The following is a 55,457-nucleotide window of genomic DNA, read 5'->3' as shown; positions in this document are numbered from 1 at the left end:
CGGGGCGGGCTCGCAGGCCCGCCGGCGCGAGTTGATCGGCGCGCTGTTCGGGGCCGCGACCGCCGACGAGCAGCGGCTGCTGATCGGCCTGTTCTCCGGCGAGCTGCGGCAAGGTGCCCAGGCCGGGCTGCTCGCCGACGCGATCGCCAAGGCGGCCGAGGTGCCGGTCACCGCGGTGCGCCGCGCGCTGCTGCTCTCCGGCGACCTCAAGCAGGTCGCGGTCGCCGCGCTGACCGGAGGCGCGCCCGCCCTCGACGAAATCCGCCTGCGGGTCGGCACCCCGCTCACCCCGATGCTCGCCCAGAGCGCGCCCGACGTGGCCGCGGCCCTGCTCGCCACCGGCACCCCGGCCACCGTCGACGTCAAACTCGACGGCATCCGCATCCAGGTGCACCGCTCGGGCGACGAGGTGGCCGTCTTCACCCGCAGCCTCGACGACATCACCGCCCGCATGCCCGAAGTGGTGTCCGAGGTGCGCAAACTGCCCGTCCGCGAGATCGTGCTCGACGGCGAGGCGATGACCCTCGACGCGTCCGGCCGGCCGCGGCCGTTCCAGGAGACGTCGAGCCGGGCCGCCACCCGGGGCACGTCGACGGCGGTCCTGGTGCCCTACTTCTTCGACCTGCTCCACCTCGACGGCGCCGACCTGCTCGACGAGCCCGGCCGGGTGCGCTGGGCGGCGCTGGCCGACACCCTGCCCTCATCGCTGACCGTCGGCCGCACCAGCGTCGAGACCGAGGAGCAGGCCGCGGCCGCATTCGCGGCGGCGCTCGCCGACGGGCAGGAAGGCGTGGTCATCAAAGCCCCCGAAGCGGCGTACGACGTGGGCCGGCGCGGCGCCGCCTGGGTCAAGGTCAAGCCGCGGCACACGCTCGACCTGGTCGTGCTGGCCGTCGAGTGGGGGCACGGCCGACGCCGGGGCTGGCTGTCCAACCTGCACCTGGGCGCCCGCGACCCGTCGACGGGCGGGTTCATCATGCTCGGCAAAACCTTCAAGGGGCTGACCGACGAGCTGCTGCGATGGCAGACCGAACGCTTCCAGGAACTGAAGGTCAACGACAACGGCTGGGTCGTCGAGGTGCGGCCGGAACAGGTCGTCGAGATCGCCTTCGATGGGGTGCAGACGTCGCCGCGCTACCCGGGCGGGGTCGCGCTGAGGTTCGCCCGGGTGCTGCGCTACCGCGACGACAAGCCGGCCTCCGAGGCCGACACGATCGAGATGGTCAAGGCGCTGGGCCGCGGGTCAGAGGGCGGCTAGCGTCCGCACATAGTTGACCTGCTGGTTGATCGCGGTGACGGCGTTCTGGTCGCTGACCGGGATGCGGGCGACGTACTGGCGGGTGCCGTTGGTCACCGTCACCTGCACCGTCCCCTGCGCCACCGATTCCTTGACCAGCAGGAACAGCAGGCTGAAGACGGTCAGCACGCAGAAGCCGGCGACCGCGGCCACGATCGCCCACTTCGGGATGCGCTGGGTGGTGAACCAGTAGTCGTTGACCTGCCACTGCGACCCGGCCAGCGGAAGGTCACCGGTCGGCGTGTGCACGACGGTCGACGTCACACCGATCTCGGCGATCTGCACGATCACCGGACCGGGATCGGCGGCCGGGGCCGGCGACACGGACGGCGTGACAGCGGGCGGGACGTCCCACGGATCGCTCGGCGTGGCGGTCATGGCCGCGAATCTAGTCCTGGCCGGACTGAGCCGCGAGCTTACGCTTCGCTTCGGCCTCGGCGCGTTTCCGATCTGCCTCTTCAACCCGGTCGACCGGAGCCTTCCGCATCGCCTCGGCACGAATCCGCTCGATCTTCTCGGCCCGCTTGCGCTCGGCTTCTTCCCTGCCGGCCCGCTTGCGCTCTTCCTTCTCGGCGCGCCTGCGTTCAGCCCGCTCCTTCGTGCCGACCCGGCCCCCCGGCACGGCGGCCGGTTGGCCGGCGGTCGTTTGCACACGGCCGTCGGCTTCCACGCCGCCGACCGAGCCGGCTACTCGCGCGCCGGCTGCTTCCGCGTCGTGTCGTCGCGCGGCGGCCGCTTCTGCATCGGGTCGTTGCGCGGCGGCCGTTTCCGCATCGTGTCCTTGGGCGGCGGCCGCTTCTACATCGTGTCGTCGCGCGGCGGCCGCTTCTGCATCGGGTCGTTGCGCGGCAGCCGCTTCCACACCGCGTCCTTGGGCGTCGGCCTCTTTCGCACCGGCTCGTTGCGCGGCGGCCCCTTTCGCACCGGGCTGCGCGCCGCCGGCCGCTTGCGCGCTGCCGGTCCGGGCGGCCTCTTGTGCGTGCTGGGCCTGCGCGCTGCCGGTCGGGGCGGCTTCCTGTGCGTGGTCGGCTAGGGGGCTGCCGGTCGGGGCGGCCTTTTGTGCGTGGTCGGCTTGGGCGGTGCTGCGGGCGGCGGCCAGATCGCGGTCGGCCTCGTCGACGCGGTCGCCGGTCGGTGGGGACGAGGCGGCCCCGTTCGCCCGGGCGTCGGCGCGGAGCTGCTTCTCCTTGCGGGCGTAATAGACGTAGGCGTACAGCGTCATGCACGCGAAGAGCCACCACTGGACGGTGTAGCCCGCGTTCTGCCAGTCGTCCTCGTGGTCGATCGGGATCTGGGAGAACGCCTTGTCGTTGGCCGGCGTCTGGTCGGTCAACAGGATGTAAGCCCCGTAGACCGGGAACGGCATCTGGCCCGCGAGGCGAGGCACCGAGATGCGCCGGGTGTCGAGACGGCCGTCCCGGTGCTCGATCGGGGTAGGTCGGCTTTCCGACAGGTGGATCTGGCCCACGACCGTCACCTGGCCGGTCGGTGCGGGCGGCACCGTAGGCGCGGCGAGCGCCCCCGCATCGGGTGCCGGCACCCAGCCGCGGTCGACCAGCACACCGCTGCCGTCGCTCAACCGGAGCGGGGTCACGATCTCGAAACCGACGTCGCCGTCAACCGTGCGGCCGCGTGCCTGGATCTCGTGCGCCGGGTCGTATTGCCCGGTGAACGTCACCTTTGTCCAGGCCACCGAGTTGCCCGGGGCGGGACCGGCCTTTCCAGCGGCGCTCGGCGGCGAGACGACCGAGGTCAGAGGCGCGGCCCGGGTCGAGTCGGCGGCATCGATGCGCGTATTGATCGCGTGCCGTTCCTCATAACGATGCAGCTGCCATTCGCCCAGCCGGACCATCACCAGGGCGGCGGCGATGGCCAGCACCGCGGCGCCCAGCCAGCGCGGTGTCAGGAGGAACCGGTACACGCCCCGAGGCTACCCGGCCGCCCGAGGCGTCCATTTCCGGCGGGTACTGTGCCGAGGCGGCGGTCGATATCACGCGGGCGCACAGGAACGGAATCGTCGGGAGAGCCACTGATGAACGCCCAGCCCCGTCTGGTCGTGAGCGCACCGTCCTCCGGGCACGGCAAGACGGCGATCGCGGTCGGCCTGCTCGCGGCGGCGGTCGCTCGGGGCGTGACGGCGTCCGGGTTCAAGGTCGGGCCCGATCACACCGACGCCGCGTACCTCGGTCTGGCCGCCGGCCGTCCCGGCCGCAACCTCGACCCCCGGCTGGTGGGCGCGCAGCGTGTCGCCCCTCTCTTCGCGCACGGCGCGTCGGGCTCGCAGCTCGCGGTGATCGAAGGCGCGATGGGCCTCTTCGACTCGCTGACCGGACAGCCCGAGATCGACGGCACGGCGGCCGTCGCCGCCGCCCTGCGCGCGCCGGTCGTGCTCGTCGTCGACGTGGCCGCGATGGGGCATTCGATTGCGGCGCTGGTGCACGGGTTCCGCATGTTCGACGAGATGGTGCACCTCGGCGGCGTGATCCTCAACCGGATCGCCTCGCCCCGCCACGAGCAGATGCTGCGGACGGCGCTCGACGACATCGGCATGCCGGTGCTCGGTGCGTTGCGGCGCGGTGACCTGCCCAACGTCCTGCCGGCCCGGGCCCACGGGCCCGTACCGGTCGCTCACCGTACGGTCGAGGCGAGCCGCGCCGTACGCAGGCTGGGTGAGGCCGTCGTCGGCGGCCTCGACCTCGATCGCCTGATCGGGTTGGCCAACTCGGCGCCCGCACTCCCCGGCCCGCTGTGGACACCGGCCGAGGCGATCGGCGCCGACCCCTTCGAGCAGCGACCGGTGGTCGCGCTGGCCGGTGGACCGGGCGCCCCCTACACGTACGTCGAGACGGCCGAACTGCTCTCCGCGGCCGGCGCCGACGTGGCAATCGTCGACCCGCTGCGCGACGAGACGCTCCCAGCCGGAACGCGGGCGCTGATCGTCGGGGCCGGGCTTCCCGAGGGGTACGCGGAGGAGCTGTCGGCCAACCGCAGACTCTGCAGCACCGTGGCGAAATTCGCGGCCGACGGCTGGCCGGTGGTCGCCGAGGGCGTGGCGCTGCCCTGGCTCGGCCAGGAGTTCGACGGCCGGCCGATGTGCGGGGTGCTCGACGCGACCGCCTACACCGGAGAACAGACCATCGCCGGCTACCGCGAGGCAACCGCGCCGACCACCTCGGTGCTGGCGCCGGCCGGGGCGCGGATCACCGGCTACAAGCAGCACCGGGCAGTCGTGACGCCACGGGCCGGCGCGGTGCCGGCCTGGACCTGGTCGGGCGGCAACCCGGAAGGGTTCGTCTGGCGGCAGGTGCACGCCTCCCAGTTGGGCCTGCACTGGGCAGCCGCACCCGAGATCGCCAAGCGGATCGTGGCCGCGGCGATTGCCGGTCCGATGTCGCTCCAGCAGCCGGTGCCGGTGCCGGTGCCCACGGTGGCGATGTCGTCGCCCCCACCGGCCATGCCGACGGTCGGCGGGGCGCCCGCGCCGGAGATGCCGAGCCAGGTCAGCGGTCCCGACTTCGGGCCGCCGGCCGAGCGGGGCGACCTGGTGCCGGGCCGGGCCGACCGCCGGGGACCGGAGTTCGGCACGGGCTTCGGGCCGGGCGAGCCGGAGTACGCACCGTCTACGCCCGACCACATCGAGTTCGTCGCGCCGGAACCGGCCCTGGCGCAGCGAGGCCCGGCCGAGGTGCCGACGCACTTGCAGAACCTTCCGCCGCGCGGCCCCGCCGACGCGCCGGGTTTCCTGTCCGCCGAGGCGCAGGGTTTTCCGTCGCGCGGGGCGGCGGAGGTGAGTGCGCGGGCCGGCTCGCCGCAGCGTGGCCCGGTGGAGCAGCGTGGCCCGGTGGAGCAGCGTGGCCCGGTGGAGCAGCGTGGCCCGGTCGAGCAGCGTGGCCCGGTGGAGCAGCGTGGCCCGGTCGAGCAGCGTGGTGCAGTGGAGCAGCGCGGCCCGGTGGAGATGTCGGGTCTGCCACAGCGGGGGCCGGCCGGGGGCCGACCGCAGGTGCCGGGTCTGCCGGGTCGTGAGTCGGGGCCGCAGGTGCCGGGTCTGCCGTTGCGTGAGCCGGGTCCGGGTTTGGGGCCGCGTGAGTCGGGGACGCAGGTGTCTGGCATGCCGTTGCGTGAGTCGGGTCCGGGTCTTGGGCAGCGTCAGGCCGGGCCGCAGATGCCGAGGATGCCGTCGCCGGGGTTGGCTGATGCGGGGCTGGGGGAGCGGGTCGCGGCCGAGTTCGGGGCGGTCTATGGGGCGCACAGCAACGGGGTGGCCGTCGAGCGGTCCGGGGCGGCGTCTGAGCAGGGGCGTCCGCGGCCGAGTGGGGCCAACCTCAGCGACACCGTGGACATAACCGCACCCTGATCTTGAACGGTTCCGGGATCCATGGGAAGCGATCCGGAAAGAAAGCCGTCCAGCCGCGAAAACCCCCGTTGCCCGGCGCGAAAGTGTCGTACCCCACCCGTAACGTGGGCTTAACACCGACGACCGAAGGAGGACGACCGTGGCCGACCGTGTGCCGCTGGACTTCGACCCGCCGGTTCGTCAGCTGAGAGCATTGCTGCTGGGAGTTGACGACAACGAGCTGACCGCGCCGACACCGTGTGACGATTGGACGGTCGCCGCCCTGCTCGACCATCTGATGGGCCTGGCCTACGCCTTCACGCAGGCCGCCCGCAAGCGCACCGACACCCCCGGCGCCGACGGGCCGCCGCCGCAGCCTTCCGCCCAGCGGCTCTCCCGGCACTGGCGCAGCCGCCTGCCGGTCCTCCTCGAAGACCTTGCCACGGCGTGGAAAGACCCGGCCGCCTGGACGGGCACGGCTACCGCGGGCGGCGCGACCATGCCGGCGACCGCCATGGGCACCGTCGCCATGAACGAGCTGATCATGCACAGCTGGGATCTCGCGCGGGCCACCGGCCAGGACTATGCGGCCGACCCGCGCACGCTCGAGGTGCTGCTCGAGTTTCTCTCCCAGGGGCCGTCCGAGGGCGTCCCGGGCATGTTCGGGCCGGCGATCCCGGCCGACCCCGAGGACGAGCTGCTCCAGCAGGTCCTGTGCCGGGCCGGCCGCAACGCCCGCTGGCGCCCGCCCCGCAACCCGGAACTGCCCGTGATCCCGGCCGCCTGACGGCCAACGCCCGTCTCAGCCGCCTGACGGTCAACGCCCGTCTCAGCGGCCTGACGGTCAACGCCCGTCTCAGCGGCCTGACGGTCAACGCCCGTCTCAGCGGCCTGACGGTCAACGCCCGTCTCAGCCGCCTGACGGTCAACGCCCGTCTCAGCCGCCTGACGGCCAACGCCCGTCTCAGTTGCTGTCGCCCGACGACCCGGAACCGGAGTGCGTGCCCGCGCGGGCGCCGGAGTGAGAGCCGGAGTGCGAGCCGGAGTCGGAGTGCGAGTCCGAGCTGGTGTGGGAGTCGGAGTGGGAGTCCGAGCCGGAGTGGGACCGCGAGCCGGAGTGCGAACCTGAGTGGGAGTCGGAGTGCGAGTCCGCGTGCGAGCCGGAGTGGGAACCCGAGTCCGAGTGGGAACCCGAGTCCGAGTGGGAACCGGAGCCGGAGTCCGCGGCTGATTCTGAGCCCGAGCCGGAATCGGAGCGGCTGTCGGAGGTGCTGTGCCGGTCCGAGTCGCGGCTGTCGGGGTCGTGGCCGCCGTAGGTCAGCGCGTGGGAGGGCGGCGTGAACTTCAGTTTCGGCTGGCCCTTCAGCGCGTCCCGCAGCGTCTCCGCGAGCGTGTATTTCGAGATCGTCGACCGGCCGGAACCGACGTTGTCGTTGGAGTTGTCCGGGTCGGCGACGAAGGCGGCCGCGGCCAGCTGCGGGGTGAAGCCGCAGAACCAGGCCGTGCGGTTGTTGTCGGTCGTGCCGCTCTTGCCGGCGACCGGGCGGTGCAGCGTCGCGTACACCATCGGCGACGTCTGCCACCCGCCGCAGCTGCCCTTCGACGCGCCGTACCCGGTCACGCAGCCGGCGGCGTCCGTCGCTGCCCGGGCCACGTCGGGGCTGAAGGCCCGATGGCATCGCGGCGCCGCGATCAGTTTGCCCTGGAAGGTGGCGTTGGAGCCGTCCCGGTTCTTGATCGAGCGGACCGGCAGCGGCTCGCAGTAGGCGCCGTCGGCGGCGACCGTGGCGAACACGTTGGCCATCTCGATCGGCTGGACGTCGCTGACGCCGAGCGTGAACGCGCCCCAGCCGGCGGAGTGTTCCGGTGACGCCAGTTCCTTGTCGATGCCGGTGCGCCACTGCAGGCCGAGTCGCTCCGCCATGGCCACCGCCTTGTCGGCGCCGACTTTTTCTTCCAGCTGTACGAAGTACGTGTTGACCGATTTGCCGAAGCCGCTCCACATTGTCTGCGTGCCGGTCATGCCCTGGCTGGAGTTCTTCGGGCACCAGCGGTGGCCGCACGCGGCCGGTCCGGGCGCCACGATGTATTTCGACACGTACTGCGGTGGGCTGTAGAAGGACGTGCTCAGTGGCATCCCGGATTCCAGCGCGGCCAGCATGGTGAAGATCTTGAAGGTGGAGCCGGCCTGGTAGCCGGACATGGTGCCGCCGCCGAGGAGCGGGTTGACCGTGTTCGGATAGTTGCCCTTGGCGTGTTTCCGCTTCGACGGGTCGCTGTGTTTGCCGTTGTGCGACTGGTCCAGCGAGTACGTCCGGTTGACCGCCATGCTGACGATCCGCCCGGTGCCCGGTTCGATCACCACCTGGCCGTGGGCGTACTTGCTGCGCTTCTTCTCCTTGGCGAGGATGTGCTTCATCGCCGAGGCCTGGATGGACGGGTCGATCGACGTGATCACGGTGTAGCCGCCGCGGCGCAGGTTCTCCTCGCGTTCGACCGGGTTGCGGCCGAAGGCCGGCTGCCGCATCCACCAGTCTTTGAAGTAGTCGCAGAAGAAGCCCCAGTCGTTGTGCTTCTCCGAGATCGACACGCAGTCGTTGGGCGGCGTGCTCAGATGCAGGGTGATCTTCGCCTTTTTCGCGGCGAGGGCCTGGGCCGGGGTGATCGAGCCCATCTTCTGCATCTGGTCGAGCACGTAGTTGCGGCGGGAGATGGCCGCGCTCTGGTTGTGGCTCGCCGGGTCGAAGGCGGAGGGTGCTTTGACCAGGCCGGCCAGCAGGGCCGCCTGCCCGAGGTCGAGGTCCTTGGGCAGTTTGGAGAAGAAGATCTGGGAGGCGGCGTAGACGCCGTACGCGCGGTGCCCGAAGTAGGCCGCGTTGAGGTACCGCTCGAGGATGTCCTGTTTCGACATGCGCTTTTCGACTTCGAGCGCGAGCCGCATCTCCCGGATCTTGCGCCCGGTGGTCTGTTCGGTCGCGTCCAGCGCCTCCTGCGGGGTCTTCGCCGCGTCGCGCAGGGCCATCCGCACGTACTGCATGGTCAGCGTGGACGCGCCCTGGGAGACGCCGCCGGCCTGCTGGTTGGCGACGAATGCGCGGGCCACGCCTTTCGCGTCGACGCCGTGGTGCTCGTAGAACCGGCTGTCCTCGGACGCCACGATCGCCTCGGTGATGTACGGCGACATGTTCTGGATCTTGGTTTGTTTGCGGTACTCCTCGTAGAACGTGGTCAGCAGGGTGCGACCGTCCCGGGCGTACACGTAGGTGGTCTGCGCGTTGGGCACGACGGTGAGTTCGTCCGGCATGTTCTGCAGGGCGTGGGCGCCGGCGTTGATGCCGATGCCGGCGAGGGCGGTGAGGGGGTAGGCGAGGCCGGCCACGACGAGGCTCGCGATCAGCCCGGCTCGGATGAGGGGTGCGACTTTTCCGGCTGACACCCCTCGAAGGTATGGCAAAAGGGCTCACATCCGGACGGAACGGCCGAACATGAGAGAACCCACAGCCAAGACCGGACGAAACGGCCCAAAGAGGCAGCCGGAACGGGGTCCGTCATGCTTGGTGGCATGACGATCGACCTCGGACACCACGGTGACGCGGAGGTGGGCGCCGGTCTGATCGATCTCGCCGTCAACGTGCGGCACGCGCCGATGCCCGAGTGGCTTTCCGCGCCGTTGGTGCGGTCGTTGGGCGGGCTCGCCGCGTACCCGGAAAATGCGCAAGCCGTCGCCGCCGTGAGCGAGAGGCATCGCCGCGACCGGGACGAGGTCCTTCTGACCGCCGGCGCCGCCCAGGCGTTCGTGCTGCTCGCGCAGGCGTTGCGCGGAGCGCGGCGCCCGGTCGTGATCCACCCGCAGTTCACCGAACCCGAGGCCGCCCTGCGCAACGCCGGGCATGAGGTCGAACGCGTGATCTTGTCGGAGGCCCGGGGGTTCCGGCTCGACGCCTCGCTGGTGCCCGAGGACTCCGACCTCGTTTTTGTGGGCAATCCGACCAATCCGACGTCGGTGCTGCACCCGGCCGAGGAGATCGCGAAGCTGGCCCGGCCCGGGCGGGTGCTCGTCGTCGACGAGGCATTTTCGGACACGACCTATCGGCCGGGGTTCGCCGGCGAGCCGGAGTCGCTGGCCGGCCGCCGCGATCTTCCCGGTCTGGTGGTGCTGCGCAGCCTGACCAAGACGTGGGGCCTGGCCGGTCTGCGCATCGGCTATCTGCTCGGCCCGGCCGATCTGCTGCCCCGGCTGGCCGCCGCGCAGCCGCTTTGGCCCGTCTCGACGCCGGCTCTCGCCGCCGCGATCGCCTGCTCCTCGCCGGCCGCGGTCGCCGCCGAGCGAACGATCGCCGCGAGCCTGGCCGGCGATCGCGCTCACCTGGTGGGACGGCTGGGCCGGGTGCCGAAACTCACGGTCGCGGGTGCTCCCGCAAGTGCCTTTCTTTCGGTACGCCTGGACGGGGCGGCCAAAATCCGCCACGAGCTACGTCGACGTGGCTATGCCGTGCGCCGCGGCGACACCTTCCCCGGGCTGGGCGTCGACTGGCTGCGGCTGGCCGTGCGCGACACTGCCACCACCGACGCATTCGTCGACGTCCTGACCGCAGTGCTGGAGGAACGACCGTGACCCTGGAGACGACCATCGAGGCCATTCGGCCCGCGGACGAGGCAGCCATGACGGCGGCCCGCGAGCTGCAGGCGCGGCTGACCAAGCCGGCCGGTTCGCTGGGCGCGCTCGAGGAGTTGTCGGTGCGCCTGGCCGGGCTGGCCGGCGTCTGCCCGCCGCCGATGCCCGAGCCGGCCACCGTCGCCGTCTTCGCGGGCGACCACGGCGTGCACGCCCAGGGCGTCAGCCCCTGGCCGCAGGAGGTCACCGCCCAGATGGTGGCCAACTTCGTGGCCGGCGGCGCGGTCGTCAACGCGTTCGCCCGGCAGGCCGGCGCCGAGGTCATGGTGATCGACATCGGCGTCTCGATCCCCCTTCACGGCGGCCCGAACCTCCTCGACGCCAACGTGCGCCGGGGCACCCGCGACATGACCGCCGAGGCCGCCCTGACCCGCGACGAGGCCCGGTCCGCGGTCGAGGTCGGCATCGCGGTCGCCGACCAGCTGGTCGCGGCCGGCGCGAAGTGCCTGCTCACCGGCGACATGGGCATCGCCAACACGACTCCCGCGGCGGCGCTGACCGCGGTCTTCACCGGTGCCGGCCCGGCCGCCGTGACCGGCCGCGGCACCGGCATCGACGACACGATGCTCGGGCACAAGACCGCGGTGATCGCGGCCGCACTCGACCGGCACGCCCCCGACAGGACCGACCCGCTGGGTGTCCTCGCCGCGGTCGGCGGGCTCGAGCACGCCGCGCTGACCGGCTTCATCCTCGGCGCGGCCGCCCACCGCGTGCCGGTGATCGTCGACGGCGTGATCGCCGCGTCGGCCGCGCTGGCCGCCGCCGCGTTCGCCCCCGACGCGGTCGCCGCGATGATCGCCGGGCACCGCTCGGCCGAGCCGGGCGCGTCGGTCGCCCTCGCCCACCTCGGCCTCGAGCCGCTGATCGACCTCGGCATGCGTCTGGGCGAGGGCAGTGGCGCGGTGCTCGCTTTGCCGGTCGTCGCGTCGGCCGTGCGCGTGCTGCACGAGGTCGCCACGTTCGACTCGGCCGGGGTGTCGGAGAAGTGAGTCTCTATCCGCTCGCTCTGCGGCTCGAGGGCCGCCGGGTGCTGGTGGTCGGCGGCGGGGCCGTCGCGACCCGCCGGGTTCCGGCGCTGCTCTCGTCGGGCGCGCAGGTCGAGATCGTCGCGCCTGCACTGACCCCGGCGCTGCAGGGTTACGTCGACGCCGGCCGCCTGTCCTGGAGCGCCCGGCGGTTCGAGCCGGCCGACGTCGACGGGGCGTGGCTGGTCCAGGTGGCGATCGACGACGCGACGGCGGCGGCCGAGGTGAGTGCGGCGGCGGAGGCCCGCCGCGTTTTCTGCGTACGCGCGGACGACCGTGACGCCGCGACCGCGTGGACGCCGGCCGTGACCCGGCACGGCCCGGTGACCGTGGCGGTGACCGACGGGGGTGACCGGCGGCGGGCGATGGCCGTGCGCGATCTGGTCGCCGCTTCCCTGTTGTCCTCGCCGCCGGCCTCTTCCGACTACAAGGGTGTCGCCCTGGTCGGGGCCGGTCCGGGCGATCCGGAGCTGATCACGGTCAAGGGGCGGCGGCTGCTCGCCGCGGCCGACGTGGTGGTGGCCGATCGCCTGGCGCCCGGCATGCTCCTGGGCGAACTGCGGCCGGAGGTCGAGTTCGTCGACGCGGCCAAGATTCCGTACGGGCCGCAGAAGGCCCAGGAGGAGATCAACCGGGTCCTGGTCGAACGGGCCCAGGAGGGCAAGTTCGTCGTCCGGCTCAAGGGCGGCGACCCGTTCGTCTTCGGCCGCGGCGGCGAGGAGATGATCGCCTGCGCCCAGGCCGGCGTGCCGGTTCTGGTCGTGCCCGGCGTGACCAGTTCGATCGCGGCGCCCGGCCTGGCCGGCATCCCGGTCACCCACCGCGGCGTCGCCCACGAGTTCACCGTGGTCTCCGGCCACGTCTCCCCGGACAACCCGGCCTCGTTGGTCGACTGGCCGGCTCTGGCCCGGCTGCGCGGCACCCTGGTCGTGCTGATGGGGATGAAAAATCTGCCGGCGATCGCCTCCCGGCTGATCGCTGAGGGCCGCTCGTCCTCGACGCCGGTCGCCGTCATCCAGGAGGGTTCCACCGAACGCCAGCGGTCCCTGCGGAGCACCCTCGGCTCGGTCGCGGCCGACGTGCGGACGGCGGCGATCGGGCATCCGGCGGTCGTGGTGATCGGCGAGGTGGTTGATTCAGTGACAGTGGGGTAACTCACAGAAATGGATGGGCGACCACGGATGATATTGACCGGCGTCGTGCTGGACGCACCGGACGCCAACGAACTGGCGGCGTTCTACCGCCGGCTGCTGGGCTGGGACGTACTCAAGGACGAGCCGAACTGGGTCATGCTGAGCGCGCCGGGCGGCGGTCCCGGGCTCTCCTTCCAGACCGCCAGCCTTTACCGCCGGCCGGTGTGGCCGCCCGGACCGGACGACCCGCCGACGAGCATGCATCTCGACATCCAGGTCGACGACCTGGACGAGGCGGGACGCCACGCCGCGGCGGCCGGCGCGACCCTGGCGGACTATCAGCCACAAGACGGCGTCCGGGTCTACATCGACCCGGACGGCCATCCGTTCTGCCTCTACATCTAGGACTCCTGGGTCTCGCCGCCCAGCTCGTCGAGGAACGTGCGGGCCCACTGGGCGACGTCGTGCGTGCGCAGGTGCCGCTGCATGACCCGCATGCGGCGCTTGAGCTCGACCGGCTCGGCCGCGACGGCCCGCAGCAGGGCGTCCTTGACCCCGTCCGGGTCGTGCGGATTGCACAGGAACGCCTGGCGGAGCTCGGTCGCCGCGCCGGCGAACTCGCTGAGCACCAGCGCGCCGCCGGTGTCGGCCCGGCAGGCCACGTACTCCTTGGCGACCAGGTTCATGCCGTCGCGCAGCGGGGTCACCATCATGACGTCGGCCGCCACGTACATCGCGGCGAGCTCCTGCTTGCTGTACGACTGGTGCAGGTAGTGCACGGCCGGCACGCCGACCCGGGCGAACTCGCCGTTGATCCGGCCGACCTCGCGCTCGACCTTGACCCGCAGCGTCTGATAATGCTCGACGCGCTCGCGGCTCGGGGTCGCCACCTGCACCATCACCGCGTCGCCGACCTTGAGCTTGCCGTCGTGCAGCAGCTCGCGGAACGCCTTGAGCCGCAGCTCGATGCCCTTGGTGTAGTCGAGCCGGTCGACGCCCAGGATGATCGTCCTGGGGTCACCCAGCTCGGCCCGGATCTCCTTGGCCCGGGCCTGCACCTTGGGGTCGGCCGCCATCCGCTCCATCTCGCGGGTGTCGATGCTGATCGGGAAGGCGCCCGCCTTGACCTTGCGGCCGTCGACCTGGATCGACTGCCCCTCGTAGCGCAGGCCGAGCAGGTGGCGGGCCAGGCGTACGAAGTTCTGCGCCGCCAGCCGCTGCTGGAAGCCGACCAGGTCGGCGCCGAGCAGGCCGCGCAGCACCTCGGCCCGGAACGGCATCTGCATGAACAGCTCGATCGGCGGGAACGGGATGTGCAGGAAGAACCCGATGCGCAGGTCGGGGCGCAGCTCCCGAAGCATCGAGGGCACCAGCTGGAGCTGGTAGTCCTGCACCCAGACGGTCGCGCCGTCGTCGGCGACCTCGGCCGCGGCCCGCGCGAAACGCTGGTTGACCAGCCGATAGGAGTCGCGCCAGCGACGCTTGTAAACCGGCGTCTCGACCGCGTCGTGGTAGAGCGGCCAGATCGTGGCGTTGGACTGGCCCTCGTAGTAGCGCTCGAGTTCCTCGGCGCTGAGTGGGACCGGGTGGATGCGGACGCCCTCGAGCTCGAACGGCTCGGGGGCGTCACCGGTGCCGCCGGCCCAGCCGATCCAGGTGCCGCCGTGCTCGGTCAGCACCGGGTGCAGCGCCGTGACCAGGCCACCTGGACTCGTGCGCCATTGACGCTCCCCGTCGCCGGTGGTGACCTCATCGACGGGCAGACGGTTCGCAACTACGACGAAGGAACTTCGTTCGGCCACGCTGAGTGCACCTCCGGGTCGTTTCTGTTCCCACGGAGAGCCTACTGTGCGTAGTACCCGCCGGGTGCGCCCAGTACCGCATGGCTTTGATAGACCTCAGTAGCAGCCGGATGCCATCCTGGGCGCGTGACATCGTCCGTTGATCTTTTCCCGCCGAGGCGGCCACTGTTCTTCCCTGTGGTCATCGCCACGGTATTTCTTACGATCATCGGAATGACCGCCGGCTACGTGCTCGGCGAGCGTCACCGCCGCGACGACCCCTCCCAGCAGTCCCAGCAGTCCCAGCAGACGCAGGTCGCCGGCCCGGCGACGCAGTCGGTGGTCACCGCCTCGCCGGCCCCCTCGATCAGCGGCACCGCGTGCCCGTCAGCGGCCCAGGCCGCGGCTTCCGCCCTCGGCAAGGGCGGTCTCAGCCAGGTCCTGATGATCAAGACGAACAACGGCTCGACCATCTGGATCTGCGAAGATCCGAACGGTGGCCTCTACTACCAGAGTCACACCCTGGTCAACGGCCAGGACCTGGCGCTGGTCCAGAACTACAACGGCCTCTTCCTGCCCGGCGTGACCGCCACCGACACGGGCTACGTGGTGCTCGACCAGAAGAAGGACCGGTTCACGGTGACCCGCAAGAGCCTGCAGATCGAGTTCGCCGACGGCCGCCACGAGTCGTACACCGCCACCTCCGCCGTCGGGTGAACAGGGGAATCGCGGGGCCCCGGGCGGGGTTGTCGTAAGGAGCCGGAGCGGACCTGGAAAGATTGCCTGAGCATTCGGCATCAGTTTCCGCATTTCTTCCGGCACCACACATCGATCACGGAGGTAGGGCACAACCGTGGCCCAGTACATCTACGTCCTGGAAAAGGCGCGCAAGGCGCACGGCGACAAGGTCGTTCTCGACAATGTGACGCTGAGCTTCCTGCCGGGCGTCAAGATCGGTGTGGTCGGTCCGAACGGCGCCGGTAAGTCCAGCCTGCTGAAGATCATGGCGGGAATCGACCAGGTCAGCAACGGCGAGGCCCGGCTGATGCCCGGCTATACCGTCGGCATGCTGGCCCAGGAACCGCCGCTCAACGACGCCAAGACCGTCCTCGGCAACATCGAGGAGGCGGTCGCGGAGACCAAGGCCAAGCTCGAGCGGTTCAACAAGATCGCCGAACAGATGGCCACCGACTACACCGACGAGCTGATGGACGAGATGGGCAAGCTCCAGGAGGAGCTCGACCACTCCAACGCGTGGGACGTCGACTCGCAGCTCGAGCTGGCGATGGACGCACTGCGCTGCCCGCCGCCGGACGCCGACGTCACCCAGCTCTCCGGTGGTGAGCGCCGCCGGGTCGCGCTCTGCAAGCTGCTCCTCGAGGCGCCCGACCTGCTGCTGCTCGACGAACCCACCAACCACCTCGACGCCGAGAGCGTGAGCTGGCTGGAGCAGCACCTGTCCAAGTACGCCGGCACGGTCATCGCGATCACCCACGACCGGTACTTCCTCGACAACGTGGCGACGTGGATCCTCGAGCTGGACCGGGGCCACGCCTACCCCTACGAGGGCAACTACTCGACCTACCTCGACAAGAAGGCAGCCCGCCTGAAGTTGCAGGGCCGCAAGGACCAGAAGCTGCAGAAGCGCCTCACCGATGAACTCGAGTGGGTCCGGTCCAACGCGAAGGCCCGCCAGACCAAGTCGAAGGCGCGCCTCGAGCGGTACGAGGAGATGGCCACCGAAGCGGAGAAGACCCGCAAGCTCGACTTCGAGGAGATCCAGATCCCGCCGGGCCCGCGCCTGGGCGACACGGTCATCGAAACCAAGGATCTGACCAAGGGCTTCGACGGCCGTACGCTCATCGACCATCTGTCGTTCTCGCTGCCGCGTAACGGCATCGTCGGCATCATCGGCCCGAACGGCGTCGGCAAGACCACGCTGTTCAAGACCATCGTCGGGCTGGAGCAGCCGGACGACGGCACAGTGCGCATCGGTGAGACCGTGCAGCTTTCCTACGTCGACCAGAACCGGTCCGGCCTGGACGGCACCAAGACGGTGTGGGAAGTCGTCTCGGACGGGCTCGACCACCTGATGGTCGGCAAGGTCGAGATGCCGTCCCGGGCGTACGTCGCGGCGTTCGGCTTCAAGGGCCCTGACCAGCAGAAACCGGTCAAGGTGCTGTCCGGCGGCGAGCGTAACCGGCTCAACCTCGCGATGACGCTGAAGATCGGCGGCAACGTGCTCCTGCTCGACGAGCCGACCAACGACCTCGACGTCGAGACCCTCTCCAGCCTGGAGAACGCGCTGCTCGAGTTCCCCGGCTGCGCCGTGATCATCTCCCACGACCGGATGTTCCTCGACCGGGTCGCCACCCACATGCTCGCGTGGGAGGGCACCGACGAGGACCCCGACAAGTGGTTCTGGTTCGAGGGCAACTTCGACGCGTACGAGAAGAACAAGATCGACCGCCTCGGTGCCGACGCGGCCCGTCCGCACCGGGTCACCTACCGCAAGCTGACCCGTGACTGACAGATTCATCCACGACGTTCCCGTGCGCTGGTCCGACATGGACGCGTACGGGCACGTCAACAATGCGCGCTTCCTCACGCTGTACGAGGAGGCGCGCGTTGCCATGTTCTTCGTGGGCGCGCGCAAGCACGGCCTCGGGTCGTTCGAGGAGGGCATCGTCGTCGCCCGCCACGAGATCGACTACCTGCGCCCGGTCAACTACAGCGAGCCGGTGCGGGTCGAGATCTGGATCTCCGAGCTGCGGGCGGCGGCGTTCACCGTCTCGTACGAGCTGTTCGACGCGGGCGTGCTGGCCAGCCGGGCCAAATCGATCTGCGTCCCCTACAACCTGGCCGAGGGCCATCCGCGCCGGCTCAACCAGACCGAGCGCGACTTCCTCGCGCCGTACTACTCCGGATGACCGCGCACGGCCTGGCCGGGGTCGCCGACGCCGGGGCCTTCCTGGCCCGGCTGGTCCGGCTCGACCCGGCCGCGCCGGTCCGCCTCAGGTCGTCGGGCGGCCGAACCGCCTTGTGGGCCCGCCTTCCCTGGGAGGTGCTGGTGACCCGCGAGGTGGCGGGGACCGGGCCGGGCGATGCGACGGTCTCGGCCTCCGAACTGCTGTCGGTGCTGGCCAAGGGCGGTGACACGCTGCCTGCTCTTCGCGACGCGCAGTGGCGCTGGCCGCTGCCGCCCGCCTCGGCTCTCACCGTGGAGTCCGTTTCCGGCGCCGAACTCGCGCGCCTGGCCGCCGCGGCGGCCGGCACGCTTCGCGAGGTCGCGGCGGGCGCGCTCGGCGATCGGGCGATCGGCCAGAGAGCTGTACGCGATGCGCTCCTCGATCATGTCGCGTTGACCGTGACGCCGTCCGCCGGTGAGCCGGTCGAGGTGTCCCAGCGACTCGTTCAGGCGATCTCCCGCATGGGTTTCCTCGGACCGGACGGAGTGGACAGTCCCGAGACCCGGGTCCGGACAGCCGGAAAATGGGTGGGTCTTTCTGCACCATATGGAGTTGCGTGGCTACAGAAAGTCAATAAATTGGCCGTTGTGCCTATAGGTGTACACCCGATCGGGTGATGGAGGATCGGACAACCGGATCCGCCCTCCCGTTGGGGGGATGACCTCCGCGACCTGTACGGGTACCGTCGGCCCTCGGATCCAGTCGCTACGTCCGGCGACCAGGTCCGCTGGGGAGTGAGGTGCACAACGATGCCGTGGTGGTCATGGCGTCCGGGTTCGGCCGGGGGCAACGGATCGGATACCGACGAAAATTCCTCGGTGCGCAGCACCGTCCGCGTCGGGGTCCCTGCCCAACGTGAGCCGAGCCGGGTCATAGTTCCGGCGACCGAGCTGCCGAAGGCGGCCGAGCTGGCCAAGACGGAGGACACGGAGCACGTCTCCGAGGTCACCCTGGCCCGCATCGGCAAGGCGCTCGACCTGCTCGACATCCGATACCTGGCCGACGGGGGCGGCAGCCTCCTCGCCATGTGGGAGCGGCACGCGGTGCTGTTCACCCTGGAAGGCCCCGACGACGAGATCCTGGTGATGCGCGCCCGCCCGCACGCCACGGTCCCGCCCGACTGGGCCGACCGCGCCTACCGCATCGTCAACGAGTGGAACCACACGAGGCGCTTCTGCAAGGCTTACGTCGGCGACCCGACCGAGCGCGGCCAGCTGCCGATCTACGCCGAAATGCAGGTCCCCTTAGCCTCCGGCGCCCACGACGCCCTGGTAGTCGAAATGCTCGACTGCGGCGCCGCAGTCGCCACCTCATTCGTCGATTGGCTCCACGACGAGGGTGCCCTGCTGTAGTTTGCTGGCTCCGCTGTACTTTCTGGCTCCGCTCTACTTTCTGGCTCCGCTCTACTTTCTGGCTCCGCTTCGCTCCGCGGGCGATTGCCTCGGATCCGGTGTCATCGGAGATGATTCTCTGCCACCCGCAAACCCGGCGGGCGTCAGAGAATCAGCTGCGATAACACCGGCGGCAATCGCCGACCGTCGCCGTTGACTTGGCGTCCCGCCCGAGGGTAAGCGCGAGAATTTCCGCGTTCGGGGCGTCAGTTGACGCCTCACCCAACAACCTGTGCCGTTGCGCCCCGACGATCGCTGTTCTACAGAACGGCCATGCCACAGAACGGTCGCGCTTTGCCCCGCTGATGAGTTGGAGCCGGTTTTCCGCCACCGCCGGGTTTGCGGCGCCGGAAAACCGGCTCCAACTCATCAGCTTCCCAGGGGCAAAGCGCCGCGGAGCGAAGCGGAGCCAGCAAATTCAGCAAACCGAACCACCCAGCCCGGCCGTTCTGGGGTGTGCCGGTCCGGTGCACCCGGCCGTTCTCAGCCCAGCCGGTCCGGTGCACCCGGCCGTTCTCAGCCCAGCCGGTCCGGTGCACCCGGCCGTTCTCAGCCCAGCCGGTCCGGTGGGCGCGGCCGTTCTGGGGTGTGCCGGTCCGGTGGGCTCGGCCGTTCTCAGCCCAGCCGGTCCGGTGCGCCCGGCCGTTCTCAGCCCAGCCGGTCCGGTGAGTCTGGCCAATCTCCGCCGAGCCGGTCCATCCAGCCCGGCGAATCTCGGCCGAGCCGGTCCGGTCAGCCCGGCCAATCTCAGCCCAGCCGACCCGCCCGGCCCGGCCGATCTCGGCCAGCCCGCCAATCTCAGCTGAGCGGGAACATGCCCACGCGGCCGTGGTACTCGTGGCCCAGCTCGTCGGTGTCCGAGCCGACCACCAGGCCGTGCGGGGTCACGAGGAAGGCGCGTACGCCCACCCCGCGTGCCCGGGTCGGGTTCCAGGACAGGGCCCGCCCGGTGGACGGGTTGACCGCGCCGATGCCGGGCCGCGCCACCGCGCCTGGCCCGGGGCCTTTGGCGTCGGTGCCGTACGGGTTGTCGAAGTAGCGCTGGTGGCCGCCCAGGTAGACCGCGGCGCCGGTGACCGCCACCGCGTAGAGCGAGTCTCCGCCGGTGCGCTGCACCCAGATCGGGTTGTGGCGGCCGCCGCCGGTCGTTTCGAACCGGGCCGCCGAGTCGCAGAGTTTGTCCGGCGCGGAGGCACGGCCGGTCGCGGCGACCACGAAGTATGACCCGTCGGGCGAGAATTTCACCTGCCGCAGGTAGGTGTCGAAGCCTTTCATGCAGGCCGGCCGGTACGCGTCGGTGTACCAGCTGGTCAGGGCCGCGGTGGGGCCGGAGATGTCGAACATCGCGATCTGGGTGCGGTCGTATCCGCTCGCCTTGAGCAGGGCGCCGACGGCGACCAGTTTGTGGCCGTCGGGCGAGATGTCGAAGTGCTCGACGCGGGTGCGGCTCAGCCCGGGTGCGGACAGTTTGGCGTCGAAGCTGCTGTCGACGGTGCCGGTGGTCGCGCTGAGGCGGGCCAGGCCGGCCCGGTTGACGCCGTTGATCGCCGAGAACGTTCCACCGGCGTACAGCTGGGAACCGCGCACCGCGAGCGACCGCACGTCGCCCCAGTTGATTTTGGCGCTGAAGGCGCGGGCCCGGTCGCCGTCGAGGCCGATGTGGGCGATGCCGCGCGAGGTGGCCCCGTCGACGGTCTTGAACGCGCCGCCCAGGTAGACCGTGTCGTCGGCGCCGGCGGCGAGTGAGTAGACGGCGCCGTCGACTTCGGGGGCGAATGAGCTGATCGCGCCGGTGTAGACGTTGAACGCGAAGACGTTCCGGCGGGCGTAGGTCTGCCGGCGGGACCTGTCGGCGACCTTGGTGAAGGCGCCGCCGACGACGACCTCGTCGCCGACCAGGGCCAAGCTCCAGACCGTGCCGTCGAGCACGTTCGGGGTGAAGTCGACCGGGTTGGCCGAGACCACGGAGGACTGGGCGAGGTCGGCCGCTGCGGGCAGCGCGCCGGCGGTCGCTAGGGCGACGGCGGCTGCGGTAGCGGCGGCGAACAGGCGGCGACGCATGGGGCGGCTCCTGACGCGATACCCGACAAGTCGGGCGTAAATGAATTGTCACCCAGCAAACGAGTGACTTGCGTCAGGAGTCACTATCTAGCTGTTGACCATGAAATAGGCGGCGCGCTCCAGGTAGTCCCACAGGGCGGTGTGGTGGGGCTCGGGCAGGTTCAGCGAGTCGACCGCATCGCGCATGTGCTTGAGCCAGGCGTCGCGGGCCGCCTCGTCGACCACGAACGGCGCGTGCCGCATGCGCAGCCGCGGGTGGCCGCGGGTCGACGAGTACGTGTTGGGGCCGCCCCAGTACTGCATGAGGAAGAGGGTCAGGCGGTCGGCGGCCGGGCCGAGGTCCTCTTCCGGGTACATCGGGCGGAGCAGCGGATCATCGGCGACGCCGGAGTAGAAGCGGTCGACGAGACGGCGGAAGAAAGGCTCGCCACCGACGGCGTCGTAGAAGCTGGCCTCTTCGGGAGCGGGTGTCGTCACCTGTCCATCCTGCCAGGCGGTCAGGTGCGCTCCGGTGTGACGCTCGTCGGCACCGGCAGGGCCGTGGTCTCGGCGGAATGGCGGGGCGGCCCGTGGTGCTCGGGGGCGGCCTCGACCGACGGGGGAGCGGCGTGCCGGGGAACGTGCGGGAGGCCGGTGGCCGCCTCGTCGGTGGCCCTGCGGAACGACTCCCGGCTCGGCCAGCGGGCGACCAGGAACGCCATCACCGCGGTTCCGCCGATGCTCCACACGCCAACCACCAGCGGCAGCGAGAAGTCGTTGGCCAGCCAGCCGGTCGCCATCACGCCGACGAATTGACTCAGCTGCATGCCGGTCTGCATCACGCCGTACGCACGGGCGCGGAAGCCGTGCGGCAGGATCAGCACGAACTTGCTGTTCAGGGTCGGTGACAGCCCGCCTTGGGCAATGCCGGAGAAGGCGACCAGCACCGCCGCGACCGGCGGCCGAGGACCGGCCAGCGCGGGCACCAGGATGAGCGTGGAGGCCACGGCCAGCGGGCGGATCAGCCGGTCGCGCCACTCCGGGCCGGCGAACCGGCCGCAGATCAGGCCGCCGATCACGAAGCCGATCGGGCCGGCCGCCATGATCAGCCCCTGGTCGAGGCCGCGGGTGGTGGCGTCCGGGTCGCCCTGCGCGGCCCAGGCGGCGGCGAGCCCTTCGGGCACGATCGCGAACATCGTCAACACGAAGATCAAAATCGCGATCGACCGCAGGGTTTCGCGGCCGAAGACCACCCGGAAACCCTCGGCCGATTCCCGCAACAGGTGAGTGCGTTTGTCACGGTCCCGGGCGGACGGCCGCGAGCGTACGCCGGAAGCAATCAGTGCCGCCGAGATCGCGAACGTCACCACGTCGATCATCAGGGCGAACTGCGGGTTGATCGCGGTCGCCAGCGCGGCGCCGGCGAGGTAGCCGACGACCTGCGCGGACTGGGTGGTGGTCGCGTTGGTCGCGATCGCCATCGGCATCTGCTCGCGCTTCATCAGCAGCGGCAGCAGGGCCGACCGGGCGGCCTGGGTGGGCGGTGCGCCGAGGCTGGCCACGAACAGCAGCACCAGCATGGCCCAGATCGGCAGGTGCGGGATGAGCAGCAGCCCGATGAGCACCATGCGGGACACGTCGCAGGTGATCAGCACCGTGCGGTAGGGGTAGCGCTCGGCCAGCGCCGACAGCACGGTGCCGCCGACCACCCAGGGGAGGAAGTTGATCGCGAACGAGGCGGCGGAGAGGAGGACCGAGTGGCTCTGCTGATAGACGAGGACGGTGATCGCGGCCCGGGCCAGATAGTCGCCGACCCAGTTCACCAGCAGCGAGAAATAGATCGCCCGGTATTCGACGACGGCGAAGACGTCGCGAAAGGTTACTGGACGCTTCCGCTCCGTCACCGCAGCAGTATCCTTTGCTGCCGGGGCAGAGGGGTCTTCGGACACCAGGTCCTCCATCGATCTCGGTGGCTCGCCGGGTCGCGGCGTTTCACCGGGCACGCCCCCGCGATGGATCTTGACGGGAACGTGATGCCGCATGTGCAGATGCTCAAGCGGATTCTGCCCGATCGTCCGAGTCGATGCTAGGGCGGCTGCCGAGGATTATCGGCCGTTCGGCCGAGGCAGGGCATCCCCCGGATGACTAAAACGCAGGTCAGAGACCCCCTTCGGGGGACCGTCCGGACTCCGGTGGAGTGTATTCCGGCGGAATTGCGGATCGCGGAACCAATCGAGAGGCGGCGATGCGTTCGGAGAGCCCGGTGTTCTCCAGCGACTCGGTCAGCGCCTGCTGCAGCGCCCGCTGCACGGTGACCCGGGCGTCCGCGGTGGTCTTGGCGATCGTGCGGATGACCGCGCCGTCGACCGTCAACTGCTCGACACCGACCACGGTCGGCGGCTCCAGGAACTCGCTCTGGTGCTCGGGCTCGGCGGCCACCCGTTCGGCGGCCCGGCGCAGCACCGCGCTGGCCGTCTCCGAGTTCACGAACCCGATCGGCACGTCGACCACGACCATCGACCAGCCCTGGCTCTTGTTGCCGACCCGGACGATCTCGCCGTTGCGGATGTACCAGAGCACGCCCCGGGAGTCCCGGACCGTCGTGATCCGCAGGCCGACCGTCTCGACCACCCCGGTCGCCTCGCCCAGGTCGACCGTGTCGCCGACGCCGTACTGGTCCTCCAGGAGCATGAACAGGCCCGCGATCAGGTCTTTGACCAGGCTCTGGGCGCCGAAACCGAGCGCCACGCCGACGATGCCGGCGCTGGCCAGCAGCGGGCCCAGGTTGAAGCCGAACTCGCCCATCACCAGCAGGACGGCCAGCGTGAAGACCGTCGCGGTGACGAAGCTGCGCAGCACCGAGCCGATCGCCTCGGCCCGCTGGCGCCGGCGCTCGGGGATGAACTGGCCGTCCTCGGCCGCCGCGGCCGCCCGCTCGCGGAGCGGCCGGAGCAGGGCGGGCATCGAGGCCCGGGTGGTGCTCGCGGTGAGCCGCCGGATCGCCCGGTGCAGTATCCAGCGGATCAGCATCGCGATCAGGATGATCGCGAGGATCCGTAGCGGCTTGACGATGACGACGTAGCTGCTGTTGGCCAGCCACTGGTTGTTCGTCCAGTGGAAGACCTGCTGGCAGAGCCGGTCGTCGGAGCAGGCCTCGGTGACGTCGTGGCTGGTGAAGATCGGCCCGGGCGAGGAGGAGGGATCAGGGGTCGGAGGTAACGCGAACACGAGAAGCCACCGTACCGGGCCGGGATGAACCGGCTTTCAGGGCCCGCACAGCGCGTAGACCTCAGACGTTTACCACCCGGCTACGGATTGCGCTCGCAATTTGGTCATCCATCAGGGACTATTGGCGCAGGAGGTTCTCCAATTGGAGAGCCTCCTCACAGACCATGCACACGGCCAAGACGCAGCGGGAGCGACTCAGCACCTACACCGGAGGGTGATCACGATGCCTGACATACGACCTACAGTGGGCTCATCCGCGTTGGTTCTTAACGCCACCTACGAGCCGCTGTGCGTCGTATCGGTGCGTCGAGCCACCATCCTCGTGCTCACCGCCAAGGCCGAATGTGTCTCCGACGGAGACGGGATTCTCCACAGCGCCCACACCGACCTTCCGGTGCCGTCGGTGGTGCGGCTCACCCGTTACGTCAAGGTTCCTTACCGCACTCACGTGGGACTCTCCCGCCGGGCGATCTTCGCTCGCGACGGTGGCCGCTGCGCGTACTGCCGTGGCTCGGCCGAGACCATCGACCACGTGTTCCCGCGCAGCCGCGGCGGCCTGCACGCCTGGGAGAACGTCGTGGCCGCGTGCGCCAAGTGCAACCACAGCAAGGGCGACAAGACCCCGGCCGAGCTCGGATGGCGGCTCCACCAGATACCGGCGGCGCCCCGTGGGGTGGCGTGGCGGGTGCTGGGACACCGCACCCCCGACCCCCGTTGGGCAGATTGGCTGGACCTTCCGGCCGCCCCGGCTGAGGCCGCGGCGGCCTGATTCTTTTCTAGGCCTTCTTGGAACCGACCAGGGACGCGTAGACGACGACGTTGTCGGAATAGCCCTGCTTGCCACCCAGCCACGTGCCGCCGCACGTCATCAGGCGCAGTGAGGGACGGCTGAAGTCGCCGTAGACCCGCTGGATCGGCAGCCGGCCCTTGTTGTAGTGCTCGACCGAATTGACCTCGAAGATCGCGATCGAGCGGTCAGAGCGTTCCACCTCGATCTTCTGCCCGGCCTTGAGCTGAGGCAGGTGGTAGAAGACCGACGGCCCGGTCCGGGTGTCGGCGTGCCCGACGATCAGAGCCGGCCCGAACTGGCCCGGGGTGGGGCCGCCGTCGAACCAGCCCGCCTCGTCGTGCCGCTGCAGGGGCGGCACGTCGATCGACCCGTCCGAGGCCCGCCCCACGTCCAGGATCGGCGCGTCGACCTTGATCGACGGGATGCTGAGCCGCTGGGGGCGGCTCGGGTCGAGCACCGGGAACGACCGAGGCGGGGGATCGGTGCGCGCCGGGCCGCTGAACCAGTCCGGGAAGTGCGCGCTGGTGGCCGCCCCGATGCCCATGGCGACACAGAACAGTCCCAGGAAGAGCAGGGCGAGCGCGATCAGCCCGACCGTACCCGGGCGCTTGCCGCGGATCGGCCGGGGCGGCTGCTTGGGCTTGGGCGGGGGCGTACCCCGGAAGGGATGGCGTCCGGGGGCCGGCCGCGGTGCCGGGAGCGGCCCGGTGATCACGCCGGGTGGCGGCGCGACGATCTGGGCCGGCCGTTTACGGATGACCGACTCGGGCATGCGACGGCCGGTGACGGAGGGCAGCGGCGCCCTGGCTTCGCGGGTCACGCGCGGCCCTCAGCCGAGGCGCCGTCGGCGCAATGCGAAGCCGCCCAGCACCAGGCCGGCGGCGAGAACCGCGAGACCCCCGCCGATCAGCGCCGGGGCCTGCCGTCCCGGGGCCATGCCGCCCCCGCCGGTGGCCGGGCCGCGTACCGGTTCCACCTTGGCGACCACGTGCAGCGTGGTCGAGGCGGTCTTGCCGCCGTCGGGACAGCGCAGGTCGAGATGGTAATCACCCGGCCGGGTGCGGGCCGGGACGGTCACGGTGGCGGTCAGGAAGCCGAAGTGTGGCTTGACCGTGACCGTGCCGAAGAGGCCCGAGGTGACTGTCGCCGACTTCAGGTTGTCGTCGCAGGATGCCCGCAGCGCCACCTCGTCCCCCGCCGGGGTGGTGCTCGGGTTGGTCTCGAGGAAGATCGAAGCCGCGGCATGCGCGGCTTGAGCCTGGGCAAACGGGACAGATAACCCTATTGCCAGCGCCGCCAGGGCGGCAGGGACGGATGTGCGCATGGAATCCCCCCTCCTGCCGTTCACGTGCACCAGGGCACGAACGGCGCGTGAGGGTGATTTTCGCATCCCGGGCCCGGTTCCGCGTAGATCCCGACGGCGTGAGTAAACGGCCTTCCAACCGCCCCGCCTACCACCCTCGAGAAACCTGACGGCTGTCTTCCCGACCCGACCGTCCGGCTTGACCGGGTCTCCGCTACCGTGATTGTTGTTCGGATCAACTGGAACACGGGCGCCTGGGGGCGTTGAGGTTGTCGATTGCAAGCACCATTGGTGTGTACGTAGTCATTCCGCTCGGAGTGATCGTGCTGGTGGCGTCGGTCGTCATGACCGGCAGCAACCGGTCCCGGCGCACGCGCCGCTACCGTCCCGGCCGGCCGTACGATTTCCAGCCGATGTGGTTCCTGGCCGCGCCCGAGCGGGTCAACAGCCGGCCGGCTCTGCCCGGTGGCCACTCGTCGACTCCGGTGCTCGAGGCGCCCATCTTCGAGGACAGCTCCGGCGCCCGGGTCGTCCCCGGTCCGGTAGGAGGCGCAAGTGACAGTTGGTGACGTGCAGCAGGAGCAGCAACCGCAACCGCCGACCGCTCTGGACGAGCCGGGCGGCGAGACGATCGCGAGCGAACCCGAGCAGGTTCGCGACGAGGCCGGCGCCCAGGTGGCCGACGGTCCCTTCACGACCCGGCAACTGCTGCGGCTCGACGAGGCGCTGCGCATCGCCGACCAGCAGACCGGCCTGACCTTCAGCGTCTACATCGGCGAGCTCGAGGTGCCGACCCGCGAGCACGCGGAGAGGCTGCACCGTCAGATCGAGGGCGCCGACCGGGCGGTCCTCGTCGCGCTGTCGCCCAACCAGCGCCGCCTGGAGATCGTGACCGGCAACGAGGCCCGCAAGCGCATCTCCGACCGCGACGCCAAGCTGGCCGGCCTCTCGATGGCCGCCTCGTTCGCGGGCGGCGACCTGGCCGGTGGCGTCGTCTCCGGCATCGATCAGCTGGCCAGCCACGCCGGCCGGCACTGACACAGTTCTCCGGAAGGGCCCGCGCCGATGCGCGGGCCTTTTTTTGGCCCGCGCCGGCCACGCACGGTGAGTACGCTGGCACCCGAGGTGGTCACATGGTCATGTTGAGCGCGGTGCCGGCCACACCCGTCCGCTGGACCGCTCCCGAGGGCGACTGGACCGAGCCCGACCTGCATCTCTTCCCGCAGGACGGCCACCGCTACGAGATCGTCGACGGCAGCCTGCACGTCGCCCCGCCCGCCCCGCGCTGGCATGACGATCTGGTCGGCGCGGTCGTCACCACGCTGCGGTCGGCCGCCCCGCCCGGCTGGTGGGTCTGCGACCGGCTCGGCATCGCCATCGACGAGGGCACCGGCGGCCCCAGCAACCTGGTGCCCGACGTGACCGTGCTGCGGCCGCGCTCGTCCGGCGCGACCTGGAGCGACCCGGCCGACGTGGCGCTCGTCGTGGAGGTCGAGACCGCGGCCACCCGGCGCTACGACGAGGTGCTCAAGCCGACCCTCTACGCCGAGGCCGGCATCCGCGCCTACTGGCGCGTCGAGCCCGGCCCGGTGCTGCACGTCTACGAACTCGAGGCGGGCCGTTTCCGGTCCCGTGGATGCGTCGAGGGCGCCGAGCAGATCAAGCTCGACGCCCCCTATCCCGTACGGATAACTCCCAACGCCTGGCGTTAGCGGGCGTCCTCAGCCCGCCGCGATGTCCTTGGCCCTCGCCTTGCGGGCCCGCACCACGCCGTCGCGGCCCTCGGCGACCAGCCGCCGCAGCGACGCCGGCTGCCCGTCGCGGGCCAGCCACTCGTCGGTCAGCGCGATGGTCTCCTCGCTGATCTGCAGCGCCGGGTAGGCCATCATCGCGAACTCCTGGGCCGGCTCGCTGTCCGAGCGGGCCCACACGTCGCCCACCACGTCGAAGAACCGGGTCGCGTAGGGCGCGGTCAGCTCGACGTGCTTGGTGGTCTGGAAGCCGCTGAGCAGCGACCGGTTGAGCCAGTTCGGCAGGTCGGCGTCGCCGGTCAGCTGCGACCACACGCGAGCCTTGTTCTCCGCCGTCGGCACCAGCGCGTTGGCCACCGCCGCCTCCCGCTCACCGCTGGCCGTGCGGTCGCCGGACAGCTCGTCGTCGATCTCCTGCTCGGTTGCCAGGCCCATCGAGGCCAGCGCCTGGAGCAGCGCCCAGCGCAGCTCGGTGTCGACGACCAGGCCCTCGGGCACGTTCGTCCCGGCGAGCCAGCCGCGCAGCACAGCCAGCTCGTCGGCCGAGCGGGCGGCGATGATGAACGAGCGGGCCCAGCTCAGCTGCCAGCCGCTGCCCGGCTCGGCGGCCTCCAGCGACCGCTTGGCGGTGTCGGCCAGCTGAGCCCAGCCGGTCGGCGCCCAGGCCGGGTCGGCGTACTGCCCGAGCGCGGTCGCCGCCTGCCGGAACGTCCAGGTGGTGAGGTTGATGTCGGTCTCGGCGGGCAGGCCCGAGCAGACCAGCGTGACGTAGTCGCGGGCGGCCAGTTCGGCGTCGCGCAGCATGTCCCAGGCCGCGTTCCAGCACAGCGCCCGGGCCAGCGACGAGTCGAGGCCCGCGATGTGCCGCACCACGGTCGCCATCGAGCGCTCGTCGAGCCGCAGCTTGGCGTACGTCAGGTCGTCGTCGTTGAGCAGCAGCACGTCGGCCGCCGGCACCCCGGTCAGGGCCGGGATCGGCGTGTGCTCGCCGGTCACGTCGATCTCGAGCAGGTCGCGCCGCACCAGCCGGTCGCCCTGCAGGTCGTAGAGGCCGACCCCGATCCGGTGGGTGCGCAGCGTCGGGTAGTCGGCCGGCGCCTCCTGCTGCACGACCACGCTGCGGTATGTGCCGTCCTCGCCCACCTCGACGATCGGGCGCAGCGTGTTGACCTGGGCCGTCTCGAGCCACTGGGCGGCGAACTTGCGCAGCTCGCGGCCGGACGCCGTCTCCAGCTCGGTGAGCAGGTCGTCGAAGGTCGCGTTCTGCCAGGCGTGGCGCTGGAAGTACGCGCGCAGGCCGGTCAGGAACGAGTCGAGTCCGACGTACGCCACCAGCTGCTTGATCACGCTGGCGCCCTTGGCGTACGTGATGCCGTCGAAGTTGACCTCGACCGCCTCGAGGTCGGGCATCTCGCAGTAGACCGGGTGGGTCGAGCTGAGCTGGTCCTGCCGGTAGCCCCAGCTCTTGCGCACCGACAGGAACGTCGTCCAGGCGTCGGTGTAGCGGGTGGCCTCGGAGTTGGCCCAGTGCGACGCCCACTCGGCGAACGACTCGTTGAGCCACAGGTCGTTCCACCAGCGCATGGTCACCAGGTCGCCGAACCACATGTGGGCCAGCTCGTGCAGGATCGTGTTGGCGCGCTGCTCGTACTCGAAGTCGGTGACCTGCGACCGGAAGATGTAATGCGCCTCGGCGTGGGTGACGCAGCCGAAGTTCTCCATCGCGCCCGCGTTGAAGTCGGGCACCCACAGCTGGTCGTACTTCGCCAGCGGGTAGCGCACCCCGAACTGCTCGTGGAAGAAGTCGAAGCCCTGCTTGGTGACCTCGAAGATGTTGTCGGCGTCGAGGTGGCGGGCCATCGAGGCGCGGCAGAAGACGCCGAGCGAGATGCCGTCGTGCTCGTCGCGCACCTCGTGGTAGGGGCCGGCGCAGAGCGCGGTGATGTACGAGCTCATCCGCACCGACGTCTCGAAGTGCACCGTCTTGGCGCCGACCCCGGCCGGGGCCTCCGAGGCGACCGGCATGTTCGAGATGACCCGCCAGTGCGCCGGCACCGTGGCGTGCCAGGTGTAGACGCTCTTGAGGTCGGGCTGGTCGAAGCAGGCGAACACCCGCTGCGCGTCCGCCGTCTCGAACTGGCTGTAGAGGTAGACCTCCTTGTCGACCGGGTCGGGGCTGCGCTGCAGGCCCTGACCGCTCGCCGAGAAGGCGAAGTCGGCGTCCACCACCAGGGTGTTCTCTGCCGCCAGCCCGGTCAGCCGGAGACCCTTCTCGGCCGAGAACCCGGCCAGGTCGATCGGCTGGTCATTCAGGGCGGCCGAGCGCACCGACGCCGCGGCGGCCTCGATGAACGTTTCGGCGCCCGGCTCGCTGCAGCGGAACGTGATCACCGTGGTCGAGCGGAAGGTGCCGTCGGCCGGGTTCCCATGCCCGTCGGTCAGATCCAGGGTGACGTCGTACCCCGAGACCTCGAGCAGGCGGGCCCGCTCGGCCGCCTCCACCTGGGTCAAGTTACGAACTCCGGCCACGACCACTCTCCTTAAGAGCGCAAATCCTCATCCCGGGCCAGCCTATGCGCCGCCCGGGTGGTGCACCTCACCCCTACCGCAGGCGAGACCTGTAGGGCGCCGAATAGTTGCGAGGGGGAGTATCGAACCATGACTGAACGCGCCATGGTCGACATGTGGTTCGACCCGACCTGCCCGTGGGCGTGGATGACCTCGCGCTGGCTGCTCGAGGTCGAGAAGGTCCGGCCCCTCGACGTCCGCTTCAACGTGATGAGCCTCTCCGTCCTCAACGAGGGCCGGGACCATCTGTCCGAGTCATATCGCGCCGCTATGGACAAGGCGTGGGGACCCGTACGGGTGTGCATCGCCGCCGCCGAGGCGGCCGGCCCGCAGGTGCTCCGCGACCTTTACACGGCTCTCGGCACCAGAATCCACCTCCAGAAGTACGAGTTGGGCGAGAAGCTGTACACCGAATCGCTGATCGAGGCCGGGCTCGACCCCGCGCTCGCCGACGCGGCCACCAGCGACGCCTGGGACGACGCGCTGCGCGGCAGCCACGACGCGGGCATGAAGCCGGTCGGGACCGACGTGGGCACCCCGGTCATCCACGCGCCCGGCCCCGACGGCGGCACGGTCGCGTTCTTCGGACCCGTCGTCACGCCCGCCCCGAAGGGCGAGGCCGCCGGCAAACTGTGGGACGGCGTCGTTCTGGTCGCCGGCACTGAAGGCTTCTTCGAGCTCAAGCGCTCCCGGGACATCGGCCCCATCTTCGAGTGAATCCGCTTTCCTTGAGGCCCGCGGGTCGTTGGATGAGGTGAGAAACCTCATCCGAACGGGAGAGCCACATGGGCGACAGCGAGGCGGTCGCGACGTCGACGTTCGCCGTGCACCGGGACGTCTGGACCAACCTGTCGCCCGAAATGGCGGCCCTGGTGGCCCCGCCGGTCTCGGTCTCGGCGGCACCCCTCGGCCGCCCGGTCGGGGCCTGGCGGCGCGGCCAGTTGGCCCGGTCACTGGGGAACATGCCGGTGCGCAGGCATCGGGTGGGCGCCCGGTAGATTGCGGCCCATGACGGTCGTGCACCCGATCAGCCGAGCCTGGATCACCACCGGCGGCACCGGCGCTCAAAACTATGACGAGTTCGCCGACGACTCCGAGATCACTCAGATCATCGCCGACAACCCGCACAGCGCTCTCGCGATCGAGATGCCGCACCGGGCGCCCGAATCGGTCGGCAAGTCCTTCACCGACTCGCTGCCCGACGCGGTCGCCCGGCTCGCGCTGGAGCGGGCGGAGGGCAGTTACCGCGAGTCCGACCAGGTGGTCGTCCTCTACCGCATCACCGGCGAGGGCGAGCCGCCGGCCTACGGCCTGTGGAGCATGGTCGACACCGATCAGATCTCGACGAACGCCGAGGAGCCCGGCCTGGTGATCCGCAACGAGGACGTCTTCATCGAGAAGGTCCGCGAGCGGGTGGCACTGGCCGGGGCGCTGAGCACGCTGCTCTCGCCCGTACTCCTGCTGCAGACCGCGAAGGGCGACGATCTGCACGCGGCTCTGGCCGCGGCGGCCGAGTCGGCGGGCAAGCCCGCCGCGACCGATGTCGATCAGGCCGGGCGCACCCACGCGATCTGGCCGATCGGTCCCGGCGCGGTGCAGGACGAGCTGACCGCCCTGGCCGGCGGCGGCGAACTCGTGGTCGCCGACGGCAACCACCGCAGCCTCGCCGCGCAGACCGGCGGGCTGCCGCGCTTCCTGGCCGTGATCACCACACCGGCGTCGGTCTTCATCCAGCCCTACAACCGGCTGGTCGCCGAACTCCCGCTGCCGCTCGACGAACTGCTGGCGCGCCTCCGCGCGGCCGGGGCGACGGTCACCGAGGTGCCGCGCGTCGCGCGCATCCCGGCCAAGGGCACGATCGAGATGTACGCCGGGGGACGCACGTTCGCACTCGGGTTGCCGGTCGACCCGAACGGCTCGGCGGTCGACAACCTCGACCACGCGCTGGTCGAGCGGGTGCTCCTGCGCGACGCGATCGGACTCGACCCGGGCGACAAGCGCATCTCGTACATCGGCGGCGACTACCCGGCCGAGTGGCTGCGCGGCGAGGTCGACGCGGGCCGTTCCGAGCTGGCGGTGCTGATCGCCCCGGTCACCGTCGACGACTTCGTCGCGGTCAACCTCGAGCGCCAGAAGCTGCCCCGCAAGAGCACGTGGTTCACCCCGAAGGCCCGGGGCGGCCTCGTGCTGGCCCAGCTCGACTGACCATGGCACTCAATCCGCAGGTCGCGGCGTCGTCGGGGTTCCGCCGGCGCCCCGGCCCGGAGCTGCTCACCGGCGACCCGCTGGCCCTGCTCGCCTTCATCCGGCAGGCCATGGAAGACGCCAACGAGGACGAGACCGGCCCGGCGCTGCCGCTTCCGGTGGTCGTCGACGTGGACACCTCCGGCGTCCCCTGCCGGCTGTACGCGACGAAGGCCGACGCCCCGGTCCTGGTCTACCTGCACGGCGGCGGCTGGTGTTACGGCAGCATCGAGACCGTCGACCGGTTCTGCCGTCGCGTCGCCGACCGCTCCGGCTGCGCGGTGCTGTCGGTCGACTACCGGCTGGCCCCCGAGCACCCGTTCCCGGCCGCGCTCCTCGATGTCGACACAGTCCTGGACTACATTCGCAAATCAGGCACCGGCCTGGGCGTCGACCCGGCCCGCATCGCGATCGGCGGCGACAGCGCCGGCGGCCACCTCGCCGCAGTCGCGGCCCGCCGCCAGCGCGACGCCGCCACCCCGCTCGACTTCCAGGTCCTGATCTATCCGGTGATCGACCCGCTTCTCTCTTCCGAGTCCTACACCTCGCTCGGCTCGTACGGCCTCGACCGGTCCTCGATGAAGCTGGCCTGGGAGACATTCATCCCGTCGGCGGCCGACCGGATGACCCCGGACGCCGCGCCGCTCGCCGCCGACCTGTCCGGCCTGCCTCCGGCCCTGATCCAGACCGCCGAGTACGACGTACTCCGCGACGAGGGCGCCGACTACGCCGACGCGCTGCTGGCCGCCGGCGTCCCCGTCGTGCACACCCGCTACATGGGCGTCAGCCACGGCTTCGCCCGCAAGATCGGCACGATCGACGACGCCCGGGTCGCGGCCGACCAGGTCGCCGCCTCGTTGCGCGCCGCGCTGACCTTCTGACCATCGTCCGTGGCATCTTCTGGGAGACTTCGACCATGCGCGTCTACCTTGGTTCCGACCACGCCGGCTACGAGCTCAAGATGCACCTCGTCAACCACCTGACGAAGCAGGGCCACGACGTCGTGGACGTGGGCCCGCACGTGTACGACCCGGAGGACGACTACCCGTCGTTCTGCCTGCACACCGGCGCCCGCGTGGTCGCCGACCCGGGCTCGCTCGGCATCGTCATCGGCGGCTCGGGCAACGGCGAGCAGATCGCCGCCAACAAGATCGAAGGCGTCCGCGCGGCCCTGGCCTGGCGGGTCGAGATCGCCCAGCTGGCCCGCCAGCACAACGACGCCAACGTGATCAGCCTCGGCGCCCGCGAACACACCCTCGACGAGGCAACCTCTTTCGTCGAGGCGTTCCTGGCCACCCCGTTCTCGGGCAACCCCCGCCACGCCCGCCGCATCGCCCAGCTGGCCGACTACGAGCGCACCCGCCGGCTCCCCGACCTGCCGGCCAGCTGAACTACCCGCGCCCACCGCCTCAGCGGCGGGGAAGTTCCTCGCGGGGCGTCCAGTTGCGGCGCACGATCACCAGGTTCTGATCGGCGTCGGCGAGCTGATCGTCAGACGGGCGGGCGGCATCCCGAGCGCGCAGCGCCGCACCGACGCTGACCTGCGACGACCCGGAGCCGACCAGGCCGCGCAGCCCACGCTCGCTCTCCCGCTCCTCACCCGGTCCGCCGCCCGGTCCAGAACGCCGCGGGAAGCCGTTGCCCCGAGCCGGACGCCGCTCGGCCCCCTCCTCGTCCTCAGGGTCGGCAACTGTCCCGGTCGCGGCAACTGTCCCGGCCCGAGCGACCGTCCCGGTCGCGGCGACCGTCCCGGCCCCGGCGACCGTCCCGGTGGCGGCGACCGTCCCGGTGGCGGCGACCGGCTCGTTCCCGCTCATCGCCGTCTCACCCCGCCGCTCGGCCCGTTCGGCCCGGTCGGCCGCCAGGTGCTCCGGCCGGCCTCCCGCGAGCCGTTCCGGGTTGCCTGCCCCGGCCCGCTGAGCCCGGCCACCGGCGTGCTGCTCCGGGGCGCCCACCAGACGGTCCGCCCTGATTCCCGCGAGCTGCTCCGGGCTGCCGGCCGTGGTGCGCTCGGGCGTGGTGCGCTCGGGCGTGGTGCGCTCTGAGGTGGCGGGCTCAGATGCGGGGCGCTCGGGCGTGGCGGACTCGGATCTGGTCGGTCGGGACGTGGCGGGCTCGGATGCCGGGCGCTCGGATGTGGCGGGCTCGGATCTGGCCGGTCCGGACGTGGCGGGCTCGGATGCCGGGCGCTCGGATGCCGGGCGCTCGGATGTGGGGCGCTCGGATGTGGCCGGCTCGGACGCGGGGCGCTCGGGCGGGGGTCCGGGGCGAGCCGGGGACGGTTCGGCGGTCTCGTCGGCGACGGACGCCGCGGCGGCCGCGCGAGCGGCCGACGAGGGGGGACGCACACGCCGGCGGCGACGCTCGGGCTCAGCCATGGCACTGACGCTACCGCCGCCGGGAACACTCAGAACACCTCGATGGCGTTCGGCTGCCGGTGCCACCCGAACGCGACCGACGGCAGGTTGCCGGTCAGCTGCCGCACCCGCCCGGCCGCGGCCAGCGCCGCGAGCGACGTGCCGCCCAGGTAGGCGGCGCCCAGCTCGGTGATCGTGCAGGCGAAGTCGGGGGCTTCATCCGTACGCGTACACGTCACCTTGTCGGGCCCACCCGAAAGCCGCCACCGGCCCTGATTGGCCGGGATCAGCGGGTCGCTCACCTCGACCACCGTTTCGACGGCCGTGGTGTATTGCCGGGCTTCGAGCGCCGCCGGCAGGTCGACGATGCGGATCCAGAGGCCGTCGAGGTGGCGCCGCCCGAGCCGCCGCGGGTCGTCGACCAGGTATTGCACCGGTTCGTCGACCGCCGCGTGCCAGTGTTTCACCGTGCGGGTCAGGTCGATGCCGAGCAGGAAGCGCCAGATCGCGTCGTACGCCTCCGGGCCGTCGGCGACCATTTCCCGTACGCCGATCACGCCGTCCGGTCCCCACTCGGTCCATTTGCCCTCGGCCCGCCAGAGCGCGTAGCCGGCCGGGCCGCGGTCGTCCTCGTAGAGCACACCGCGCCGCCCGGTCTGCTCGCCGTGTTCGTCGTTGTGGTCGGCGAGCAGGTGCTTCCACCACTTCTCGCCACGGCTGGAGAACCCGACCCGACCGGCCCGCACCCGCTCGTAGACCGCGGCCAGCTCGTCGGCTACGGTCGCCGGCTTGATCAGGCGCAGGCGGCCGTTCGGCGGGGTGGCCGGGGGCGCGGTGAGGCGTACCTCCCGGTTGGCGATCTCGAGGGAGAGCCGGGCCGAGGCCGGCCCGTAGCCGAAGCGGGGATAGATCGCCGACTCGCTGGCCCACAGCACCGCGATCGGTTCGCGGCCGGCGGCCGCCAGGCCTTCGAGTTGCTTACGCATCAATTCGGTGAGGATGCCGCGGCGGCGGTGGGTCGGCGCGACGCCGACGCCGGTGACGTGAGCGGCCGGGATGATCGCGCCCGGTACGGTGAGGTCTCGGGTCAGCGCGGTGGCGTGGCCGACCACGCGGTCGTCGTGCTCGGCGATCAGCGAGCGGTCGGTCTCGGTCATCGCCTGCTCAGCGGCCCGGCGGCTCTCGGTCTGGGTCTCGTGGAAGACGAACTCCAGCAGGTCGGAGATCGCGTCGAGGTCGGCGGGGGTGGCCGGGCGGAGGTGAACCGAGGAGTCCATGAATGTCTTCCTAGCGGAACGGGCGCGCGGCGGCGAACTATTTGTCGGCTCGTTACTCTCGATAGGGCGGGACGGCTGTCCCGCCGAGCCGGGAGGGGACGAGATGCCGGAGCAACCGCAGTGGTCGGAGCGGACGCTCGACATGCCGCCGCAGGATCCGTGGGCCGAGCACCCCACCATGCCGCACGGCGCGCCGCGGGCCGAGCACCCGACCACGCCGTGGGCCGGGGGCACGCCGGAGGCGTACGAACCGCCCGCCCCACCGGCCCCGCAGGCGCCGTTCAGCCAGGGCCGGGCCCAGGTGAGCCCGCGGCCGGTCAAGCAGCAGTTCGCCGATCATGAGCCGACCGGCACCGGCTGGCCGGGCACCGGCGCGCCGGCCCGGCCGCCGATGAGCTGGCGCTGGAGCGAGCTGCGCCGGGGCGGCGAGTGGACCAGTGCCGCGGTGCTGTTCGCGTTCGTGGGCTGGGGCATCATGGCGATCTCCAACCGCGGGTCGCTGTCGACCCAGGCGATCGTCTTCGTGGTCACGCTGGTCGTCGCGGTCGGCGTTTTCTGCCTCGCCCGGGTCGTCGGCCACCTGGTGCTCGAGCGCTGGATGGGCCGCACCCGCCGGACGGCCCGGGGTTCCCACCTGGTCACCGCGCTGTTCCTGGCCGGCGTCGCCATCGCCGATCTGCAACAGGTGCAGTGGGTGATGGACGCCGTTCACTGGGTGACCAGCCAGACCTAGGTCCTCGGCTCGGACACGTGGGCGTGCACGATCCGCCAGCCCTCGGGCAGGCGGATCCAGGTCTGCGACTGCCGGCCCAGCACGTCCGAACCGGGATAGCCGAAGAGCGTGGTCACCACGGCGGCGTCCCGGCCGTACGCTCGCACTTCGGTGTCCTTGAGGTGCCGCCCGGCCGGCAGCGGCGGCTGAGCCCGCCGCCACCGGCGTTGTTCGGCGAGACCGGCCTGCTGGTCGGCGATGCCGAAGCGCAGCGCCCGGCCGGCGAAGGAGTCCAGCATCGCCTCGACGTCGTCGGCCACGAGCGCTCGCTCGTAGGCCTCGAAAGCTTCGGTGACCTCGGCGATCACGTCCGGCCGGTCGATCTCCACGTCATGCCTGCCTTTGCGGTGGGAGTCAGGAAACGGAGGCCACCGGTACGCCGCCCTCCGGCGCTTCGGTGAACGTGTTGCCCTCGACGACCTCGTCCCGCTCGCCCGGTTCGGGCTCCCGCGGGGTGGGCCGGCCGAGCGCGAAGAGCGCGCAGATCACCGCCAGGAAGAGGTAGCCGAGCGCTACCGGCCCGTCGGCGTTCCACTCGACCTTCTCGCCGTGGATCAGGCCGATGAAGCTCAGCACCGAGCCGGCTCCGGCGAAGATCGCGGCGTACCAGAACCGCTTGTCGATGATGAACGCGACGATCGCGCCGAGGACGAGACCGGCCAGGATCGCGCCCTCGCCCAGCGTGTGCAGGCCGTCGTAGACGACTCCGGCGCTGTTGAGGGCGGTGTTGCCGACCTGTGCCGCGCTGGTCCCGGCCGCCGATAGCACGTTGTCCATCTGCCCGGTGGCCCATTGCGCGATGTTCGGGATGAGCGCGGCGACCACCGCCGCGGCGTGCGCCCGCGGCGTCGCCTGGAACGCCTGGGCGCCGATCAGCAGGCCGATGTAGAGCAGGATCGGCACGATCGCAGCGGTCGGGAAGATGGTGCCGAGCAGGCCGAACATTCCGAAGAAGCAGAGCAGGGCGATGACCACGCCGGTCGCCATGGAGTAGCCGGTGCGACCGCCGGCCGCCTTCCATCCGGGGTGGCCGACGTACACGGCGGGCGGGAACGGCGAGCCGAGGCAGGCGCCGATCACCGCACCCGCGCCGTCGGCCAGCAGCACGCTCCGCAGGTTGTAGCGGTCGCCCGCGGTGGCCGCGCTCTCCACGTTGGTCATCGCTTCGGTGAAGTTGTAGACGCCGAGCGGGATGGCGGTGGCCAGCAGGGGCGACATGTCCTTGAGCCCGTCGACCAGCAGGCTGATCTTGAGGTGCGGGAACGCGAAGGCGATGTCCTTGGCCGCCGCGGTCACGTCGGGCACGCTCATGGCCCCGCCGATCCAGCCGATCGCGGTTCCGGCCAGCAGCGCGACCAGACCGATCGGGATGTTGAAGGGCAGTTTTATGTCGGTGAGCAGTCCGATCAGCAGCAGACCGAAGACCGGTAGGGCGATCCAGGCGGTCTTCCACATGTTGCCGGCCGGGTTCATCGAGATGAAGGTGATCGAGATGCCGGCCAGGGTGCCGAGCAGCGCCGCCTTGGGGGCGTACTTGCGGATGTACGGGCCGACGAAGGCGCCGATCAGGACGATCACGCCGATGATGAAGGCCCAGGCCATGCCGGCCGTCCACGCCTGGATCGGGTCCTTCGTCCGCAGATAGATCGGCAGCATGATCACAAAGATCACGATGAACATGTGCGGGACGCTCGGACCGTACGGCATGGCGGTGACGTCGCCGCGCTTCTCGCGTACGGCGAGCCGGCGGGCCAGAAACGTGTAGTAGACGTTGCCCGCGACCAGGGCGATGCCGAGCGCGGGCAGGATCACGCCGAAGACGTCGCCCGGCGGCATCTTGATCACGCCGATGCAGAGACCGGTCAGGGTGAGCACGTTGACCAGGACGTTGATGCCGAAGCCGAAGAACGCGTTGGTGTCGCCGCGGACCCAGTAGGGCAGCTTCATCGCGCTATCTCCTCAAGGAGGGTGGGGGAGTCGGCGACCCAGCCGAAGATCCCGCCCTGGGCGGCGATCATCTGAAGGCCGACGCGCTGGAACTCGGGGAAGTAGGAGCCGACGCAGTCGGCCAGGACCAGGCACTCGTAGCCGCGGTCGTTCGCCTCACGGACCGTGGTGTGCACGCAGACCTCGGTGGTGACCCCGGTGACGACGAGCGATCGGATGTCCGCTTTGCCGAGGATCTCGGCCAGTTCGGTGGCGTAGAACGCCCCTTTGCCGGGCTTGTCGACGACGACCTCGTCGCCCGCCGGCTGAAGTTCGTCGATGATGTCGTGGCCGTACTCGCCTCGGACCAGGATGCGGCCGAAGGCGCCTTGCTGACCGATCGCGCCGCGGGCCAGCTTGGCCGGCGGGCAGTCGGACAGGTCCGGCAGATGCCCTTCCCGGGTGTGGATCACCGGAAGCCCCGCGGCCCGCCACGCGGCGAGCAGAGCGGCCAGCGGTTCGATCGTGCGCCGCAGCTGGTGCACGTCGTTGCCGAGGCTCTCCCCGAAGCCGCCGGGCAGCAGGAAGTCGCGCTGCATGTCGATGACGAGCAGGGCGGTGGTGGCGGGGTCGAAGGTGAACGGCCCGGGTTTCGCGTCGACCGTCGGCATGAGTCAGGCCTCCGTCGCCGCGATCACGTCGTCCGAGGCGGCGACGCAGCCGAAGACACCGCCCTGCATGGTGACCATGTGCAGAGCGGCGGCATGGTTGGCCGGGTCGGTCGCGCCCGTGCAGTCGCTGAGGATCAGGCACTCGTAGCCCCGGTCGTTGGCCTCCCGCATGGTCGTGTGCACGCACACGTCGGTGGTGATGCCGGTCAGGATCAGGTGCGTGATGCCGTGCGTACGCAGCACCAGGTCGAGGTTGGTGGCGTAGAAGGCGCCCTTGCCCGGTTTGTCGATCACGACCTCGCCGGGGGCCGGCGCTACCTCGGGGACGATCTGCCAGCCCGGTTCGCCGCGTACCAGGATCCGGCCGCACGGCCCGGCCGCGCCGATCTCGGCACCGATCCGGGCCGATCGCCAGCGTTTGTTGGCCGGCAGGTCGGAGAGGCCGGGGTCGTGGCCCTCCCGGGTGTGGATCACCAGCATCCCGAGGTCGCGGGCGTGCGCCAGCAGGCGGGCGGTGGCGGGCAGGCCGGCCCGGGTCAACGAGATGTCGTAGCCCATGGCGTCGACGTATCCGCCGGGCCCGCAGAAGTCGGTCTGCCAGTCGATGCAGATCAGGGCGGTCCGGCTCACCGGGACGGCACCGTCGTACGGCCAGAGGTAGGGGTCGGCCTTGACCGGGCCGATCGTTGCGGTCATGAGTGTCCTCCCAGGCGGTAGTTGCGCCAGCCGCCGCCGGCGGTGATGTCGAGTGCGCCGGCGGTCGCGTACGCCTCGCACAGGAACCCGGTCACTTCGGTGCCGTCGGCCAACGCGACGCGGCCCAGGCCGAGCGGGGCGGCGATGCCGGCCAGCAGGCTCCCGACCGTGGCGGCCGGCAGCCGCCAGAGTTCGAGATCGATCGCCGCGCCGTTCGCGTCGTCGCGGATCAGGCCGGGTACGCCGGACGGCAAGCGGTAGAGCCGATAGCGCGGTGCGGTGCGGGCGGGGCCGACCCGCGTCGCCCCGCGTTCGAGCAGTTCGTGGTTGCGGGGCTCGCCGGCCAGGTGCAGTCCGACCACGGCGATCGTCATCGACTCGCCGGCGACCGGTTGCGCGCGGGCGAACCGGACCAGCGTCCGGTCGCTGAACGCCGGCCCGAAGAAGGTCAGCGAGGCGGGCCGCCCGTCCTCGGTGAAGCCGTTCGGCACGGTCACCGCGGCCATGTCGAGCAGGTTGGCGAACTGGGTGTACCGGCCCAGGTCGAGGTTGCGGCCGATGGGATCCCCGGCGATCTCGGCCTGCGTGTACGTCGTCCCGACCGTCGGCAGCACCAGGACGTCGACCTCGTCCCAGATCCGGTCGGCGGCCGCGCGCAACTCCCGCAGCCGGTGCTGCGCCCGGAATGCGTCCGCCGCGCTGAAGTCGTACCCCTTCTCCAGCACCGCCCGGGTGACCGGCAGGACCGAGTCCGGGTGGTCGCGCAGGAAGTCGCCGAGGTCGGCCAGCCGCTCGGCGACCCACGGGCCGCGGTAGAGCAGGTCACCGGCCTCGAGCAGGGGAGCGATGTCGACCGTCCGGTCGCCGGTGAACCGTCCGTACGCCTTCTCCTGCCCCACGTCGCCGAAGAAGTCGAGTCCGGTCGCGACTCCGACGCGCGGTTCGGTGACGAGCGGCAGGTCGCCCGCCCGGCCCCACGGATCGCCGGCCACCTGGCCCTGCGCCACCCGCATCACCCGGTCGGCCGTCGCGACGTCGCGCGCGAAGATCGTGACGCAGTCCAGCGACCGGCAGGCCGGCACCACCCCGGCGGTGCTCAGCAGGCCACGGGTCGGTTTGATCCCGACGATCCCGTTCATCGCGGCGGGCACCCGTCCCGACCCCGCGGTGTCGGTGCCGAGGGCGAAGTCGACGCTGCCGTCGGCCACGGCGACGGCCGATCCGGAGCTCGAGCCGCCCGAGATGAGCCCGCCGCCGAAGACGCTTTCCGGTGCGCCGTACGGGGAGCGGGCCCCGGTCAGACCGGTCGCGAACTGGTCGAGGTTGGTCTTACCGGCCACCACCGCGCCCCCGTCGAGCAGCCGTCGAACCACGGGGGCGCTGCGTTCGGGCTGGTAGGCGAAGTCCGGGCAGCCGGCCGTCGTCGGCAGGCCGGCCACGTCGATGTTGTCCTTGACGGCGAATCTCAAGCCCGCGAGCGGCAGCGCGGGGTCGGCCGCGTCCGCTCGCGCACGTACCTGTCCGGGGTCGAAAGTGCTGATCCACACCGCATCCACACCGTCGATTGTCGACAATTCTGTTTCATCGACCGTCCCGGTATGTAACCGCGTGGTTTCGTGGCGTGCTTAGGGTCGAGCCAGGTACGCCGTTGCTCCGTGATCGCCGAGAGCGGCCCGGATGTCCGCGACGTCGCCCGACTGGACGGCGGCGAACAGTCGCTCGTGCCGCAGCACGCCGTTCGAGGCCTGAGCCACCTCGGCCTCCCGCAGCATGTTCACCGCCATGTACAGCTGGATGCGGACCAGAATCGACTCGTACATCCCGGCCAGCTGATGGTTGCCGCCCAGCCGGACCACCTCGACGTGGAAACGCCGGTGCGCGTTGGCCAGCTCGAGCCGGTCGTCGTCGGCGGTCGCCTGCCGCATCACGTCCAGCGCGGCCCGGAGCGCGGTCAGGTCGGCCGAGGCCGCGATCGACGTCACCGCGTGCCGCTCGAGCACGTCACGCACCTCGTAGAGCTCACGCACGTCGTCGTCGGAAAGGGTCGCCACCCGGGCGCCGCGACGCGGGATGTGCTCGACCAGCCCCTGCTGGGCCAGCAGCCGCATCGCCTCGCGCAGCGGGGCGCGGCTGATGCCCAGCCGCTTGGTGAGCTGCTCCTCGACCAGACGCTGGCCCGGGTCGATGCGCCCGCTCAGGATGTCGCGCCGCAGGGTCTCCATGGTGAGCTCGACCAGGCTGTACGTCTCCAGCTCCTCGCCGCTCACCCCGGCAAGTGTGCCAGCCGCCCGCGGGTCAGGACTCGGCGGGCCGGTCGGCCTCGTCGTCTGCTTCGCGCGTGGCCCGGCCCCGCCTGCTCGGCCACAGTGCCACCGCGATCATCACGACGCCCACCACGATGAGCGCGGTCCACACCCAGGTCATGGCTCCGCAGAGTAGCGCCCGGCCCGGCACCTTTCGAGGCCTTGGCCGGGCGCTTCTGGTCACTCGCTGAAGTTCTTCCCGGTCTCCAGCAGCGTCTTGAGGTCGCTGAGGATCCAGGCCCAGCCGCCGCCGGCCGCGCCGTCCTCGGTGCCGGCCACCATCGCGGCGGTCGCCGGGGCGCCGACGAGTTCGTGGGTCACGGTCAGTTTGCAGACCCCGGGCTGGGTCTTGGAGTCCTCGATCTCGTACGTGAGCCGGGTGAACGGCTCGGCGGCGGTGGTCGGGTCCATGAGCATCCGCCAGGTCTGCACCAGCCTGCGCGGCGGATCCGACTCGAGCACCTCGCCGTCGACGATCGTGTCGGGCACGGTGAACCCGTTGGCCTTCCCGAACTCGTGCATCTCCTTGGTCGCCGACGTGGTGAAGGAGCCACCCGGCTTGAGCTGGTAGTCGACCGGCGCGGAGTATGCGTAGCGCGAGGTCCACTCCGGCTCGGTGATCGCGGCCCAGATCTTCTCGGGCGTCGTCTTGATCCACACGCGGTAGACCTGGGTCGTCTCTGCGGTCATGACTCTTCCTCCTGCTCCAGGGCGTTCTTGAGGTCGATCAGCGTGGTCGCGTGGTGCTCGGTGTACTTGTCGATCCAGCGGTCGTGAATCAGGCGAATCGGGACAGGATTGAGAAAATGGAGTTTCTCCCGTCCCGAGCGCCGCGCGACGACGAGACCCGCCTCTTCGAGGATCTTCAGGTGCTTGGCGACGCCGAAGCGTGACATCTCCAGCTCGGACTCCAGCTCGGTGAGCGTGCGGCCGTCACGCGCGAACAGCAGATCGAGCAGGAAGCGACGGCTCGCGTCGGCCAGAGCCTTGAAGACCCGGTCGTCGTCCGTCATGACACCAAGTTATGAGACCTTTTGGTCACGTGTCAAGGCTGACTTCGGTCCCGGGCGTGCAGGGATGGCCGGCCGCGTGACCAGAGACGATCAGCGGCGGCGGCGGCGGACCAGGCGGCGCAGCTGGACGATGCGGGCCGCAGCCACCGCCATCGCGATGATCGCGCCGCCGACCCCGGCGACCAGCAGGGCGAGCGCGGTCGGGATGACCCCGTCCATCCACAGGAAGCGGATCCGCACGCCGGCCGTGTTCTGCGCGATGAAGACGATCAGCAGGATCACGACCACGACGCCGGCCCACACCCCGGTCCACGCCGCGCTGATGCGCGTCGACATCCGCGGCGCCGTCCGGGCAGGCGGCACCGGCGGCGTGGTGGTCCCCGGCGCCGGGATCGGCTCCACCTCAGTGGTGGGGATCGAAGCGGGGTCCCGATAGACCGACGCATCGGCCGGCAGCGACTCCGACGTCGACCGTGGGTCACCCGGCGGCCGGGAATCCTCCGGCGGCCGGTTGTCGGCTGGCGTGGTCATGGCCCTCGATTTCCCTCGGTGACCGACTCTCAACCCTGCGGAGCGTGTGCTCTCCGCACACGCGAGTGCAGCAGATCGTCGGATTTAAGGAGAGCCTAATGGACCGGCATCGAAACCGGACGTTATGTTGGCCGCCGGACACACTGGAACCTTCAATTTTCGGAAGTGCTCCACAACATGCCGGTCCTCGCGACCTACCGGCGGCGGAGTTCTTCCCTTTCGTCGGTGCATGACGGCGCAGCGCCGGGTGGCGGCCCGGCGCTGCGTCCTGCCGGCCTTTTCGAATCAGTCCCGCGGAAGCCCGCCGCGGTCTTAGTTTCGAGACGTGGGTCAACCACCAAGCCCGCCGGCGCCCTTAGCGCCCGCAGTGCGTAAACCGCGCCTTTCCGGTCCCGAGCAAGCTGCGGTCAGCATCGCAGCCGGAGTACTCAGCCTGTGGACCCCGTTCACCCTGGTCATCGCCGTGATCCTCAGCAACCTCCCGGCCTGCACAGGCGGCTCCCCCGCCGCGATCTGCACACGACCAGGCGGCCCCTGGTCAGCCACCATAGGCGCACTGCTCGGCCTGCTCACGGTAGTCACCGGCTGCTGGATCTATCCCCGCCGTCACCACAACGTGTTCGCACTGGCCGGCCTGACAACGGCAGCCGCCGGCGTGTTGATCACCCTGACCTTGGCAAACGGCGCCTCCACACCGTGAGCGCGACCACCCTCCCGGCGTACTCTCTGAAAAAAGCGCCGATCGACCCGCGGGGTTCCTTGCCATGGTCACGCTCTATCCGGCCCAAGCAGCGTCAATCGCGCTCCTGCTGGCGGCCCTGGCCTCAGACTTCTGGGTCCTGACCGACGCCCGCACCCGCGCAAAGCAAGGCAGGCCAGCCGAGGCAAACATAGGCAACCTCAGGCTCAACACGCCGGAGGCCTGGTTCGTGGCTTGCGTAGCCCTGTGGCCCATCTTCCTGCCGCTCTACCTGACGGCAACAGGCCGCAACCCCTTCACCCGCCCGCAACCCTGACTTGACCCCGACCCAACCCGACCGCAAGTAACCGCACCGTGGGGGTCTGGGGGCTCGGCCCTCAGGTAAACATGCGGAACGACGAGGCCCGCGCTTTCCGCGGGCAGGGGAGCGTCAGAGTGGAGCGGGCGACGAGAATCGAACTCGCGTAATCAGTTTGGAAGAACCGCTCGGGTCGTCCTGCTTGATCGGATTCAGTACTGAAAGGGCCCTCAACTCCGGACTCGTTGCGAGCGTTTCCGGCCGGGTCCGCCCTTGGACGGGTGGGTCCGGCGTCGTTCCCCAACAAATTCCCCAACAAGATTGAGTTCGAAACGGCGCCGTTTCAAGGTCGACCCGGTCCACCGGGTCGGCCTGGACCGAGTACGTGCGCAGGGGACCTGGCAGTCGCTTTCGGGGCTTCCCACCTGCCCCGATGAGCGCCTGGACCTGCTGGCCTGGTGTCCAGGCGAGGCCGCGCAGCGCATCGTCGGCCACCCGAATCCGGCGCGTACCGGGCCCGATGCTCGATCGACTCGATCTGCCCGCGGACGACCTTCTAATCGCCGACTTCTCCAGGGTCTTGCGGCAAGATCGAGGACGGTCTCGGCAAGTTCTACGCCCCGCGTTTCTCGCACAGCATCGAGACGGCCGACGAGACCGGCAACGCGTGGGTCTCTATCGTTGTCTCATGGCTGAGCGGCCGTCGATTGGTGACCTTCGGGCGGCGGCTCGCGCGGCGCGCGCAGCTGAGGGCGGGTCCGATCTGGTCCGGCTGCTGCGCCCTCGCACGCTGGGCTTCATCCGTACGCGGGGTCCGATCTGGCTTCAGCTACGGCGAGCCGATCTCGACGGGCGCCTGATCTGGCACGACCCAGGCTCGTACGCGATGCTCAGGCGGCCCGCCGATCGCGCGGTCGAGGGCTCGGGGCGGCTGCTGCGAGTGCTCGACCGGCACTGGAACCTGGCGATCATGGTCGGCGAGTTCCTGATCTTTCTGGTGATGGCGTGTGCTCTCGTCGCGATCCGCCGGGCGATCGGGCCGACCGGGACCTGGCTCGGGCTTGAGATCGTCGAGATCCTCCTGCTCTTTGCGATCTGCGCGGATCAGGTTGTGGCACTGCTCGCGTTCGCCTGGCGGGGCTTGCGGGCGCTGGGCCGCCCGAGGCTACGGGTCGATCAAGTAGCCGCCGGGCAGGCCCCGTTCGAGCAGTGGACGATGGCCCTCTGTCACCACATCGACGCGCATGAGCAGGGCCACTCCCTGCTCGCCGACGTTGCGCGTCGGCTCACCGCCCTCGGCGGCGCCGACGAGGCCTTGGCCTGCCCGCGCGACGGGATCACCACCCGGGACATGCGCGCTCGGGTAGCGGCCTGGGCGGACGACCTCAAGACCGGCCACCCGGATCCCGAACTCAGCGTGCGGGCGCCCAAGCAGTTGCCGGCGCGCAGCCACCGGGTCACCGAGACCGGCGCGTTCTTCTTCCTCTGGCTCGCGGGCGTCGCGGCGGTGGCGTTCGGGATGACGACGAGCGTGGCCGGCTGGGAGCGCGATGCCTGCGCCAGCCGGTGCGCCGGGCGCCCGGTGACGTTCTCGTCGGCACTCGAATGGGTCGGCTACCGGCTGATCTGGCGGCATCCGGACGGGCTCGCCGCCGAGACGTTCTGGTCCCGGAGCACGGGTGTGCTGGCCGGTGTCTTCCTCCCCATGACGATCGCCATGGCCGTTCTGTGTCTGGTCTTCTACTCGCGGTATCGGCGGAAGCTGACCGGCGAATACCGTGAGGCGATGGACGAGGCCCTGCGCCAGGAGCGACTCCTTTTGCTGGTGGCCACGCCGGTCGAGCGGGCCGCCGTGATCGCCCAGGCCAGACGGCACGGTGACGCTGAGGCCGTACTGGAGTTCTCCGAAGGCCACCCGGTCTATCGGCTCGGCCTGATCGGCGGCGTGGACGTGCTGCTCGCCCAGGTCGGCGCGGGCACCACGAGCCCGGTGTCGGCCGCCTACAGCGTGCCGAGGCTCATCGACGAGTGGCGCCCGAGCTACGTGGTCATGGTGGGTATCTGCTTCGGGCTGCACGAGGAACGCCAGCGCCCCGGTGACGTCATCGTGGGCCGTCAGCTCCGGGTGATCAACGTACGGGCGGGCGAGACCGAGGATCGGGACCGCGGTGACGCGGCCACCGCGGGTCACCAGCTGGTCGAGCGGTTGGCGGTCGCCGAATCACCCCCGGGCGTACGTGTTTGGACCGGCGTGCTGCTCTCCTGGGACGTGCTGATCGATTCGTCGGCGCTGCGCGAGGTGCTGAAGGCGCGCTACCCCGATGCCGAGGGCGGCGAGATGGAGGGCGCGGCGGTCTATGCGTCATCGGTCCGGGAGGGCGTCGAGTGGATCGTGGTGAAGGGCATCTGCGACTGGGGCCGCGACAAGACTTCGGGCGCCCAGGAGCTCGCCGCCACGAACGCCGCAACCCTGGTGCTGGACCTCGTCGCGGCGCGAGCATTTGCCGCACCGAAGACCAGGGACCCATGGCCCGGGGCGGCACGGAGGTGAGGATCTGCCGTCGGACGTGGATCGACGGGCTCCTGCCGCCACACCCCCTGCTCGACCACCTTCACGGCGCGCTCGACTCCGGCGTAGAAGGAGTGCGGCGAGGCGAGCAGGATCCGTCGGCCCGGGAGTGACCAGGACCCGAACAGCTGCAACGCGAGGGTTGCTCAAATTGCTGTTGGCCAAGCGGTCTGGCTGCACGAACGTGGAGCGGGCGACGAGAATCGAACTCGCGTAATCAGTTTGGAAGACTGAGGCTCTACCATTGAGCTACGCCCGCGTGTGTTCATAGCTTACTGAATGGTCCGGGCGGGGCGCGCCGCGGGTCCGGTTTGCCGCCAGGTGACTCCAGCGCACGCGTGTGGAAGCGGACCGCATACACTGGCCGTCGCCACGGGGTGTGGCGCAGCTTGGTAGCGCACTCGCTTTGGGAGCGAGGGGCCGTGGGTTCAAATCCCGCCACCCCGACTGTTATCAACTATCCAGTGCAACAAGGAGTACGCCTGTGAAGAGCACCGTCGAGACTCTGAGCCCGACTCGGGTGAAGCTCGCTATCGAGGTGCCGTTCGAGGAGCTCAAGCCGAGCCTGCAGAAGGCGTACCGGGAGATCGGCGCGCAGGTGCAGGTGCCGGGCTTCCGCCGTGGCAAGATCCCGGCCGCTGTGATCGATCAGCGGGTGGGGCGCGGTGCGGTCCTCAACGAAGCCGTCCAAGAGGCGATTCCGCAGCAGATCCTCGCCGCGGTTCAGGAACACGAGGTGAAGACGCTCGGTCGCCCCGAGGTGGAGATCACCGAGTTCGCCGACAATGCGCCTCTGAAGTTCACTGCCGAGGTCGATGTCCGCCCGGAGATTGCCGTTCCCGATCTTTCCACCATCTCGGTCACGGTTCCGGCCGTCGAGATCGGTGACAACGAGATCGACGAGCAGATCAACGGCCTGCGCGAGCGCTTCGCCACCCTCAAGACCGTCGAACGGCCGGCCGCCGAGGGCGACTACGTGCAGCTCGACCTGAAGGCAACGGTCGACGGGGAAGAGGTTCCCGGCGGCTCCGCGACCAACATTTCGCACGAGGTGGGCAGCAAGCAGCTGCTCCCCGGTCTCGACGAGGTCCTGGTGGGCCTGGTCGCGGGTGCCGAGGCCAACTTCACCACTCAGCTCGTGGGCGGCGACTTCGCCGGCCGTGACGCCGAGGTCGAGGTGACGGTCCGCAGCGTCAAGGACAAGCAGCTGCCCGAGGTCGACGACGAGTTCGCCCAGCTGGCGAGCGAGTTCGACACGCTCGAGGAGCTTCGCGGCGACCTGCGGGAGCGGCTGTCCCGGGTCAAGAAGGTCGAGCAGATCTACGCGGCCCGCGACGAGGCGCTCAAGCAGCTCGTCGAGGCGGCCGACATCCCGGCTCCGGAGGGCGTCGTCAAGGACGAGGTCGAGGGCCGCAAGCAGGCGATGACCGACCAGCTGGAGCGGATCGGCGCGAGCCTGCAGGACTACCTGGCCTCGGAGGACAAGACCGAGGAGCAGATCGACCAGGAGCTGACCGAGGCGGCCGAGGAGGGTGTACGCATCCAGCTGCTGCTCGACACGGTCGCCGACGCGGAGGACGTGCAGGTCTCCGACGACGAGTTCGGCCACGAGATCGTGCACCGCGCGCAGCGCGCCCAGATGGACCCGCAGCGCTACTACGACCAGCTGGTGCAGTCGGGCGCGGCGGCCGCGGTCTTCGGCGACGTGCGGCGGGGCAAGGCGCTGGCTTCGGTCATGGAGCAGGTCAAGATGTCGGACACCGAGGGCAACGAGCTCACGCTCGACGACCTCCGCGCCGCCAGCGAGGCCGAGCACGAGGGGCACAACCACTGAACTAGCTGGCTGCGCTTCGCTCCGCGTATGCGATCGCCTTTTAGGCCGGTGTCATGGCCCGCGGTTTCCGAGGCCCGCAAAACCGGCGGGCTTCGGAAACCGCGGGCCATGACACCGGCGGCGATCGCACTACCTGCGAGGGGTCAAGGCCGCTGCGCAGCGTGAGGGCTGTGTGGCGGCTTTCGCTTTTTTGGGGTACGCGGGGAGCCGCGTGCGCTGTCAGCGAACACCCGCCCGAGCGGGAAGCTGACACTCTTTCGACCGGTTAGGTTGGTCGTACGACGGATAATCTGCCGACCGGTTCGCCGGCCGACACAGTCAGCTGTGAAGGGCTGCCATGACCGATCTCCACATTCCCGCGGGCCCTGTGCTACGCGGTGACACCCTGAGTGGCAACCTCGACGACTCGGTCTACAACCGCCTGCTGCGCGAGCGCATCATCTTCCTCGGCAGCGAGGTGACGGACGCCGTGGCGAACCGCATTTGCGCTCAGCTGCTGCTGCTTTCCGCCGAGGACCCCGAGCGCGACATCAACCTGTGGATCAACTCGCCGGGTGGCTCCGTCTACTCCGGCATGGCGATCTACGACACGATGCAGTTCATCGACAACGACGTGCAGACCGTCGCGATGGGCATGGCCGCCTCGATGGGGCAGTTCCTGCTCTGCTCCGGTGCCGCCGGCAAGCGCTTCGCGCTGCCGCACGCGCGGATCATGATGCACCAGCCGTCGGGTGGCATGGGCGGCACGGCCGCCGACATCGCCATCCAGGCCGAGCAGATGCTTTACACCAAGCGCATGTTCCAGGAGCGGATCTCGTTTCACACGGGTCAGTCCCAGGAGCAGATCGAGCAGGACTTCGACCGCGACCGCTGGTTCACCGCGTCGGAGGCGAAGGACTACGGCTTCATCGACAAGGTGATCACCACGGCCGAAGAGGTGCCCGAGGGCGCCGGAACGCTGAACTGAGGAGCTGAACTATGACTGACCTGACCATGCCTCCCGGGTTCGCGCCGGTGCACAACCGCTACGTGCTGCCCTCCTTCGTCGAGCGTTCGTCGAACGGCATGATGAAGGAGACGAACCCCTACAACAAGATGTTCGAGGACCGCATCATCTTCCTCGGCGTCCAGGTGGACGACGCGTCGGCCAACGACGTGATGGCCCAGCTGCTGACGCTGGAGAGCTCGGACCCGGACCGCGACATCCTGATGTACATCAACTCGCCGGGCGGCTCCTTCACCGCCATGACGGCGATCTACGACACCATGCAGTACGTCCGCCCGGACATCTCGACGGTCTGCCTGGGCCAGGCGGCCAGCGCCGCCGCGGTTCTGCTGGCCGGCGGTTCGGCGGGCAAGCGCATGGCGCTGCCCCACTCGCGTGTTCTGATTCACCAGCCGGCCACTGAGGGCGGCTACGGGCAGGGCTCCGACATCGAGATCCAGGCGCGTGAGATTCTGCGCATGCGTACGCAGCTGGAGGAGATGATCGCCCACCACTCCGGTCAGCCGGCCGACAAGGTCCGCAAGGACATCGACCGCGACAAGATCATGACGGCGGAGGAGGCCAAGGAGTACGGCCTCGTCGACGTGGTCCTGGCGACCCGCAAGAAGAGCCTGCAGTCCGTCGGGGCGAGCAGCTAGGAGCGTGGTGTCGGGGGCCGGCCGGGGCAGGGTTAGACTGACCGACCCCTGACACGCCCGTTTTGGGGGGTCGGAGAACTGCCCCTTTGCGGGTAACGTCGAGTCAGCAGCCTCAGTTACGCGGTTCGGCAGACGATGAGATGGCAACGAGGCAATTAGTCCTCGCGTCAGGGGTCGGCATCCGCCGGCCGATGAGCCCAAGGAGTACGTAGGTGGCACGGATCGGCGACGGCGGCGACCTACTGAAGTGCTCCTTCTGTGGGAAGTCTCAGAAGCAGGTCAAAAAGCTCATCGCGGGGCCTGGGGTCTATATCTGCGACGAGTGCATTGACCTCTGCAACGAGATCATCGAAGAAGAGCTGGCCGAGACCGGCGAGGTGAAGTGGGAAGAGCTTCCCAAGCCGATGGAGATCTGCCAGTTCCTCGACCAGTACGTGGTGGGCCAGGAGCAGGCCAAGAAGGCGCTCTCGGTCGCGGTCTACAACCACTACAAGCGCATCCAGGCCGAGTCGTCGGGCGCGCCCGGCGCGGGCAGCGATGTCGAGGTGGCCAAGTCCAACATCATGCTCATCGGCCCCACCGGCTGCGGCAAGACCCACTTGGCGCAGACGCTGGCCCGCATGCTCAACGTGCCGTTCGCAATCGCCGACGCCACCGCCCTCACCGAGGCCGGTTACGTCGGTGAAGACGTCGAAAACATCCTGCTGAAGCTGATCCAGGCGGCGGACTACGACGTCAAGCGCGCCGAGCAGGGCATCATCTACATCGACGAGGTCGACAAGATCGCCCGCAAGAGCGAGAACCCGTCGATCACCCGCGACGTCTCCGGTGAGGGCGTCCAGCAGGCACTGCTCAAGATCCTCGAGGGTACGGTGGCCAACGTGCCGCCCCAGGGCGGCCGCAAGCACCCGCACCAGGAGTTCATCCAGATCGACACGACCAACGTGCTGTTCATCGTCGGCGGTGCGTTCGCCGGCCTGGACCGCATCATCGAGTCGCGGGTCGGGCACGGCGGCGTCGGGTTCGGCGCTCACCTCCGGTCGATCTCGGAGCGCAACACCGACGACATCTTCAGCCGGGTCATGCCGGAAGACATGCTGAAATTCGGGCTGATCCCCGAGTTCATCGGCCGTCTGCCGGTCATCACCACGGTGCGCAACCTCGACCGTGAGGCACTCATCAAGATCCTCACCGAGCCGCGCAACGCCTACGTGAAGCAATACCAGCGCCTGTTCGAGCTCGATGGCGTCGAACTGGAGTTCGACTTCGGCGCACTCGAGGCAATCGCCGACCAGGCCATGCTCCGAGGCACGGGCGCCCGCGGCCTCCGCGCGATCATGGAAGAGGTCCTCCTCTCCGTGATGTACGAGGTGCCGAGCAACCCGGACGCCGCCCGCGTGGTCATCACGCGCGAGGTGGTCCTCGAAAACGTCAACCCGACCATCGTCCCGCGCGAATTCGTCGGCCGTCGCCGGCACCAGCGCGAGGAAAAGTCAGCCTGACCAAGCTTTCAAAGACGCCGCCGCCCCGCCCGGGCGGCGGCGTCTTTTTTCGCGCCAAGCACACAGACGCAACCTCACCGATACCCCTGACCGACGAGTCCCTGCACCAACCGCATCGGCGAGCGTGGCGTTCCTGCCGGGCGGCCGTGCGGCTGTCGTGCCCGCGGTCGTGCCCGGCGGTCGTGCGGGCGGTCGTGCCCGCGGTCGTGCCGGGCGGTCGTGCCCGGCGGTTGTGCGGGTGGTCGTGTCCTGCGGTTGTGCCACGCGGTCGTGTTGGGTGGTTGTGCCGCGCGGGTGTGCCAGGCAGTCGTGCCCGGCGGTCGCGCTGGACGGTCGTGCTAGGTGGTTGCGCCCCGCGGTCGTGCTGGGTGGTTGCGCCGCGCGGGTGTGCCAGGCAGTCGTGCCCGGCGGTCATGCGGGGCGGTCGTGCTCGGCGATCGTGCTGGGCGGTCGCGCTCGGCGGTTGCGCCCCGCCGTTGTGCTCGGCGGTCGTGTTTGGCGGTTGTGCTGGGCGGCTGTGTGAGGGCCGTCGTGTCGCGCGTTGTGCGGCGCCCAGGCGCGGCAGCCCGCCCCTGGGTGGGGTGAGTTGATCTGGTGGGTCTGACAATCTGCTCGTCGCTGTGCACAGTGCGCTGTGCGCCGCCGTTGTCCACAGTCCGTCGCGTGGTGCGGAGTGGCACCGGCTAGTGTGCGAGGCGCGCCTAGCCAATGGGGGGTCGGCTCATGCATCCGTTCCGTGCCGCAATCGAAGCCAGTGACGTGCCGGCGGCCGTCGCGCTCTGTTCTGACGACGTGGAGTTCCGGAGTCCGGTGGCGTTCGCGCCCTACCGCGGTCGCGCGGCCCTTACCACCATCCTCAGCGCGGTGATCGAGGTCTTTCAAGACTTTCGGTACGTGCGGGAGGTTGGCACGGCCACCGACCACGTGCTCGTGTTCCGTGCTCGGGTGGGGGAGAAGGAGCTTGAGGGCGCCGACTTCCTGCACTACTCGGCGGACGGGAAGGTTGACGAGTTCACGGTCATGGTGCGGCCGCTGTCGGCGGCTCAGGCGCTGGCCCAGGAGATGGGTGCCAAACTCGCGGCCGGCGGTGGTCTACGGCCCGGTGTTGCACCCAGCCCGCACTGACGAAGCGGGACTCTTCCACGCCGTACTCAAAAAAGCCTGACCGCCGTAGGCTGCTCTCATGCGTGTTGCGGTGTGCCAGCTGAACTCCCGCGATGATCGGGCGGAAAACCTTCGGGTCGCGCGTGAGCTGCTGGAACGTGCCTCGGCGGCCGGGGCGGACTTGGCTGTGCTGCCGGAATACGTTGACTATCTGGGCCCGGGCAAGACGGCGCCCGACCCGGAGACGGCCGACGGGGAGTTCGGGCGGTTCTTCGCGCGGGCGGCGCGTGAGCTGGGCATCTGGGTGCATGCCGGCTCGTTCCACGAGGCCGGGCCCGATGCCGACCACACTTTCAACACCACGCTGATCTTCGACCCGGGCGGCTCGCTCACCGCGAGCTATCGCAAGATCCATCTGTACGACGTGGAGATAGCGGGACGGGTTTCCTATCAGGAGTCGCGCACCGTGGCACCCGGGTCGGAGACCGTGGTGACGGAGATCGGCGGCGTGCGCACCGGACTGTCCATCTGTTACGACCTCCGGTTCCCCGAGCTGTACCGCCGCCTGGCGGTCGAAGGGGACGCGCGGGTGCTGGTCGTGCCGGCCGCGTTCATGATGCACACCGGGCGCGACCACTGGGAGGTGTTGCTTCGCGCCCGCGCGATCGAAAACCAGTGTTATGTGGTCGCGGCCGGCCAGATCGGTGATCACGAGCCGGGGCGCACGTGTTTCGGTCGCAGCATGGTCATCGACCCGTGGGGGACCGTGATCGCTCAGGCCCCCGACACGATCGGCATCGTGACCGCTGACCTGGACCTTCCTCGCCTGGCCCAGATCCGTGCCGAGCTGCCCAGCCTGGCTAATCGCCGGTTGTAGCGGGCGTCACAGCAGCTGGACGAGGTAGCCGACAACGGCGAGTCCGATGACTGCGCCGCCGGCCAGGAGCATCGCGCCGCCCATGCGGGACGGGCCGCGCATGAGGATCCGGTGACCTGCCACCACGAGCGTGACCAGCACAAGCACGCCGATGACCACTTGCCACAGAGGCATGAGGAGATCGAGCAGCGCGTCGGCGGCGAGCGGGCGGGCGGGGTCCATGCGCCCACTCTGTCACGTTCTTCTGGGGCCTAGCGTCCCTTCCGCGGCCGCGTCAAGCATGGTCATCGATTTGCATCTGCGGTGACCTCTCGCGTAACTTTCTCTCTGCCCGAGGGAAACCCGGACGGAACGCCACGAAGGTGACGGAACGGACGGTTGACTCGCGGGACGTCGGACGCAGCGTTAAGCTGGGGAAGATGCCGGGCGATGCAGGCGGAAACAGGGTTTGCGCCAGCGAGGTCGACCAGGTAGAGTAGCAAAGCCCGCAGGAGCCAGGCGGACTGATCGTTTCGACGATCGTCGGCTGGTCTGCAAGGGCCATCCACGATCTTCCCGCTTTCACGGCGGGGGTTACCGTGGAAAACCGATGTAGTTGCCCCGAGCGTGGGTTCCTTCGCGGAGCTCAGGTTCGGTGTGTGGTTGTTCTTTGAGAACTCAACAGGGTGCTTGATAAGCCAGTGCCAATTAGTTTTATCCCTGGCCGGTTTTTTCGGCTTGGATTCCTTTGGCAACTTATGTTGCCGGGACAGTTTTCCAAGTTTTTGTTGGAGAGTTTGATCCTGGCTCAGGACGAACGCTGGCGGCGTGCTTAACACATGCAAGTCGAGCGGAAAGGCCCTTCGGGGTACTCGA

The 55,457-nt window shown here is 70.1% G+C and carries 53 protein-coding genes, 2 tRNA genes, 1 rRNA gene and 2 pseudogenes (1 of these 58 running past the window's edge); 33 read left to right on the top strand and 25 right to left on the bottom strand.

Annotated elements, in window-relative coordinates; all coding sequences use genetic code 11:
* Positions 1–1,258, top strand: the 3' portion of a protein-coding gene (locus ACIA5C_RS17750; RefSeq protein ID WP_396055760.1) for an ATP-dependent DNA ligase. Its footprint begins 266 nt before the window's first position; 1,258 of the gene's 1,524 nt are visible here — the last part of the coding sequence; its start codon lies beyond the left edge, outside the window; the stop codon is at positions 1,256–1,258.
* Here the strand turns inward: ACIA5C_RS17750 and ACIA5C_RS17745 are convergent.
* Both ACIA5C_RS17745 and ACIA5C_RS17740 read right to left on the bottom strand, forming a co-directional pair.
* Entirely contained in the window at positions 1,244–1,675 is a 432-nt protein-coding gene (locus tag ACIA5C_RS17745; RefSeq protein ID WP_396055758.1) for a hypothetical protein, read from the bottom strand. The two genes, ACIA5C_RS17750 and ACIA5C_RS17745, sit on opposite strands and share 15 nt — an antisense overlap.
* Positions 1,676–2,405: 730 nt before the next feature.
* Positions 2,406–3,218: pseudogene (locus ACIA5C_RS17740) on the bottom strand (SURF1 family protein); the annotation flags it as partial.
* A gap of 111 nt (positions 3,219–3,329) precedes the next feature.
* Here ACIA5C_RS17740 and ACIA5C_RS17735 point away from each other — a divergent pair.
* Both ACIA5C_RS17735 and ACIA5C_RS17730 read left to right on the top strand, forming a co-directional pair.
* Complete coding sequence (locus tag ACIA5C_RS17735; RefSeq protein WP_396055756.1) at positions 3,330–5,651, top strand: cobyrinate a,c-diamide synthase; 2,322 nt, start codon at positions 3,330–3,332, stop codon at positions 5,649–5,651.
* A 139-nt stretch (positions 5,652–5,790) separates the two neighbouring features.
* A complete protein-coding gene (locus ACIA5C_RS17730; RefSeq protein WP_396055754.1) occupies positions 5,791–6,417 on the top strand; it encodes a TIGR03086 family metal-binding protein in 627 nt (208 codons plus the stop codon).
* A gap of 531 nt (positions 6,418–6,948) precedes the next feature.
* On the opposite strand, the pseudogene ACIA5C_RS17725 reads toward ACIA5C_RS17730, so the two are convergent.
* Positions 6,949–9,084 (bottom strand): annotated as a pseudogene (locus ACIA5C_RS17725) (transglycosylase domain-containing protein); the annotation flags it as partial.
* Positions 9,085–9,192: 108 nt separating this feature from the next.
* Between ACIA5C_RS17725 and cobC the strand changes: the two are divergent.
* The 4 genes from cobC to ACIA5C_RS17705 are packed head-to-tail and all read left to right on the top strand — an operon-like array spanning position 9,193 to position 12,868.
* The gene (gene cobC / locus ACIA5C_RS17720; protein ID WP_396055752.1) at positions 9,193–10,245 is read left to right on the top strand and encodes an Rv2231c family pyridoxal phosphate-dependent protein CobC; all 1,053 of its coding nucleotides are present in this window, start codon (positions 9,193–9,195) and stop codon (positions 10,243–10,245) included.
* Positions 10,242–11,294, top strand: a complete 1,053-nt coding sequence (gene cobT, locus ACIA5C_RS17715) for a nicotinate-nucleotide--dimethylbenzimidazole phosphoribosyltransferase (protein ID WP_396055750.1) — start codon at positions 10,242–10,244, stop codon at positions 11,292–11,294. The genes cobC and cobT overlap by 4 nt, the downstream gene beginning before the upstream one ends.
* Positions 11,291–12,484: a uroporphyrinogen-III C-methyltransferase gene (gene cobA / locus ACIA5C_RS17710; RefSeq protein ID WP_396055748.1), complete on the top strand. Its 1,194-nt coding sequence runs from the start codon at positions 11,291–11,293 to the stop codon at positions 12,482–12,484. Before cobT ends, cobA begins: the two co-directional genes overlap by 4 nt.
* Positions 12,485–12,511: 27 nt before the next feature.
* The gene (locus ACIA5C_RS17705) at positions 12,512–12,868 is read left to right on the top strand and encodes a VOC family protein (RefSeq protein WP_396055746.1); all 357 of its coding nucleotides are present in this window, start codon (positions 12,512–12,514) and stop codon (positions 12,866–12,868) included.
* Here the strand turns inward: ACIA5C_RS17705 and ACIA5C_RS17700 are convergent.
* On the bottom strand, positions 12,865–14,265 hold the full coding sequence (locus ACIA5C_RS17700; RefSeq protein ID WP_396055744.1) for a trehalose-6-phosphate synthase: 1,401 nt from the start codon (positions 14,263–14,265) through the stop codon (positions 12,865–12,867). The genes ACIA5C_RS17705 and ACIA5C_RS17700 overlap by 4 nt on opposite strands.
* A gap of 213 nt (positions 14,266–14,478) precedes the next feature.
* Here ACIA5C_RS17700 and ACIA5C_RS17695 point away from each other — a divergent pair, with 213 nt between their 5' ends.
* The 5 genes from ACIA5C_RS17695 (at position 14,479) to ACIA5C_RS17675 (ending at position 18,565) form a co-directional block, all read left to right on the top strand.
* Complete coding sequence (locus tag ACIA5C_RS17695; protein ID WP_396055742.1) at positions 14,479–14,961, top strand: hypothetical protein; 483 nt, start codon at positions 14,479–14,481, stop codon at positions 14,959–14,961.
* A gap of 136 nt (positions 14,962–15,097) precedes the next feature.
* Positions 15,098–16,774: an energy-dependent translational throttle protein EttA gene (ettA, locus tag ACIA5C_RS17690; RefSeq protein ID WP_396055740.1), complete on the top strand. Its 1,677-nt coding sequence runs from the start codon at positions 15,098–15,100 to the stop codon at positions 16,772–16,774.
* Entirely contained in the window at positions 16,767–17,174 is a 408-nt protein-coding gene (locus tag ACIA5C_RS17685; RefSeq protein WP_396055738.1) for an acyl-CoA thioesterase, read from the top strand. Before ettA ends, ACIA5C_RS17685 begins: the two co-directional genes overlap by 8 nt.
* A complete protein-coding gene (locus tag ACIA5C_RS17680) occupies positions 17,171–17,830 on the top strand; it encodes a hypothetical protein (RefSeq protein ID WP_396055736.1) in 660 nt (219 codons plus the stop codon). Before ACIA5C_RS17685 ends, ACIA5C_RS17680 begins: the two co-directional genes overlap by 4 nt.
* A gap of 132 nt (positions 17,831–17,962) precedes the next feature.
* A complete protein-coding gene (locus ACIA5C_RS17675; RefSeq protein ID WP_396055734.1) occupies positions 17,963–18,565 on the top strand; it encodes a YbjN domain-containing protein in 603 nt (200 codons plus the stop codon).
* An 837-nt stretch (positions 18,566–19,402) separates the two neighbouring features.
* Here ACIA5C_RS17675 and ACIA5C_RS17670 read toward each other — a convergent pair.
* The 4 genes from ACIA5C_RS17670 to ACIA5C_RS17655 all read right to left on the bottom strand — a co-directional run bounded on the left by ACIA5C_RS17670 (position 19,403) and on the right by ACIA5C_RS17655 (position 23,872).
* Positions 19,403–20,665 (bottom strand): delta-60 repeat domain-containing protein, encoded by a 1,263-nt coding sequence (locus tag ACIA5C_RS17670; protein WP_396055732.1) that lies wholly within the window; start codon positions 20,663–20,665, stop codon positions 19,403–19,405.
* Between the two features lie 87 nt (positions 20,666–20,752).
* The gene (locus ACIA5C_RS17665; protein ID WP_396055730.1) at positions 20,753–21,142 is read right to left on the bottom strand and encodes a globin; all 390 of its coding nucleotides are present in this window, start codon (positions 21,140–21,142) and stop codon (positions 20,753–20,755) included.
* Positions 21,143–21,162: 20 nt separating this feature from the next.
* The gene (locus ACIA5C_RS17660) at positions 21,163–22,548 is read right to left on the bottom strand and encodes an MFS transporter (protein ID WP_396055728.1); all 1,386 of its coding nucleotides are present in this window, start codon (positions 22,546–22,548) and stop codon (positions 21,163–21,165) included.
* 253 nt (positions 22,549–22,801) lie between these two features.
* A complete protein-coding gene (locus ACIA5C_RS17655) occupies positions 22,802–23,872 on the bottom strand; it encodes a mechanosensitive ion channel family protein (RefSeq protein ID WP_396055726.1) in 1,071 nt (356 codons plus the stop codon).
* A 223-nt stretch (positions 23,873–24,095) separates the two neighbouring features.
* On the opposite strand from ACIA5C_RS17655, the gene ACIA5C_RS17650 reads away from it, so the two are divergent.
* Positions 24,096–24,641, top strand: a complete 546-nt coding sequence (locus ACIA5C_RS17650) for an HNH endonuclease (protein WP_396055724.1) — start codon at positions 24,096–24,098, stop codon at positions 24,639–24,641.
* Between the two features lie 7 nt (positions 24,642–24,648).
* Here the strand turns inward: ACIA5C_RS17650 and ACIA5C_RS17645 are convergent, their stop codons facing one another.
* Positions 24,649–25,434 (bottom strand): class F sortase, encoded by a 786-nt coding sequence (locus ACIA5C_RS17645; protein ID WP_396055722.1) that lies wholly within the window; start codon positions 25,432–25,434, stop codon positions 24,649–24,651.
* Positions 25,435–25,491: 57 nt separating this feature from the next.
* A complete protein-coding gene (locus tag ACIA5C_RS17640) occupies positions 25,492–25,986 on the bottom strand; it encodes a hypothetical protein (protein WP_396055720.1) in 495 nt (164 codons plus the stop codon).
* A gap of 272 nt (positions 25,987–26,258) precedes the next feature.
* Between ACIA5C_RS17640 and ACIA5C_RS17635 the strand changes: the two genes are divergently transcribed.
* From ACIA5C_RS17635 to ACIA5C_RS17625, 3 genes are all read left to right on the top strand, one after another.
* Positions 26,259–26,534, top strand: coding sequence for a hypothetical protein (locus ACIA5C_RS17635; protein WP_396055718.1), 276 nt, complete (start codon positions 26,259–26,261; stop codon positions 26,532–26,534).
* A 61-nt stretch (positions 26,535–26,595) separates the two neighbouring features.
* The gene (locus tag ACIA5C_RS17630; protein ID WP_396056646.1) at positions 26,596–27,003 is read left to right on the top strand and encodes a DUF5130 family protein; all 408 of its coding nucleotides are present in this window, start codon (positions 26,596–26,598) and stop codon (positions 27,001–27,003) included.
* 95 nt (positions 27,004–27,098) lie between these two features.
* Positions 27,099–27,677: a Uma2 family endonuclease gene (locus ACIA5C_RS17625; RefSeq protein WP_396055716.1), complete on the top strand. Its 579-nt coding sequence runs from the start codon at positions 27,099–27,101 to the stop codon at positions 27,675–27,677.
* Positions 27,678–27,686: 9 nt separating this feature from the next.
* Here ACIA5C_RS17625 and pepN read toward each other — a convergent pair whose 3' ends face one another.
* Positions 27,687–30,245 carry an aminopeptidase N gene (pepN, locus tag ACIA5C_RS17620; RefSeq protein WP_396055714.1) on the bottom strand — a complete coding sequence of 853 codons (2,559 nt, stop codon included), beginning with the start codon at positions 30,243–30,245 and terminating at the stop codon, positions 27,687–27,689.
* A gap of 129 nt (positions 30,246–30,374) precedes the next feature.
* Between pepN and ACIA5C_RS17615 the strand changes: the two genes are divergently transcribed.
* The 5 genes from ACIA5C_RS17615 to ACIA5C_RS17595 all read left to right on the top strand — a co-directional run bounded on the left by ACIA5C_RS17615 (position 30,375) and on the right by ACIA5C_RS17595 (position 33,918).
* Positions 30,375–31,001, top strand: a complete 627-nt coding sequence (locus ACIA5C_RS17615) for a DsbA family protein (RefSeq protein WP_396055712.1) — start codon at positions 30,375–30,377, stop codon at positions 30,999–31,001.
* A gap of 68 nt (positions 31,002–31,069) precedes the next feature.
* Positions 31,070–31,282, top strand: coding sequence for a hypothetical protein (locus ACIA5C_RS17610; protein WP_396055710.1), 213 nt, complete (start codon positions 31,070–31,072; stop codon positions 31,280–31,282).
* Between the two features lie 10 nt (positions 31,283–31,292).
* Positions 31,293–32,489, top strand: a complete 1,197-nt coding sequence (locus ACIA5C_RS17605) for a DUF1015 family protein (RefSeq protein ID WP_396055708.1) — start codon at positions 31,293–31,295, stop codon at positions 32,487–32,489.
* Positions 32,490–32,491: 2 nt separating this feature from the next.
* A complete protein-coding gene (locus tag ACIA5C_RS17600) occupies positions 32,492–33,409 on the top strand; it encodes an alpha/beta hydrolase (RefSeq protein ID WP_396055706.1) in 918 nt (305 codons plus the stop codon).
* A 35-nt stretch (positions 33,410–33,444) separates the two neighbouring features.
* Complete coding sequence (locus ACIA5C_RS17595) at positions 33,445–33,918, top strand: ribose-5-phosphate isomerase (RefSeq protein ID WP_396055704.1); 474 nt, start codon at positions 33,445–33,447, stop codon at positions 33,916–33,918.
* Between the two features lie 19 nt (positions 33,919–33,937).
* Here ACIA5C_RS17595 and ACIA5C_RS17590 read toward each other — a convergent pair whose 3' ends face one another.
* Together ACIA5C_RS17590 and ACIA5C_RS17585 are read right to left on the bottom strand one after the other, a co-directional pair.
* Positions 33,938–34,345, bottom strand: a complete 408-nt coding sequence (locus ACIA5C_RS17590; protein WP_396056644.1) for a hypothetical protein — start codon at positions 34,343–34,345, stop codon at positions 33,938–33,940.
* A 590-nt stretch (positions 34,346–34,935) separates the two neighbouring features.
* Positions 34,936–36,162, bottom strand: a complete 1,227-nt coding sequence (locus ACIA5C_RS17585; protein WP_396055702.1) for a GNAT family N-acetyltransferase — start codon at positions 36,160–36,162, stop codon at positions 34,936–34,938.
* 103 nt (positions 36,163–36,265) lie between these two features.
* On the opposite strand from ACIA5C_RS17585, the gene ACIA5C_RS17580 reads away from it, so the two are divergent.
* Entirely contained in the window at positions 36,266–36,895 is a 630-nt protein-coding gene (locus ACIA5C_RS17580; RefSeq protein WP_396055700.1) for a DNA-directed RNA polymerase II, read from the top strand.
* On the opposite strand, the gene ACIA5C_RS17575 is transcribed toward ACIA5C_RS17580, so the two are convergent.
* The 10 genes from ACIA5C_RS17575 to ACIA5C_RS17530 form a co-directional block, all read right to left on the bottom strand.
* Positions 36,892–37,263, bottom strand: a complete 372-nt coding sequence (locus ACIA5C_RS17575) for an AtzH-like domain-containing protein (protein ID WP_396055698.1) — start codon at positions 37,261–37,263, stop codon at positions 36,892–36,894. The genes ACIA5C_RS17580 and ACIA5C_RS17575 overlap by 4 nt on opposite strands.
* 25 nt (positions 37,264–37,288) lie before the next feature.
* Entirely contained in the window at positions 37,289–38,881 is a 1,593-nt protein-coding gene (locus tag ACIA5C_RS17570) for a regulator (protein WP_396055696.1), read from the bottom strand.
* Complete coding sequence (locus ACIA5C_RS17565) at positions 38,878–39,531, bottom strand: cysteine hydrolase family protein (protein WP_396055694.1); 654 nt, start codon at positions 39,529–39,531, stop codon at positions 38,878–38,880. Before ACIA5C_RS17565 ends, ACIA5C_RS17570 begins: the two co-directional genes overlap by 4 nt.
* Before the next feature lie 3 nt (positions 39,532–39,534).
* A complete protein-coding gene (locus ACIA5C_RS17560) occupies positions 39,535–40,227 on the bottom strand; it encodes a cysteine hydrolase family protein (protein WP_396055692.1) in 693 nt (230 codons plus the stop codon).
* Positions 40,224–41,783 carry an allophanate hydrolase gene (gene atzF, locus ACIA5C_RS17555; RefSeq protein WP_396055690.1) on the bottom strand — a complete coding sequence of 520 codons (1,560 nt, stop codon included), beginning with the start codon at positions 41,781–41,783 and terminating at the stop codon, positions 40,224–40,226. Before atzF ends, ACIA5C_RS17560 begins: the two co-directional genes overlap by 4 nt.
* Before the next feature lie 69 nt (positions 41,784–41,852).
* Positions 41,853–42,494 (bottom strand): GntR family transcriptional regulator, encoded by a 642-nt coding sequence (locus tag ACIA5C_RS17550; RefSeq protein ID WP_396055688.1) that lies wholly within the window; start codon positions 42,492–42,494, stop codon positions 41,853–41,855.
* Positions 42,495–42,522: 28 nt separating this feature from the next.
* Positions 42,523–42,651 carry a hypothetical protein gene (locus tag ACIA5C_RS17545; protein ID WP_396055686.1) on the bottom strand — a complete coding sequence of 43 codons (129 nt, stop codon included), beginning with the start codon at positions 42,649–42,651 and terminating at the stop codon, positions 42,523–42,525.
* A gap of 59 nt (positions 42,652–42,710) precedes the next feature.
* On the bottom strand, positions 42,711–43,220 hold the full coding sequence (locus ACIA5C_RS17540; protein ID WP_396055684.1) for an SRPBCC family protein: 510 nt from the start codon (positions 43,218–43,220) through the stop codon (positions 42,711–42,713).
* Positions 43,217–43,543, bottom strand: coding sequence for an ArsR/SmtB family transcription factor (locus ACIA5C_RS17535; RefSeq protein ID WP_396055682.1), 327 nt, complete (start codon positions 43,541–43,543; stop codon positions 43,217–43,219). Before ACIA5C_RS17535 ends, ACIA5C_RS17540 begins: the two co-directional genes overlap by 4 nt.
* Before the next feature lie 90 nt (positions 43,544–43,633).
* The gene (locus ACIA5C_RS17530; RefSeq protein ID WP_396055680.1) at positions 43,634–44,074 is read right to left on the bottom strand and encodes a lipopolysaccharide assembly protein LapA domain-containing protein; all 441 of its coding nucleotides are present in this window, start codon (positions 44,072–44,074) and stop codon (positions 43,634–43,636) included.
* Positions 44,075–44,441: 367 nt separating this feature from the next.
* Between ACIA5C_RS17530 and ACIA5C_RS17525 the strand changes: the two genes are divergently transcribed.
* The 3 genes from ACIA5C_RS17525 to ACIA5C_RS17515 all read left to right on the top strand — a co-directional run bounded on the left by ACIA5C_RS17525 (position 44,442) and on the right by ACIA5C_RS17515 (position 47,623).
* Complete coding sequence (locus ACIA5C_RS17525) at positions 44,442–44,774, top strand: hypothetical protein (protein ID WP_396055679.1); 333 nt, start codon at positions 44,442–44,444, stop codon at positions 44,772–44,774.
* A 64-nt stretch (positions 44,775–44,838) separates the two neighbouring features.
* Positions 44,839–45,090 carry a hypothetical protein gene (locus ACIA5C_RS17520; protein ID WP_396055678.1) on the top strand — a complete coding sequence of 84 codons (252 nt, stop codon included), beginning with the start codon at positions 44,839–44,841 and terminating at the stop codon, positions 45,088–45,090.
* Between the two features lie 670 nt (positions 45,091–45,760).
* Entirely contained in the window at positions 45,761–47,623 is a 1,863-nt protein-coding gene (locus tag ACIA5C_RS17515) for a hypothetical protein (protein ID WP_396055677.1), read from the top strand.
* A gap of 203 nt (positions 47,624–47,826) precedes the next feature.
* Here the strand turns inward: ACIA5C_RS17515 and ACIA5C_RS17510 are convergent.
* Positions 47,827–47,900 (bottom strand) — tRNA-Gly (locus ACIA5C_RS17510).
* A gap of 114 nt (positions 47,901–48,014) precedes the next feature.
* On the opposite strand from ACIA5C_RS17510, the gene ACIA5C_RS17505 reads away from it, so the two are divergent.
* The 7 genes from ACIA5C_RS17505 (at position 48,015) to ACIA5C_RS17475 (ending at position 54,602) form a co-directional block, all read left to right on the top strand.
* A tRNA-Pro gene (locus tag ACIA5C_RS17505) sits at positions 48,015–48,088 on the top strand.
* Positions 48,089–48,125: 37 nt separating this feature from the next.
* On the top strand, positions 48,126–49,475 hold the full coding sequence (gene tig / locus ACIA5C_RS17500) for a trigger factor (RefSeq protein ID WP_396055676.1): 1,350 nt from the start codon (positions 48,126–48,128) through the stop codon (positions 49,473–49,475).
* 337 nt (positions 49,476–49,812) lie between these two features.
* Entirely contained in the window at positions 49,813–50,442 is a 630-nt protein-coding gene (locus ACIA5C_RS17495) for an ATP-dependent Clp protease proteolytic subunit (RefSeq protein WP_396055674.1), read from the top strand.
* An 11-nt stretch (positions 50,443–50,453) separates the two neighbouring features.
* Entirely contained in the window at positions 50,454–51,119 is a 666-nt protein-coding gene (locus ACIA5C_RS17490) for an ATP-dependent Clp protease proteolytic subunit (RefSeq protein ID WP_396055672.1), read from the top strand.
* Positions 51,120–51,331: 212 nt separating this feature from the next.
* Positions 51,332–52,621 carry an ATP-dependent Clp protease ATP-binding subunit ClpX gene (gene clpX / locus ACIA5C_RS17485; RefSeq protein ID WP_396055670.1) on the top strand — a complete coding sequence of 430 codons (1,290 nt, stop codon included), beginning with the start codon at positions 51,332–51,334 and terminating at the stop codon, positions 52,619–52,621.
* A 723-nt stretch (positions 52,622–53,344) separates the two neighbouring features.
* A complete protein-coding gene (locus tag ACIA5C_RS17480) occupies positions 53,345–53,746 on the top strand; it encodes a nuclear transport factor 2 family protein (protein ID WP_396055668.1) in 402 nt (133 codons plus the stop codon).
* A gap of 58 nt (positions 53,747–53,804) precedes the next feature.
* On the top strand, positions 53,805–54,602 hold the full coding sequence (locus ACIA5C_RS17475) for a carbon-nitrogen hydrolase family protein (RefSeq protein ID WP_396055666.1): 798 nt from the start codon (positions 53,805–53,807) through the stop codon (positions 54,600–54,602).
* 6 nt (positions 54,603–54,608) lie between these two features.
* Here ACIA5C_RS17475 and ACIA5C_RS17470 read toward each other — a convergent pair whose 3' ends face one another.
* A complete protein-coding gene (locus ACIA5C_RS17470) occupies positions 54,609–54,824 on the bottom strand; it encodes a hypothetical protein (protein WP_396055664.1) in 216 nt (71 codons plus the stop codon).
* Between the two features lie 542 nt (positions 54,825–55,366).
* Here ACIA5C_RS17470 and ACIA5C_RS17465 point away from each other — a divergent pair.
* Positions 55,367–55,457 (top strand): 16S ribosomal RNA (locus tag ACIA5C_RS17465); the annotation flags it as partial.

The sequence above is a fragment of the Actinoplanes sp. NPDC051343 genome (assembly GCF_044455125.1).
Lineage (GTDB): Bacteria > Actinomycetota > Actinomycetes > Mycobacteriales > Micromonosporaceae > Actinoplanes.
This window is presented reverse-complemented; position numbering and strand designations above follow the sequence as displayed.

Excerpts from the sequence above, each read along its gene's own strand:
- ACIA5C_RS17745 (WP_396055758.1), bottom strand. The coding sequence starts at position 1,675 with ATGACCGCCACGCCGAGCGATCCGTGGGACGTCCCGCCCGCTGTCACG.
- ACIA5C_RS17735 (WP_396055756.1), top strand. The coding sequence starts at position 3,330 with ATGAACGCCCAGCCCCGTCTGGTCGTGAGCGCACCGTCCTCCGGGCAC.
- cobC (WP_396055752.1), top strand. The coding sequence starts at position 9,193 with ATGACGATCGACCTCGGACACCACGGTGACGCGGAGGTGGGCGCCGGT.
- ACIA5C_RS17705 (WP_396055746.1), top strand. The coding sequence starts at position 12,512 with ATGATATTGACCGGCGTCGTGCTGGACGCACCGGACGCCAACGAACTG.
- ACIA5C_RS17695 (WP_396055742.1), top strand. The coding sequence starts at position 14,479 with ATGACCGCCGGCTACGTGCTCGGCGAGCGTCACCGCCGCGACGACCCC.
- ACIA5C_RS17680 (WP_396055736.1), top strand. The coding sequence starts at position 17,171 with ATGACCGCGCACGGCCTGGCCGGGGTCGCCGACGCCGGGGCCTTCCTG.
- ACIA5C_RS17675 (WP_396055734.1), top strand. The coding sequence starts at position 17,963 with ATGCCGTGGTGGTCATGGCGTCCGGGTTCGGCCGGGGGCAACGGATCG.
- ACIA5C_RS17670 (WP_396055732.1), bottom strand. The coding sequence starts at position 20,665 with ATGCGTCGCCGCCTGTTCGCCGCCGCTACCGCAGCCGCCGTCGCCCTA.
- ACIA5C_RS17650 (WP_396055724.1), top strand. The coding sequence starts at position 24,096 with ATGCCTGACATACGACCTACAGTGGGCTCATCCGCGTTGGTTCTTAAC.
- ACIA5C_RS17645 (WP_396055722.1), bottom strand. The coding sequence starts at position 25,434 with ATGCCCGAGTCGGTCATCCGTAAACGGCCGGCCCAGATCGTCGCGCCG.
- ACIA5C_RS17640 (WP_396055720.1), bottom strand. The coding sequence starts at position 25,986 with ATGCGCACATCCGTCCCTGCCGCCCTGGCGGCGCTGGCAATAGGGTTA.
- ACIA5C_RS17625 (WP_396055716.1), top strand. The coding sequence starts at position 27,099 with ATGGTCATGTTGAGCGCGGTGCCGGCCACACCCGTCCGCTGGACCGCT.
- ACIA5C_RS17615 (WP_396055712.1), top strand. The coding sequence starts at position 30,375 with ATGACTGAACGCGCCATGGTCGACATGTGGTTCGACCCGACCTGCCCG.
- ACIA5C_RS17610 (WP_396055710.1), top strand. The coding sequence starts at position 31,070 with ATGGGCGACAGCGAGGCGGTCGCGACGTCGACGTTCGCCGTGCACCGG.
- ACIA5C_RS17605 (WP_396055708.1), top strand. The coding sequence starts at position 31,293 with ATGACGGTCGTGCACCCGATCAGCCGAGCCTGGATCACCACCGGCGGC.
- ACIA5C_RS17600 (WP_396055706.1), top strand. The coding sequence starts at position 32,492 with ATGGCACTCAATCCGCAGGTCGCGGCGTCGTCGGGGTTCCGCCGGCGC.
- ACIA5C_RS17595 (WP_396055704.1), top strand. The coding sequence starts at position 33,445 with ATGCGCGTCTACCTTGGTTCCGACCACGCCGGCTACGAGCTCAAGATG.
- ACIA5C_RS17590 (WP_396056644.1), bottom strand. The coding sequence starts at position 34,345 with ATGAGCGGGAACGAGCCGGTCGCCGCCACCGGGACGGTCGCCGCCACC.
- ACIA5C_RS17585 (WP_396055702.1), bottom strand. The coding sequence starts at position 36,162 with ATGGACTCCTCGGTTCACCTCCGCCCGGCCACCCCCGCCGACCTCGAC.
- ACIA5C_RS17580 (WP_396055700.1), top strand. The coding sequence starts at position 36,266 with ATGCCGGAGCAACCGCAGTGGTCGGAGCGGACGCTCGACATGCCGCCG.
- ACIA5C_RS17570 (WP_396055696.1), bottom strand. The coding sequence starts at position 38,881 with ATGAAGCTGCCCTACTGGGTCCGCGGCGACACCAACGCGTTCTTCGGC.
- ACIA5C_RS17565 (WP_396055694.1), bottom strand. The coding sequence starts at position 39,531 with ATGCCGACGGTCGACGCGAAACCCGGGCCGTTCACCTTCGACCCCGCC.
- ACIA5C_RS17560 (WP_396055692.1), bottom strand. The coding sequence starts at position 40,227 with ATGACCGCAACGATCGGCCCGGTCAAGGCCGACCCCTACCTCTGGCCG.
- ACIA5C_RS17545 (WP_396055686.1), bottom strand. The coding sequence starts at position 42,651 with ATGACCTGGGTGTGGACCGCGCTCATCGTGGTGGGCGTCGTGATGATC.
- ACIA5C_RS17540 (WP_396055684.1), bottom strand. The coding sequence starts at position 43,220 with ATGACCGCAGAGACGACCCAGGTCTACCGCGTGTGGATCAAGACGACG.
- ACIA5C_RS17535 (WP_396055682.1), bottom strand. The coding sequence starts at position 43,543 with ATGACGGACGACGACCGGGTCTTCAAGGCTCTGGCCGACGCGAGCCGT.
- ACIA5C_RS17530 (WP_396055680.1), bottom strand. The coding sequence starts at position 44,074 with ATGACCACGCCAGCCGACAACCGGCCGCCGGAGGATTCCCGGCCGCCG.
- ACIA5C_RS17520 (WP_396055678.1), top strand. The coding sequence starts at position 44,839 with ATGGTCACGCTCTATCCGGCCCAAGCAGCGTCAATCGCGCTCCTGCTG.
- ACIA5C_RS17515 (WP_396055677.1), top strand. The coding sequence starts at position 45,761 with ATGGCTGAGCGGCCGTCGATTGGTGACCTTCGGGCGGCGGCTCGCGCG.
- ACIA5C_RS17495 (WP_396055674.1), top strand. The coding sequence starts at position 49,813 with ATGACCGATCTCCACATTCCCGCGGGCCCTGTGCTACGCGGTGACACC.
- ACIA5C_RS17490 (WP_396055672.1), top strand. The coding sequence starts at position 50,454 with ATGACTGACCTGACCATGCCTCCCGGGTTCGCGCCGGTGCACAACCGC.
- ACIA5C_RS17480 (WP_396055668.1), top strand. The coding sequence starts at position 53,345 with ATGCATCCGTTCCGTGCCGCAATCGAAGCCAGTGACGTGCCGGCGGCC.
- ACIA5C_RS17475 (WP_396055666.1), top strand. The coding sequence starts at position 53,805 with ATGCGTGTTGCGGTGTGCCAGCTGAACTCCCGCGATGATCGGGCGGAA.
- ACIA5C_RS17470 (WP_396055664.1), bottom strand. The coding sequence starts at position 54,824 with ATGGACCCCGCCCGCCCGCTCGCCGCCGACGCGCTGCTCGATCTCCTC.